General features: G+C 35.7%; 55 protein-coding genes and 2 pseudogenes (1 of these 57 running past the window's edge). 18 read left to right on the top strand and 39 right to left on the bottom strand.

What is annotated here, in order from left to right; translation table 11 throughout:
• The 6 genes from ACFFIS_RS10450 to ACFFIS_RS10425 form a co-directional block, all read right to left on the bottom strand.
• On the bottom strand, positions 1-793 hold the 5' portion of the coding sequence (locus tag ACFFIS_RS10450) for a Vga family ABC-F type ribosomal protection protein (RefSeq protein WP_390187400.1). It extends 773 nt beyond the left edge of the window; the window shows 793 of its 1,566 coding nt (coding positions 1-793); its start codon is at positions 791-793; the stop codon falls past the left edge of the window.
• A 413-nt stretch (positions 794-1,206) separates the two neighbouring features.
• Positions 1,207-1,722 (bottom strand): GrpB family protein, encoded by a 516-nt coding sequence (locus ACFFIS_RS10445; RefSeq protein WP_320378298.1) that lies wholly within the window; start codon positions 1,720-1,722, stop codon positions 1,207-1,209.
• Between the two features lie 102 nt (positions 1,723-1,824).
• Entirely contained in the window at positions 1,825-2,139 is a 315-nt protein-coding gene (locus ACFFIS_RS10440; protein ID WP_320378297.1) for a YjcN family protein, read from the bottom strand.
• Positions 2,136-2,555: an NUDIX hydrolase gene (locus ACFFIS_RS10435; protein WP_320378296.1), complete on the bottom strand. Its 420-nt coding sequence runs from the start codon at positions 2,553-2,555 to the stop codon at positions 2,136-2,138. Before ACFFIS_RS10435 ends, ACFFIS_RS10440 begins: the two co-directional genes overlap by 4 nt.
• Before the next feature lie 27 nt (positions 2,556-2,582).
• Positions 2,583-3,056, bottom strand: coding sequence for an 8-oxo-dGTP diphosphatase (locus ACFFIS_RS10430; RefSeq protein WP_320378295.1), 474 nt, complete (start codon positions 3,054-3,056; stop codon positions 2,583-2,585).
• An 83-nt stretch (positions 3,057-3,139) separates the two neighbouring features.
• Positions 3,140-3,979 (bottom strand): alpha/beta fold hydrolase, encoded by an 840-nt coding sequence (locus ACFFIS_RS10425; RefSeq protein ID WP_390187396.1) that lies wholly within the window; start codon positions 3,977-3,979, stop codon positions 3,140-3,142.
• 153 nt (positions 3,980-4,132) lie between these two features.
• On the opposite strand from ACFFIS_RS10425, the gene ACFFIS_RS10420 reads away from it, so the two are divergent.
• On the top strand, positions 4,133-4,666 hold the full coding sequence (locus ACFFIS_RS10420; RefSeq protein ID WP_320378294.1) for a cupin domain-containing protein: 534 nt from the start codon (positions 4,133-4,135) through the stop codon (positions 4,664-4,666).
• Positions 4,667-4,730: 64 nt separating this feature from the next.
• Here ACFFIS_RS10420 and ACFFIS_RS10415 read toward each other — a convergent pair whose 3' ends face one another.
• Both ACFFIS_RS10415 and pepV read right to left on the bottom strand, forming a co-directional pair.
• On the bottom strand, positions 4,731-6,536 hold the full coding sequence (locus ACFFIS_RS10415) for a M3 family oligoendopeptidase (protein ID WP_390187394.1): 1,806 nt from the start codon (positions 6,534-6,536) through the stop codon (positions 4,731-4,733).
• Between the two features lie 66 nt (positions 6,537-6,602).
• On the bottom strand, positions 6,603-8,021 hold the full coding sequence (pepV, locus tag ACFFIS_RS10410; protein WP_390187392.1) for a dipeptidase PepV: 1,419 nt from the start codon (positions 8,019-8,021) through the stop codon (positions 6,603-6,605).
• A 148-nt stretch (positions 8,022-8,169) separates the two neighbouring features.
• Between pepV and ACFFIS_RS10405 the strand changes: the two genes are divergently transcribed.
• Positions 8,170-8,646: a TspO/MBR family protein gene (locus ACFFIS_RS10405; protein WP_320378293.1), complete on the top strand. Its 477-nt coding sequence runs from the start codon at positions 8,170-8,172 to the stop codon at positions 8,644-8,646.
• Between the two features lie 121 nt (positions 8,647-8,767).
• Here the strand turns inward: ACFFIS_RS10405 and ACFFIS_RS10400 are convergent, their stop codons facing one another.
• From ACFFIS_RS10400 to ACFFIS_RS10380, 5 genes are all read right to left on the bottom strand, one after another.
• On the bottom strand, positions 8,768-9,124 hold the full coding sequence (locus ACFFIS_RS10400) for a DUF4260 domain-containing protein (RefSeq protein ID WP_320378292.1): 357 nt from the start codon (positions 9,122-9,124) through the stop codon (positions 8,768-8,770).
• Entirely contained in the window at positions 9,121-9,543 is a 423-nt protein-coding gene (locus ACFFIS_RS10395; protein ID WP_320378291.1) for a MerR family transcriptional regulator, read from the bottom strand. The genes ACFFIS_RS10400 and ACFFIS_RS10395 overlap by 4 nt, the downstream gene beginning before the upstream one ends.
• Positions 9,544-9,701: 158 nt before the next feature.
• Positions 9,702-11,603: an asparagine synthase (glutamine-hydrolyzing) gene (gene asnB, locus ACFFIS_RS10390; RefSeq protein ID WP_390187388.1), complete on the bottom strand. Its 1,902-nt coding sequence runs from the start codon at positions 11,601-11,603 to the stop codon at positions 9,702-9,704.
• A 15-nt stretch (positions 11,604-11,618) separates the two neighbouring features.
• Complete coding sequence (locus ACFFIS_RS10385; RefSeq protein ID WP_320378290.1) at positions 11,619-12,482, bottom strand: hypothetical protein; 864 nt, start codon at positions 12,480-12,482, stop codon at positions 11,619-11,621.
• Positions 12,475-13,011: an RNA polymerase sigma factor gene (locus ACFFIS_RS10380; protein WP_320378289.1), complete on the bottom strand. Its 537-nt coding sequence runs from the start codon at positions 13,009-13,011 to the stop codon at positions 12,475-12,477. The genes ACFFIS_RS10385 and ACFFIS_RS10380 overlap by 8 nt, the downstream gene beginning before the upstream one ends.
• 340 nt (positions 13,012-13,351) lie before the next feature.
• Here ACFFIS_RS10380 and ACFFIS_RS10375 point away from each other — a divergent pair, with 340 nt between their 5' ends.
• The 5 genes from ACFFIS_RS10375 to ACFFIS_RS10355 all read left to right on the top strand — a co-directional run bounded on the left by ACFFIS_RS10375 (position 13,352) and on the right by ACFFIS_RS10355 (position 17,034).
• Positions 13,352-13,795 carry a MarR family winged helix-turn-helix transcriptional regulator gene (locus ACFFIS_RS10375; RefSeq protein WP_390187387.1) on the top strand — a complete coding sequence of 148 codons (444 nt, stop codon included), beginning with the start codon at positions 13,352-13,354 and terminating at the stop codon, positions 13,793-13,795.
• Between the two features lie 42 nt (positions 13,796-13,837).
• Positions 13,838-14,782 carry a ring-cleaving dioxygenase gene (locus ACFFIS_RS10370; protein ID WP_390187385.1) on the top strand — a complete coding sequence of 315 codons (945 nt, stop codon included), beginning with the start codon at positions 13,838-13,840 and terminating at the stop codon, positions 14,780-14,782.
• Between the two features lie 2 nt (positions 14,783-14,784).
• Positions 14,785-15,840 (top strand): LLM class flavin-dependent oxidoreductase, encoded by a 1,056-nt coding sequence (locus tag ACFFIS_RS10365; RefSeq protein ID WP_320378288.1) that lies wholly within the window; start codon positions 14,785-14,787, stop codon positions 15,838-15,840.
• Positions 15,841-15,850: 10 nt separating this feature from the next.
• The gene (locus ACFFIS_RS10360; RefSeq protein ID WP_320378287.1) at positions 15,851-16,417 is read left to right on the top strand and encodes an NADPH-dependent FMN reductase; all 567 of its coding nucleotides are present in this window, start codon (positions 15,851-15,853) and stop codon (positions 16,415-16,417) included.
• A 71-nt stretch (positions 16,418-16,488) separates the two neighbouring features.
• Complete coding sequence (locus tag ACFFIS_RS10355) at positions 16,489-17,034, top strand: NADPH-dependent FMN reductase (protein WP_320378286.1); 546 nt, start codon at positions 16,489-16,491, stop codon at positions 17,032-17,034.
• A gap of 129 nt (positions 17,035-17,163) precedes the next feature.
• Here ACFFIS_RS10355 and ACFFIS_RS10350 read toward each other — a convergent pair whose 3' ends face one another.
• The gene (locus tag ACFFIS_RS10350) at positions 17,164-18,231 is read right to left on the bottom strand and encodes an NAD(P)H-dependent flavin oxidoreductase (protein ID WP_320378285.1); all 1,068 of its coding nucleotides are present in this window, start codon (positions 18,229-18,231) and stop codon (positions 17,164-17,166) included.
• A 132-nt stretch (positions 18,232-18,363) separates the two neighbouring features.
• Positions 18,364-18,669: a hypothetical protein gene (locus tag ACFFIS_RS10345; RefSeq protein ID WP_320379727.1), complete on the bottom strand. Its 306-nt coding sequence runs from the start codon at positions 18,667-18,669 to the stop codon at positions 18,364-18,366.
• Positions 18,670-19,036: 367 nt separating this feature from the next.
• Between ACFFIS_RS10345 and ACFFIS_RS10340 the strand changes: the two are divergent.
• The 3 genes and pseudogenes from ACFFIS_RS10340 to ACFFIS_RS10330 form a co-directional block, all read left to right on the top strand.
• Positions 19,037-19,879 (top strand): annotated as a pseudogene (locus ACFFIS_RS10340) (ComEC/Rec2 family competence protein); the annotation flags it as partial.
• Between the two features lie 324 nt (positions 19,880-20,203).
• On the top strand, positions 20,204-20,416 hold the full coding sequence (locus ACFFIS_RS10335; RefSeq protein ID WP_320378284.1) for a DUF3006 domain-containing protein: 213 nt from the start codon (positions 20,204-20,206) through the stop codon (positions 20,414-20,416).
• A gap of 233 nt (positions 20,417-20,649) precedes the next feature.
• Positions 20,650-21,225 carry a Maf family protein gene (locus ACFFIS_RS10330; RefSeq protein ID WP_320378283.1) on the top strand — a complete coding sequence of 192 codons (576 nt, stop codon included), beginning with the start codon at positions 20,650-20,652 and terminating at the stop codon, positions 21,223-21,225.
• A 148-nt stretch (positions 21,226-21,373) separates the two neighbouring features.
• Here ACFFIS_RS10330 and ACFFIS_RS10325 read toward each other — a convergent pair whose 3' ends face one another.
• Positions 21,374-22,321: a DUF5692 family protein gene (locus ACFFIS_RS10325; protein WP_390187381.1), complete on the bottom strand. Its 948-nt coding sequence runs from the start codon at positions 22,319-22,321 to the stop codon at positions 21,374-21,376.
• Between the two features lie 250 nt (positions 22,322-22,571).
• Here ACFFIS_RS10325 and ACFFIS_RS10320 point away from each other — a divergent pair, with 250 nt between their 5' ends.
• Positions 22,572-23,171, top strand: a complete 600-nt coding sequence (locus ACFFIS_RS10320; protein ID WP_390187379.1) for a TetR/AcrR family transcriptional regulator — start codon at positions 22,572-22,574, stop codon at positions 23,169-23,171.
• A 294-nt stretch (positions 23,172-23,465) separates the two neighbouring features.
• Here ACFFIS_RS10320 and ACFFIS_RS10315 read toward each other — a convergent pair whose 3' ends face one another.
• The 7 genes from ACFFIS_RS10315 to ACFFIS_RS10285 form a co-directional block, all read right to left on the bottom strand.
• Positions 23,466-25,160, bottom strand: coding sequence for a methyl-accepting chemotaxis protein (locus ACFFIS_RS10315; protein ID WP_390187378.1), 1,695 nt, complete (start codon positions 25,158-25,160; stop codon positions 23,466-23,468).
• A 392-nt stretch (positions 25,161-25,552) separates the two neighbouring features.
• Positions 25,553-26,446 (bottom strand): putative RNA methyltransferase, encoded by an 894-nt coding sequence (locus tag ACFFIS_RS10310; protein WP_390187377.1) that lies wholly within the window; start codon positions 26,444-26,446, stop codon positions 25,553-25,555.
• A gap of 162 nt (positions 26,447-26,608) precedes the next feature.
• Positions 26,609-26,812, bottom strand: coding sequence for a hypothetical protein (locus ACFFIS_RS10305; RefSeq protein ID WP_390187506.1), 204 nt, complete (start codon positions 26,810-26,812; stop codon positions 26,609-26,611).
• A 323-nt stretch (positions 26,813-27,135) separates the two neighbouring features.
• Complete coding sequence (locus ACFFIS_RS10300; protein ID WP_320378276.1) at positions 27,136-27,861, bottom strand: 3-ketoacyl-ACP reductase; 726 nt, start codon at positions 27,859-27,861, stop codon at positions 27,136-27,138.
• 273 nt (positions 27,862-28,134) lie between these two features.
• A complete protein-coding gene (gene putP, locus ACFFIS_RS10295) occupies positions 28,135-29,622 on the bottom strand; it encodes a sodium/proline symporter PutP (RefSeq protein ID WP_390187375.1) in 1,488 nt (495 codons plus the stop codon).
• A gap of 339 nt (positions 29,623-29,961) precedes the next feature.
• On the bottom strand, positions 29,962-30,828 hold the full coding sequence (locus ACFFIS_RS10290; protein WP_320378275.1) for an Rpn family recombination-promoting nuclease/putative transposase: 867 nt from the start codon (positions 30,826-30,828) through the stop codon (positions 29,962-29,964).
• Between the two features lie 264 nt (positions 30,829-31,092).
• A complete protein-coding gene (locus ACFFIS_RS10285) occupies positions 31,093-31,653 on the bottom strand; it encodes a sugar O-acetyltransferase (protein ID WP_320378274.1) in 561 nt (186 codons plus the stop codon).
• Between the two features lie 409 nt (positions 31,654-32,062).
• Between ACFFIS_RS10285 and ACFFIS_RS10280 the strand changes: the two genes are divergently transcribed.
• Positions 32,063-32,656, top strand: a complete 594-nt coding sequence (locus ACFFIS_RS10280) for a GNAT family N-acetyltransferase (RefSeq protein ID WP_390187373.1) — start codon at positions 32,063-32,065, stop codon at positions 32,654-32,656.
• Complete coding sequence (locus ACFFIS_RS10275) at positions 32,653-33,537, top strand: protein kinase domain-containing protein (RefSeq protein WP_390187371.1); 885 nt, start codon at positions 32,653-32,655, stop codon at positions 33,535-33,537. The genes ACFFIS_RS10280 and ACFFIS_RS10275 overlap by 4 nt, the downstream gene beginning before the upstream one ends.
• A gap of 132 nt (positions 33,538-33,669) precedes the next feature.
• Here ACFFIS_RS10275 and ACFFIS_RS10270 read toward each other — a convergent pair whose 3' ends face one another.
• Positions 33,670-34,704: a S66 family peptidase gene (locus ACFFIS_RS10270; protein ID WP_390187368.1), complete on the bottom strand. Its 1,035-nt coding sequence runs from the start codon at positions 34,702-34,704 to the stop codon at positions 33,670-33,672.
• A gap of 298 nt (positions 34,705-35,002) precedes the next feature.
• On the opposite strand from ACFFIS_RS10270, the gene ACFFIS_RS10265 reads away from it, so the two are divergent.
• From ACFFIS_RS10265 to ACFFIS_RS10250, 4 genes are all read left to right on the top strand, one after another.
• Positions 35,003-35,506, top strand: a complete 504-nt coding sequence (locus ACFFIS_RS10265) for a MarR family winged helix-turn-helix transcriptional regulator (protein WP_390187367.1) — start codon at positions 35,003-35,005, stop codon at positions 35,504-35,506.
• Positions 35,507-35,529: 23 nt separating this feature from the next.
• Complete coding sequence (locus ACFFIS_RS10260) at positions 35,530-36,840, top strand: MMPL family transporter (protein WP_390187365.1); 1,311 nt, start codon at positions 35,530-35,532, stop codon at positions 36,838-36,840.
• A 22-nt stretch (positions 36,841-36,862) separates the two neighbouring features.
• A complete protein-coding gene (locus ACFFIS_RS10255) occupies positions 36,863-38,614 on the top strand; it encodes an MMPL family transporter (protein WP_320378269.1) in 1,752 nt (583 codons plus the stop codon).
• Between the two features lie 214 nt (positions 38,615-38,828).
• On the top strand, positions 38,829-39,806 hold the full coding sequence (locus ACFFIS_RS10250) for a choloylglycine hydrolase family protein (RefSeq protein WP_390187362.1): 978 nt from the start codon (positions 38,829-38,831) through the stop codon (positions 39,804-39,806).
• A 332-nt stretch (positions 39,807-40,138) separates the two neighbouring features.
• On the opposite strand, the gene ACFFIS_RS10245 is transcribed toward ACFFIS_RS10250, so the two are convergent.
• The 15 genes from ACFFIS_RS10245 to ACFFIS_RS10175 all read right to left on the bottom strand — a co-directional run bounded on the left by ACFFIS_RS10245 (position 40,139) and on the right by ACFFIS_RS10175 (position 56,646).
• Positions 40,139-41,101 (bottom strand): tRNA dihydrouridine synthase, encoded by a 963-nt coding sequence (locus tag ACFFIS_RS10245; protein WP_390187360.1) that lies wholly within the window; start codon positions 41,099-41,101, stop codon positions 40,139-40,141.
• A 376-nt stretch (positions 41,102-41,477) separates the two neighbouring features.
• Positions 41,478-42,404, bottom strand: coding sequence for a glycosyltransferase family protein (locus tag ACFFIS_RS10240; RefSeq protein ID WP_390187358.1), 927 nt, complete (start codon positions 42,402-42,404; stop codon positions 41,478-41,480).
• A gap of 74 nt (positions 42,405-42,478) precedes the next feature.
• Positions 42,479-43,756 (bottom strand): DUF6395 domain-containing protein, encoded by a 1,278-nt coding sequence (locus ACFFIS_RS10235; RefSeq protein ID WP_320378264.1) that lies wholly within the window; start codon positions 43,754-43,756, stop codon positions 42,479-42,481.
• Positions 43,757-44,262: 506 nt separating this feature from the next.
• On the bottom strand, positions 44,263-46,209 hold the full coding sequence (locus tag ACFFIS_RS10230; RefSeq protein ID WP_390187355.1) for a heavy metal translocating P-type ATPase: 1,947 nt from the start codon (positions 46,207-46,209) through the stop codon (positions 44,263-44,265).
• Between the two features lie 233 nt (positions 46,210-46,442).
• Positions 46,443-46,763, bottom strand: a complete 321-nt coding sequence (locus tag ACFFIS_RS10225) for an ArsR/SmtB family transcription factor (RefSeq protein WP_320378259.1) — start codon at positions 46,761-46,763, stop codon at positions 46,443-46,445.
• A gap of 235 nt (positions 46,764-46,998) precedes the next feature.
• On the bottom strand, positions 46,999-47,829 hold the full coding sequence (locus ACFFIS_RS10220) for a phosphoenolpyruvate hydrolase family protein (protein WP_390187352.1): 831 nt from the start codon (positions 47,827-47,829) through the stop codon (positions 46,999-47,001).
• A 1-nt stretch (position 47,830) separates the two neighbouring features.
• Positions 47,831-49,057 carry a Tm-1-like ATP-binding domain-containing protein gene (locus ACFFIS_RS10215; RefSeq protein ID WP_320378258.1) on the bottom strand — a complete coding sequence of 409 codons (1,227 nt, stop codon included), beginning with the start codon at positions 49,055-49,057 and terminating at the stop codon, positions 47,831-47,833.
• A 97-nt stretch (positions 49,058-49,154) separates the two neighbouring features.
• Positions 49,155-50,357 (bottom strand): phosphoenolpyruvate hydrolase family protein, encoded by a 1,203-nt coding sequence (locus ACFFIS_RS10210; RefSeq protein ID WP_390187350.1) that lies wholly within the window; start codon positions 50,355-50,357, stop codon positions 49,155-49,157.
• Between the two features lie 224 nt (positions 50,358-50,581).
• The gene (locus ACFFIS_RS10205; protein WP_320378257.1) at positions 50,582-51,298 is read right to left on the bottom strand and encodes a dihydropteridine reductase; all 717 of its coding nucleotides are present in this window, start codon (positions 51,296-51,298) and stop codon (positions 50,582-50,584) included.
• A gap of 236 nt (positions 51,299-51,534) precedes the next feature.
• The gene (locus ACFFIS_RS10200; protein ID WP_320378256.1) at positions 51,535-51,786 is read right to left on the bottom strand and encodes a copper ion binding protein; all 252 of its coding nucleotides are present in this window, start codon (positions 51,784-51,786) and stop codon (positions 51,535-51,537) included.
• A gap of 210 nt (positions 51,787-51,996) precedes the next feature.
• Positions 51,997-52,275 (bottom strand): glutaredoxin family protein, encoded by a 279-nt coding sequence (locus tag ACFFIS_RS10195; protein WP_390187349.1) that lies wholly within the window; start codon positions 52,273-52,275, stop codon positions 51,997-51,999.
• 15 nt (positions 52,276-52,290) lie between these two features.
• Entirely contained in the window at positions 52,291-54,750 is a 2,460-nt protein-coding gene (locus ACFFIS_RS10190) for a heavy metal translocating P-type ATPase (protein ID WP_320378255.1), read from the bottom strand.
• Positions 54,751-54,777: 27 nt separating this feature from the next.
• On the bottom strand, positions 54,778-55,233 hold the full coding sequence (locus ACFFIS_RS10185; RefSeq protein ID WP_390187348.1) for a CopY/TcrY family copper transport repressor: 456 nt from the start codon (positions 55,231-55,233) through the stop codon (positions 54,778-54,780).
• Between the two features lie 234 nt (positions 55,234-55,467).
• Complete coding sequence (locus tag ACFFIS_RS10180) at positions 55,468-55,905, bottom strand: NUDIX hydrolase (protein WP_320378254.1); 438 nt, start codon at positions 55,903-55,905, stop codon at positions 55,468-55,470.
• Positions 55,906-56,208: 303 nt separating this feature from the next.
• Positions 56,209-56,646 carry a GNAT family N-acetyltransferase gene (locus tag ACFFIS_RS10175; protein ID WP_320378253.1) on the bottom strand — a complete coding sequence of 146 codons (438 nt, stop codon included), beginning with the start codon at positions 56,644-56,646 and terminating at the stop codon, positions 56,209-56,211.
• A gap of 617 nt (positions 56,647-57,263) precedes the next feature.
• Here ACFFIS_RS10175 and ACFFIS_RS10170 point away from each other — a divergent pair.
• Positions 57,264-57,671, top strand: a pseudogene (locus ACFFIS_RS10170) (transposase); the annotation flags it as partial.

Below are 57,671 nucleotides of genomic sequence, written 5' to 3'. Positions count from 1 at the left end.
TATCCACATGAGGTATATTCATTTTCAACGATGCTAGTTCTTTCACTGGTTCAACTTTTTCAAGCTTATCTATTCTTCGTTCTATCGCTTTTGCGTTCTTTTGAAGTTTCTTTTGTTTCTTTGCAAAATATGGCTTTGCACCAGTAATTTTTGCCTCGGATTTGGATACTTTCTTTGGCTTTTTTGTAGCTCTAGCCGCCTTTTCCTCTCTTAATTGTAGCGCTTCTTCTAATTGCTTTTTCTTTTCTATATATGTTTCATAGGCCTGTTTATGCTGTTCCATTTCAAGTTCTTTTTGCATTTTGTAATTACTATAATTCCCCTTATATTCTTTAAGTTGTCCTTCATTCAATTCCCATATTTTCGTACATAATGCGTCTAAAAAGGCGCGATCATGAGATACAATGACAAATGCACCATGCCAATATGTTAATTGCTTTTCCAACCATTCCACGCGCTCTGTATCCAAATTTGTTGTCGGTTCATCAGCTAAAAGTAATCCAGGTGATTTTACAATTGCTTCATTCAAATACTTTTGTGTCACCTCTCCCCCACTTTTCTCCGTATCCATTCTTTTAATTTGTGGTATAAATGCACTTGTTGTATAACGTGTAACTCCCCCTTGGTCAGGTTGTATGTTAGAAGCAAGTATATTTAGCAATGTTGTTTTACCACTTCCATTACGTCCAACCAGACCAATCCGATCATGTTGTTGAATTTGCAAATGATGAATATCCAGTATTAAACGGTCCTTTACATAATGCTTCATATTTTGTCCTTCTAATAACATCATAATATCAGCTCCATTTTTATCATTTGTATAGGGACAAAAAAAGCCCCTATTCCCTTTAGAATAGGAGACAAAAATAGATACCAAAAAATAGGGAGAATCCCCAGCGGTTCAACTATTCATATCTAATCCTATTCTGCCACGATCATTGAAGACACCAAAATGAAGGCTTCGTATAAAGCCCTGTACACTATTTGTTTGGTTTTTAACTACACGTCTTCAATTTAGGTTTATAAAATAGGATTAGTTATCCATTTTGTTGCATTCACCCTTCCGACCAATATTTACTGACACTTCTATCATAAAAGAAAAAATTGCCCTTGTAAAGACCGCTTATGTTCCTTACAGTTGCTTTATATAATAAATGTTGGCTTTTAGTATTTCCAAAAAATATCTTATTTCATTATAATTAATTACTAGAGGTTTTGAATTTCTTTTAACAAAGATGTTATAAAGTTTGTTTTCTCCGCTGCGTACTGATGTTTATCATTCGCATATGTCTTTGCTAACCTTTGCTTCAATTGTTCATATTCAATTTTTGCCTGACGATTTAATCTTAAGTAATCTCTGAAGTGCAATTGCTTCAATAAATACTTATTTCCACTTTCATACATATGAATTTGATGGGTTCTTGGCTCACCTTTGCTGAAGTAATGCCTGTCTGGCAATATGTTCGTACCTTTATAGGCATACCCGAGCCCCTTAAGTGGCATAACACAATGTTCTCCTTCATTAAATTGGTTCAATTCAATTGCAATATCAATAATTGGTTTTGCGGAAAGACCTTTTACAGATGTACTCCCAATATGATGAATGGCCACAGCGTATGGTTGAAGTAATTTCTCTATTTTACCTTTTTCATCTATAAATTCCTTTTCCCATTCTTCTGTCCATTTGGTTAAGTATACTTGACCTTTTGGTAAACCTAACATCTAACCACCCCTGCTTAATTGAATCCTATTCTTATTATTACCTCTTTTTAACTCCTACATCTATACGGGAATTTACAAGTTATTATCATTTTTATTAACACATCAAGGTCCTGTACCACAACTAACATCATACTTTCCTTTTTCAAATTCTTTCGTGTAACAAATTGTTGCGGTATCACCTGTTGGGCTATCAAAGTCATACCAAAAAACATGATATCTTTGACCATATGTTTCATCCACATCACCTTTAAAAATCAACGCAAAAAAACTTTGATAAGGGTGTCCATTTTTATAAATAGCTTCACGTAATGCTGATTTTGGTGAATGGTTGTCGTGTACGATTGGAGCTAATATAGGTGGTAGTATAATAAAGGCTATGAATAGTATAATGCCTATAATCAATATCCTTTTCTTCATTTTTCGACCTTCCCTCTATCAGCCAATAATGCTTGTAATTTAATAACCATTTCCTTTGGTCTAACATCCAAATCCGTTATTTTATCCATATCTATCCACATAGGCAAATACGTCCCACGGTTTCTACTTTCATCCGTATATTCTTCACCTGTACCGGTTCCAAAAGTTCCAGCAACTATATGCCCTAAGTAAAAGTATTGAATGCCGTTGAACTCACAAATACCTAAGCATTCCTGCAATTCAACCGCCACTCCTAATTCTTCAAAAGCCTCTCTTTTTGCAGCTTCCCTAGGTGTCTCCCCTTTTTTAATTCCACCACCTGGAAAAACGAAATAAGTTGAAGCCATATATCTTTCTCTTTTAATTAAACAAACTTGATTATTTTTAATAAGTACCACTGCACTCCGATTCCTCAATTCCGACCTCCATTCGCATTTTCATACTCAGGTTTTCCTAATCGTAACTTTTTCTTCCCTATCGTTAACATGATCCCACTTTACATGAATTTCGAATGTACCATCTTCAAAAAACAAAGGAAACCTCCTACGTATCGATGTTTGCATTGGTAAATCGTAAGCATCATTTATATGTACCCAAACTGGCTTCCCTTCTGGAGAATCAGCCAATAATTCACCCGTAAAATCATCTGTTATATAATTAAATATCATATATCGATCCTTTGCTACTGGATTCACATATTCATAGAGTCCTTTATAGATGAGATTTTGAACATGTAAACCAGTCTCTTCCTTCACTTCCCTTATTGCACTTTCTACGATACTTTCAGGAAATTCTACCTTTCCCCCCGGTGGGATAAATCCTTTAAAATCATCATGTTGTCGATCAAGCAATAATACTTTATCTTCTTTACGCACCATACAGACAGTCCATATTTTATAATTGATTAATTCAGACATGTTATCTCCTAATTTCTAATAAATATATATATATCATTAATACTTATTCACAGTTTCCTTCCCATGTACATACTATTAATCTTTCAATTAGCAGCGATATATTCCACAAATCTTTCAAACTCCTTTTCTTCTTCAACAAAAGGATTATGGTTACTCTCTTCAAATGTCGTCATCGTTGCATTTGGCATGAGCATTGCTGCTTCCCTCGAAAATACATATGGACATTGTGCATCATGACGCCCACAGTAAATAAATGCGGGGACATTCACATTTGGTAATAACGGACGTAAGTCAAAATCTATTAACTCCGTATATGAAAAATAATCAAGACGAGCGCTCACTACTTTTCCACTGTTTGCTCGACTCACAATGTCATTATACAAACTCTTATCATAAATTGACATAAGTGCCCATTCTTTATTTAATGCCCTTCTTTCTTCCAAAGGAGTATCATTCAAACCTAGTAAACGAATAATTTCTAGTACACGTGCGTGATTAGGATTTTCTTTGCAATATATGCTTTTGGGATGACGCATATATTCTGCCGAAGCACATAAACCACCTGCAATAATTTTAGTCAGTCTTTCTTTTGCAAGAATAGCATACTTTAAGGCAAGCATCCCCCCTGTTGAATGACCCGCAAATCCCCACTTTTCAAAGCCAAGTGCTTTTCGGATTGCTTCTAAGTCTTTCACTGCTGTATCCATACTATAGTCATGAGGATTACTAGTATTATCAGATTTACCACAACCACGTAAATTCACCAAAAAGACCGTGTTGTGTTTCGTAAAAGGTAGGGCAAATATATTTCCATTCGTATTAAATTCACTATATAAATGTGTTACGCATAAAGGATCTCCAGTACCTTTTTTAAAGTATTCAAATCGGCCTCGCTCTGTTTTAATCAGACATTGTTCCCACATTAGCGTTACCTCCACACACAGATGTTTATTCTTTCATCATCATTTTATCATATATTCCAACTATTCTTGATCACTTTATAAAATAAATGTTAAAAGTTTTGGCATAACTTTTTTCAAAGATTTGCATAGGCTATTGTGAGTAAATCGAAAGGAATGAAAAAAGTGTATTATACACCATATGTTTACGCAAACCCGCATTATATATACTGGCCTATGTCATACCAACCGCATTATGCTGTGCAAGAGCATACTATGATGCCACATAAAAGTCTCCGCTCTCCACAAATCAACATAAAAGATTATGGGGGAAATCCATTTGTTGTAAATATTGAAGACGCGGCTGAGCAAAATCAGACATTCAGAACTGCTCTATGGACTGGGAGACATTTACAGGTTACACTTATGAGCCTGCTTCCAGGCGAGGATATTGGATTAGAGGTTCATCATGATGTTGATCAATTTCTACGGCTCGAAGAAGGTCACGGAATAGTCCAAATGGGGAAGTCAAAAAGTAATCTAGACTTTAGAAGAAATGTTTCCGAGGATGACGCCATTATGGTACCAGCTGGAACTTGGCATAATATCACAAACACTGGGAATAAACGTTTAAAATTATATTCTATTTATGCTCCTCCTGAACATCCATTTGGTACAGTCCATCGTACAAAAGCAGATGACATGAACTAGACGTACAAAAATAAATAGTGCTTGTCCAATGTACAAAGAATACATTTGACAAGCACATCTTTTCTTATTTCATTTCATTCGTTAAATGAATAAATTCTTCTGCGTCCCTGGCTACAAGCTCAATACCTGCTCTCCAGAAATCTTCCTTCGTTAAATCAACATTTAAATGTTTTTTAGCAAGGTCTTCCACTTTCATGGAACCAGTATCACGAAGTAATGCAATATATTTATCTTCAAAACCTGCTGGTTGTTTTAAGTATTCCGCATAAATTCCTAAGCTAAATAAATATCCAAATGTGTATGGGAAGTTATAAAATGGCACACTATCGATAAAGAAGTGTAATTTACTACACCAGAAATGTGGATGATAGCTAGATAAACTATCCCCATAAGCTTCCTTCTGTGCTTCAGTCATTAATTCGTTCAATCTTTTTTCAGAAACAATCCCTTTTGCACGCTCTTTATAGAATGCATCTTCGAATAAGAAGCGAGCATGAATATTTAAAAACATTGCTGTTGCGTTTTCTAACTTTGTATTTAACAGGCTCGCTTTTTCTGCATCTGTTTTTGCATTTGCCACCGTAGCATTGCTAATAATAGTTTCCGCAAATGTACTTGCTGTCTCTGCAACATTCATCGCATATCCTTGATTTAAATATGGTAAATCCATCATCACGTGACTATGAAAAGCATGGCCTAATTCATGTGCTAATGTACTTGTATCACTTGACGAGCCAGTAAATGTCATGAAAATACGTGATTCATCAAATTCCGGAAGACTTGTACAATAGCCACCAGGACGTTTATTTGGACGATCTTCCGCTTCCACCCAACGATTTTCAAGCGCATGTTTCGCAAAACCTGAGAGTTTTGGCCCAAATGAGTCAAAATTTTCGATAACAAAATCACATGCTTCATCATATGTTAAACTTGTCGTCTTTACATCACCCAAAGCAACAGGTGCGTCTACATCTTGCCATCCTAGTTTTTCCATGCCAAATAATTTTGCCTTTTGGTTTAGAAATGCAATAAAAGGTTGTTTATTATTTGCAACCGCTGACCACATCGCATCAAGCGTTTCTTTAGACATACGATTATATTCCAAAGGTTCTTCCAAGTGGTCTTTGCGTTGATGTGCTTTTTGTAATGTAATACGATATCCATCTAAATGATTGATTGTATCCGCAAAAATCGGGGCATATTTTTCCCATGCTGCTTCCCAGTTTTCAAATATTTGCTTACGCACTTCTGGGTCTGGATCTGCGTACATGCGATTCATCGCCTGCCCTACAGATAATTCTGTTTTCTTTCCTTCTTTATCTATAAATGGAATCGTCATAATAGAAACAGTTGTATCATATAAACGGCTCCATGCTGATAAACCATCTTTATTTAATTCGGCAATAAGTTTCTCTTCTTCTTCAGACAAAAGACGTTTTCCATCTTCCCGTGTTTCATTCAGTACAAAGGAAACCTCTTTTAAAGCATCTGTCTCCATGAATTCATTCCAGTCACGGTCTGCAATCGCAACAAGTTTTTTTGTGAATGTATTCGATAGCTTTCGCATCTCACTAAATAAGTCCATCACTTGCCCCATCACAACATTTGCATGTTCATCATTCATATAGGCATCATGCCACATTTGAACGAATGTAGCTGATTGCCCAAGACTCTTACCTATCTTTTCCTGTCTGTTCAATATATCCTGCATTGCTTCAACAGACGAATCTTTATTGTAATCCCATTCTTGCAACACTTTCTGATAATCTACAATCTCCTCTTTTACAGCTTCCAATTTGTTCTGTAATGCTTTTGAGTTTGTCCCCCCAGGAAATATCGTTTCCAAATCCCATGTGTCAACATATTTCATACTACTCACTCTCCTTTTTATATATTTTAAACATTCTTCCATTAAATGAAAAATAAAAGGTTCTAATTAGTCATCTGATTTTGCCAATTCGTAAATTGCCTGTGCATATAATGCGGTTGCCTTTAATAAATCATCGACAATGGCATATTCATCTTTTTGATGCATCACATCTTCTCGACCAGGGAATAATGCGCCAAATGCAACACCGTGTTCTAAAGCTCGTGCATATGTTCCGCCACCAATCGATAGTAATTCTGCTTTTTCACCGATTTGTTCTTCATATACTTTCTGCAACGTTTGGATAAGTGGATCATCTTTTTCTACGTAAGCAGGCTTGGAGTCACTGAAGTTCTCCAATCGTAAACCATTTTCTTCTAGCTCGGCTTGTATTTTCTCTTTTCCTTCATCCATTTTAAAAGTGACCGGATAACGCATATTCAAACCAATGCGTCCACCTTTATTTTGTTCATAATTCATTACACCGACATTAATCGTTAAATCTCCTGAAACGTCATCTTGATAAGCAATACCAAATACTTCTCCACGTGACTTTTCATAAAATGCCGCTACAGATTGTACATATCTCTTCCCAGATTCGTCTAAGTCTAGTGTTTGTAAAAATTGCGCAATATGTATTCCGGCATTTTTCCCATTTCGAGGTTCGGCTCCATGCGCACTCACGCCAACTAATGTGAATAGAAGCTCCTCACCTTGTTCCGTAATATCACCCTTAAATCCTGATTCGTTGAGATATGCCTCGTATTTTTGGACCAATTCTGTCGTTTCACCTTGCACTTGCAAACGTACTTCCGCAAAATCTGGTACCATATTATATCTTCTCCCAGATTGAAAAGATAATAATTGATGAGTTGCATCCATTTGCTTTTCTTTGACTGGTTGAACAATATCAAAATCTGCAATTCCTTTTTCCGCATAAATAATTGGAAAGTCTGCATCAGGAACAAAGCCAATCGTCGGCATTTCTTCTTTTTCAAAATAATGGTCGACACAACGCCAATCGCTTTCTTCATCTGTTCCAATGATAAGACGTACTCTTTTTTCAATTGGAAGCCCTAATTCTTTTACAATTTTCATGCCATAATATGCTGCAATCGTCGGACCTTTATCATCACTTGAGCCACGCGCATAAATTTTCCCATCCTTTATGACGCCGCTATATGGATCCACACTCCAACCATCGCCTTCAGGAACAACATCAACATGTCCGAGGATACCAAGAAGTTTCTCACCTCGTCCCATTTCTAGATGCCCTGCTAAGTTCCCAACATTTTTACTAGTAAATCCGTCTTCCTCTCCTAAATCGAGCATATATTGTAAGGCGTCTTTTACACCTTGTCCCAGTGGCGCATCAGCTGTTTTACTTTCTTCGTCTAGGACGCTTTTAATTTGTAAAAGTCCTTTTAAATCTTTGATTAAATCAGCTTTCCTTTTGGTAACCTCTTCCATCCAATTGATTTTCTCCATATGTAAAATCTCCTTTTACCATAACATTCATTCCTTTTTATCATACCCTTTTTCTATCATGATATAAAAATAGTTCACTCAAATAATGAGTAAATAATAAATGATAGGAAAGGTTAAAACATAAATAAGCTGAAGGGATTAGATAAAAATGAAAACGAAATGGCGACTTGCAGCAAGTATAGGTGTTCCAGTCGTAGTGGGTGGAATATTAGGAACAATCGCCACAAAAAATGCCAAAGGAGAATATCAATCTTTACAAAAGCCTTCCTTTTCTCCACCAAGCTGGGTCTTTCCAGTTACCTGGACAACATTGTATACGACGATGGGGATAGCGAAATATCAATTTGATAAACAGAACAAAACAGATACTTTACAAAGAAGAGTAAATACAGCATATGGAACGCAGCTAGGTTTAAATTATCTTTGGCCTTTTTTATTTTTTCGTTGGAATATGCGAGGTACGGCATTCATAGAGGCAACATTATTATGGTCAGCAGTTACGTTGAATACGTATTATTTTAACAAAAGAAGTAAACTTGCTTGCTCATTAATGATTCCATATATTAGTTGGCTTACGTACGCGTTAAGACTGAATTACAGAACGTGGCAACTTAATAAAAATTAGTAAAGGAGAACACCAAATCGGTTTCTCCTTTGTTATGAATGATCAATAATAACTTGCATTATCACCACACGAACAAACAATATTCAGATTCCGTGTCATGTCACATTGGCTCAATCAAATATTAAAATGTCTTTTGCATATGTGTTTCCTTAAAGGAGTGCCCGTATTTTAGCCCAAAACCTAATGATCGATCCATACAAATATGTGCTAACCATATGCAAACAAATGCAATCGATAATCCGCCAGTCATTGTAACGATGAGTAGGAGAAAAGGAATAATCAAATTGTGGCCTAGGTTGTAGATAAATGCACCAATTTTCTTATTAAATAAATAGCCAAACATTGAAATATCGGGTACCAATAACAAGAGAAAAAATAATGTGACCGGATATCCTGCGTAAAGATACAAGAAAAGGCAAAGAATAAAACCAGTGGCATATTCAAGACGAATCCATCTACGGACTGTTAAACTGTTCATTTCACATCCACCAACTTTTGATACATGTGATCTACTAAGTTATCAATCCTGCTTTGATTTTCACTGTATCTTCCTTCGCTCGTTAACTCTAAAACGACTTGTAATACTTCTAGTGCAGAAGTAAAGAAATCTATCTTTTGCTTTATATGCATCACCTTATTCTCAAATAGGGTCGTTGACATCCGATTACATGCTTCTGTGATCGGGCTGTTCCCCAATTGTAATAATTGTTGTATTTCTTGTAATGAAAATCCCATTTGCTTTAAGACCATAATATATTTTATACTTTTTTCACATTGTTCATCATAAAATCGATATCCATTTTCTAACCGCTGCGGTTGAAGTAGTCCTTCTTTTTCATAATAACGGACTGTATCACTCGTTACATGATATTTTAAAGCAAATTCTTTCACTAACATCACAATCACCTCCTAAAAGAACCATATCATTGGAGTAATCTCCAATGTCAAGGGGAGATTAATAGTTAAGACTTGGAGGACAAGAACATAAGTGTCTACTCCATCGGGTACATGTTGTGTTAGATGTTGTGTTAGAGTTAACCTGTTTATTTTTTCTACTAATAAGGCAGAAGAGAAAGGGTCTCACGAGCTTGCTCGTTCGGGAAGTCTATAAAAGAATATGCCTTTTCCATATAAATTTGATGCCATACCATAAACATTAATACTGTCCAAATTTTCCTCGAATGGTCTAATCGTGAGGATCTATGGTGATGCAGTAAATCTTTAATATAGGACTTATCAAACAAATAATCCGTGTCGCTTTTTTCAATTAAATCTATGGCCCAACCGTACATTTCATGCTTTAGCCATTGATTAATAGGAACTGGAAATCCTAACTTTTTTTGATATATCACATGATTTGGGACAATTCCAATTGCTGACTTTCGTAAGATTGCTTTTGTTGTACCGTTCGCTATCTTTTTATCTACCGGAATCCTTCTAGCAACTTCAAAAACCTCTTCATCCAAAAACGGCATACGTAAATCCAGTCCGTGTGCCATGCTCATTTTATCCGCCTTTAACAATATATTTCCAGGCAGCCACGTGTTTAAATCTATATATTGCATTTGTTCAGCCGGATGATAATCTTTCGCATCTTGATAAAAAGGTTTTGTCCATTCTTCATAGGAATAATTTACGTGAAACGTTTTTAAAAATAGTTGTTTTTGTTGTTCTTCAAAAATTTTAGCATTACCAATATAACGCTTATGAAGTGGTGTAGCTGCCCGTTCCATGAAACTCTTGCCTCTTACACCATCAGGTATAATGTTTGCAATCCGGAGAAACATTTGTAATATAGCATCGGGCAATTGTGTTACAAATCTTAGAGAATTCGGTTCCCGATAAATATTATATCCGCCAAACAGCTCATCCGCGCCTTCCCCAGATAAAATAACATCAACATGTTTCTTCGCTTCTTTTGCTCCTATAAAAAGTGAAATACATGAAGGATCAGCAAGAGGATCATCCATATGCCAGATAACTTCAGGAATATGCTCCACATATTCCTCAGCGGAAACCATATATGATATATTGTCGATATTTAATGCATCAGCTGTTCGTTTTGCCAATTCCACTTCTGAATAACCAGACTCCATAAATCCGACTGAAAAGGTTTTGATATCTGGACGCTTCTCCCGGGCGATAGCAGCTATAAAACTTGAGTCGATACCACCAGATAAAAAGGATCCAACTGTGCCATGTTTAGGTAAATGCGTACCTATGGAATCAAATAGTACCTCTTGAATTCGCTCGACCATTTGTATTTCACTCGTTCGATTATAAGGTCTGAATGACGGTTTAATATATTGATATAACTCCACTGGTTGTTCCCAACGCTTCATAAAGAAATATCCAGGGCTTAGCTTCTTAATTCCCTCTGTCATCGTCAATGGACTAGGCACATATTGAAATGATAAATATTGTTGCAACGCTTCTTCATTAATCAAAAGTTCATCAGTTAAATAGGTGATTGACTTTTTCTCAGATGCAAAAATAAATTCCATCTCATTTTCCTTATAATATAATGGTTTTTTGCCAAACTGGTCCCGAACGCCATAAAGAGTTTTCTCTACTTTTTCCCATATCATTAATGTATAGGTCCCATGTAATAATGAAAAGAGGCGAGTCCCTTCTAAATGAAATAAATGAGCAATAAATTCAGCTATCGATTGATTAGAGAGAGAATCCATTGTTTTCCCATATACATCGCGAAGATAAGATTCATTATAGATTTTCCCATCCATAACGACGGTATAACGACTACCTTGAAAAATACTACGTGCTTGTTTACGCTCGTTTAATCCACCATAAACTAGAGACATGTGTGGATCATCAACATATAATTTCCTGTAAGAACTGCGGTGACCTATCAGCTCATGTGCCTTTTGTATATCCACTGTATATTCTTGATTAAATATAAATCCTTCATTTAATAGTACGCCAACGAATCCACACATCTCTCCCACACCCTTTTAATCTACTATTTGCTGAAAGCTTTCTAACATTTGATTAAACCGAATCGCATGCCCTTCAAATGCTTCAACGAAAAACATTTGTTTAAATACGAATAAACTTCCATCCTTATTGCTTTTAATATAATATCGATGAACAGCTGTATTCCAAACTCCCCCATTTTCATCTTGGATAGCTTCAATCATATATCCATCTATTGGTGTTTCCACTTTTTCTTCTCTTAAGATAAAAAATCCTTCCTTGTTTAATCCGTTTTTAATATTTTCAATAACCTTTGTCTCTGTTTGTTCTGATATATATTTAATTTCCATGGCTACCTCTGGAACATCTAATTCATGGTCATCCGATATAGAAACAATCCGATCTATTCCTGCCTCCGAAACAAATTTATAGAATGCTTTATCATAATAAATGATATAACGTAACTCCTCATTCGTTGCTAAGTGGACAGTTATGGGATACTTATCTCCTTCCATTTCAATTTCCGCTTGTTTTTCTTTAGGAAATCGTTCCTCAAGTAACTGCTGTTTTTCCGTCTCTTTATGATCTTGTTTTGTATCATTATCTTGTGCTGGAAGATCCTTCACTTCATCTATATCATTGGAATCTTGATTTGGATTCATCTTGATTTCATCCGTAAACATATCTGTTACGAGTGCAAAAAATATAATCGTCATGACGGCGATTCCACTACATGCTGCCAATATCCCTTTTCGCCATGTAAAGGGTCGTTTCTTTATCTGTGTAGGAAATAATTCACTACGAATGTTTTTCCATGTTTCTTCTTTTAAATCAGTAGCCTCTTCCGTACTATTTTTCAATGCACCCGTTAACTCTCTTATAAACTTTTCATCCTCAGTCATCTAAAACACCTCCTCTTAAAATAGCCTTCAATCGCTGACGCGCGCGGTATAGTCTTGATTTAATTGTATTGACATTCAACTCCATCACTTCTGCCAATTCTTTCTCCTTAAAGCCATCCAAGTATTTTAAAACGATCAGGGTTCGCTCGTCTTCAGTTAAATTTTCTAAAGCCAACATGACATGTTCGACGTGAACAGATTCCATTCCCTTAGCATGTAAAAATTCTAATACTTCTGTTGATTCAACTATGATGGCGTGAGTAGTTTTTTTATGAAGATGACGTTTGCATTCATTTATTAGAATGCGATAAAACCATGGGCGAAATGGCCTCTTTATATCAAAGCTATGAATATTTCGATAAACGCGGATAAAAGTCTCTTGCACAACATCTGATGCATCATATTTATTTTTAGTAATAGCAAAAGCAGTACGGAGGGCGTAATCGGCATATTGTTCATATAGTCGTGCAAATGCTTGTTCGTTACCTTTTTTAATCTTTTTAATTTGGACTGACTCAGATTGAAACACCACACAAACCTCCTTTTCCCAGTGTCTACTCTATATACCTTCCATTATTGCAAAAAGTTTTACGTTATTTCATTTTCTTTATAAATCTCTATTTTTATTATCTTTCATAACACCTGTCCGTTATAGTTTTGCTGATTTCCGTATTATCAATTGTATTTGAAACAGGTGATATCTTGTAAAATAGCTTAAAAGTAATCATACCTACATAGGTTCAATAGTAAATAGACTGGCAATTCATTCATAGAACAGCGAACAACCACTAATTTTTTCATCACAAACCAATTACTTGCATCATTATCACTTGAGTGGTAAAGTGATAATGGTTGGAGGTTGATTCTTCATGCAAAAAAACACACGTGGTTCACTTATATGGTTAAGAATGATGCGATTTACACACCAGAGCAACTTATTATCAAATGAATTTTTAAAGCAGTATGATTTAACAACTGCCCAATTTGATGTATTAATGCAAATTTCAAACTTTGAACCATTAACCCAAAGTGAACTTGCAGAAAAGGTAACGGTAACCCAAGGCGGGATCTCACGAATGCTTTCTCGACTTGAAAAAGAATCCTTAATCAAGCGTAAACAAGAATGGAAGACAAAAACAATCTCTTTAACTGAAATGGGAAGAACAAAATTGGACAATGCCTTCCAAGCCCAGCTCGCCTTTCAAACTTCATTTTTTGAAGATTGCTTGACAGTTGAAGAGCAAAAAACATTGCTTTCCCTCATGTCACGTGTACAAAAAAATAGTGAACAAAGGTTATTAAATAGCAAGTGACTTTTAATTTCACTTGCATAATCAAAATAAAGGGTGAAGAAATTGTATACTATTCCAGGTCATCATCATATTTCGATGCTAACTAAAAATGCGAAGGAAAATCATTTCTTTTACCATAAAATTTTAGGTTTACGTCGTGTTAAAATGACAGTCAATCAAGATGATCCATCCATGTATCACTTGTTTTACGGTGACCGAACAGGCAGTCCAGGCACAGAATTATCCTTTTTTGAAATGCCATATATCGGACAAACATATCGTGGTACAAATGCCATCACACAAATTGGATTACTCGTGCCATCTCATGAGAGTCTCCTCTACTGGAAAAATCGTTTTGAAAAGTTCCATGTCTCTCATAGCAATATTACAACTTATGCGGATCGACCAGCACTACATTTTGAAGATACAGAGGGTTTACGCATGGTACTTCTAGTTGCAAATGGTGAAAAAGTTGCTCATTGGGAAGCTTGGGAACACGCGATTATTCCAGTTGAACATCAAATTCAAGGCATGGGTACAATCGAAATAACCGTACGCCGCTTAAATAAATTGGCTCGTACTTTAAAGGAAGTCCTTGGCTATACAGAAGTATCTCGAACAGAGGAAGCAGCAATTTTTCAATCCGTTACTGGCGAAGTATTTGGAGAAATTGTGATAAAATCTATGGATGGACCTATTGAAAAACCAGGAAGAGGCAGTATTCATCATGTAGCAATTCGTGCCAGAAATAAAGACGAATTAATTGATTGGGATGAAAGAATCCGCAAACGAGGATTTCAATCTTCCGGTATTATTGATCGGTTTTATTTTCATAGTTTATACTTCCGTGAATCAAATGGCATATTATTTGAAATTGCAACAGATGGGCCTGGATTTACCGTCGATGCAAAAATTGAAGACTTAGGTACAAAATTAACTTTACCTCCGTTCTTAGAGGGGCGCCGTGCAGAAATTGAAGCAAACTTATCACCTTTGGGGGTAGAATAATAATGGAAAAATATCGAATGAACCCATCATCAGGAATGGAATTTGGCCTTTACTCTTTAGGTGATCATATTTTGAACCCGTTAACTGGAACTCGTATTTCTCCACAACAACGGATTCAAGAACTGATAGAGGCTAGTAAATTAGCTGAGCAAGCCGGCATTGATGTATTTGGTGTTGGTGAAAGTCATCAAACATACTTTACATCACAAGGTCATTCCGTTATTTTAGGTGCGATAGCACAAGCAACAGAAAAGATTAAAATTACAAGTTCCGCTACTGTATTAAGTGTGTTGGATCCTGTGCGAGTCTATGAGGATTTTGCAACGATAGATTTAATTTCAAATGGTCGTGCAGAAATTATCGCTGGTCGTGGCTCACGGGTAGGTGCATATCAACTACTTGGTGTTGACTTGCAAGATTACGAAGAAATTTTCGAGGAAAAGTTAGAACTCTTAAAACAAATCAATGACGAAGAACGCGTATCGTGGCAAGGGAAGTTTCGTGCCCCATTACAAAATGCCGAGATTTTACCACAACCTCAAAATGGTTTCTTACCAATTTGGCGTGCTGTAGGTGGGCCTCCAGCAAGTGCGATAAAAGCGGGTCATATGGGGATTCCCATGATGCTTACTACTTTAGGTGGACCAGCGATGAACTTCAAACAATCTGTTGATATTTATCGAGAAACAGCACAAAACAGTGGTTTCGATCCTTCTACTTTACCAATTGGGACAACAAGTCTTTTCTATGTAGCGGATACAACAAAAGAAGCATTACAAGGAATGTACCCTCATCTAAATGTCGGGTTTCAAGCAATTCGTGGTGCAGGTTATCCAAAACAACATTTTGCCCAATCTACTGATTACCGTGACGCACTCATGGTCGGAAGTAAAGAATTAATTATTGAGAAACTCCTTTATCAATTTGAGTTATATGGCATGCAACGCTTTATGGCACAAATCGACTTTGGTGGAGTCCCTTTTGATAAGATAATGAAAAATATTGAAATGATTGGACAGGACATCATTCCTGCAATCAAAAAACATACATCACAATGAGGAGGCCAAAATGAAAATCGTCGCCTTATCTGGATCCATTGTGGGATCGAAGACAAAAACATCCATGAAAAAAGTCGTGGAAATGTTTACGCAAAAGTATCCTGAACATGACATACAACTATTGGATTTAGCAGATTATCATATACAATTTAGTGATGGACGAATTTATCATGAATACGGGGGTGACACCAAATACGTTGCTGAAGTAATGATGGCTGCTGATGCGATGATAATTGGTACACCGATATTTCAAGCGTCCATTCCGGCAACCTTAAAAAATATTTTTGATTTGTTACCTGTTCATGCATTTCGTGATAAAGTAGCTAGCATTGTTGTCACTGCAGGGACACCGAAACACTTTTTAGTTGTAGAACAACAACTTAAGCCAATATTAGCCTATATGGAAGCACATATTGTACCCAAGTATGCTTTTATAGAAGAACAAGACTTTTTAAAAGGTGAAATTATAAATGACGATGTTCTATTTCGCATCGAACGTCTCATAGAAGATACGATATTAACAGCAGATGCATTCCAATCTATACGTGAAAAGCAAGATGCTAAATATGACTTTTAAATAACAAGAAATCTGTCACTCTTTTTTACAAAAAACAAACAAAAAAACCATCATATTGGAGGAATTACACCATGAAAATAGTAGCAATTGTAGGAAGTATACGTAAAGAATCTTATAACCTGAAATTAGCACAATATATCCAAAATAGATATCAAGAAAAAATTGAAGTTGAAATTGCAGACATTAAGGATCTACCATTTTATGATCAAGATATGGAACTAAATCCACCTGCAACTGTAACTGCATTTAAGACAAAAGTAAAAGAAGCAGATGCTGTACTATGGCTAACACCAGAATACAACTACTCTATTCCGGGAGTATTAAAAAATGCCATCGATTGGCTATCCCGTATTGACAAAGTGATGATTGGTAAACCTTCATGGATTGTAGGTGCATCAATGGGTTTACTAGGAACAGTCCGTGCGCAACAGCATTTACGTGATATTTTATTCTCTGCAGGTGTTTCCTCTCCACTTCTACCTGGAAATGAAGTGTACCTTGGACTTGTACATGAGAAAATGGATGAGGCAGGCCAATTAACCCATGAGCCTACTATTCAATTCTTAGATACTGTCGTAAATAATTTCATCGCTTGGTATGAAAAACAAGCGAAGTAAGCCAATTTGTTAGAACACAAATTTTAAACTTAGAATAAAGAAAACCACCCTGAACTTTTTTGAGGTACAGTTTCATTACCTCACTGTGCTGGGTGGTTTTTTATGTAAAAGTAATCTATTATCCTCGATTTATATTAATTCCTTTGCTTCTGCCATTATATCTTCTATTAGTCGTTTAGCTGCATAACTCTTTGCTAATCTAGGACTTTGCCCTGACCAAAGGGACATAAAGGCTTGGTTATTTTTTGTACTTGCAGCTTTCCTAATATCTTTGGTTAAGTCATTTTGAATAGGAAAACTTGGGAAAAGCGATTCGTGTTCTCTCATATCATGGATAAATTTATTTTCTATTCCTCTAGCCCATTTACCTGAAAATGAACGTGTTAAAACAGTTTGATCTTCTTTAGCCTGAAGAATAGCAGCCTTATGATTCTCGTTTGCCCCACTTTCTATACAAGTTAAAAATGCCGTTCCCATTTGAACAGCCTTTGCACCAAGGCAGTGTGCAGCAATTAGACCTCTTCCGTCCATGATTCCACCAGCTGCAATAACAGGAATGTTTACATGATCAACTACTTGTGGAATCATTGACATGAGACCGATTGATCCCTCACCTTCCTTTATAAAATCCCCTCGATGACCACCCGCTTCACTTCCCTGTACAACGACAATATCAAACCCACTTTTTTCGATTACTTGTGCCTCTTGAACAGTACAGGCGGTGCCAATTAAAATAATGTTGTGTTTTTTTAATTCAGCTATGATTTCTTCAGAAGGAATACCAAAAGTAAAAGAGCAAATTGGAACACGTTCCTCTATTACAACACGTACTTGTTCATAAAACTTTTGACGTACTTCTTGAAAATCGGATAATGGTGTCGTTTTATTATTTCCGAGTTGCAATTGCTCACGAATAGGATGGAGTACATGATTTGAGAAATTCACTTCATCTTCTACCATATCAAATTCACTCGGAACAAATAAATTTACTCCGAATGACTTACTTGTTAATGTTTTTATTTCCCTCATTTGCTCCCGTATCTGAGCGGGTGTCATATAGCCTGCTCCAACCATACCTAAACCGCCTGCATTTGAAACTTCCGCGACTAACTTTGAAGTTGTAATACCCCCAGCCATCGGTGCTTGTATGATTGGATATGTTATTTTCAATTGTTCCGTTATGATATTATTTAGCATGACGTTACTCCTCGTATATTATATTTGAGCCTTGTTTTTGGCTTATCTTTTCTTCTTTTCTAACTTCCTTGTAACCCCCTACCTTTCATTCCAGGCGGACGCTTCCCGTGGGCACTGCTCAATCCTCCTCGCTCACAAAAAACGTTCGCTGTGGGGTCTCGAGACTCGTACTTTTCCCACTGGAGACCTAACAGGAGAAATGAGTTGAATATGCGACTCATCTCCAATTGGCCGTAATAAAATAGGTCGCATGGAACCACCTAAACCTAAACTGACCTCTTCTTTCTTTATTGCTTTTAAAGCCTCTTTCATAAAGTTCCCATCAACAGTTACACTTAATGTTTCATCACCAGATATACTTTTCACTTGCTGTATTTCTTCTATCTCGCCCATTTCAAAGGATCTCGAGGAAATTTTGATCTTTGATTTACTATCTATTTGAATTTTTATGTTGTTATTTTTCCATTCACTTGCAAATATGCTTGCCCTCGCAAAGGAAACGTTACTTTAGATGATACGGCTTGATTAATTTTAAATTCCATTTGCTATCCTCTCGCTCCCTATTCATTCGTTTGTTTCATTCATACCGCGCTTGCATTGGTATGGATTCCAGAAATATCCTTCAGATTCTATTAACATTTTATCATATATCCTTAATACCTTATTCAGTATTTTTATATAAGGCATAATATTTTGCGTAAGGGGGAGGAGATTCCTAGTAAAAAAATCCTGTTTTCAATAAAAAAGTTATATAATTCTCATGGAGAAAGGAGTAAAATTACTTTAGAAGACAGGAGGAGAATAGATGAAAGCAAAAATATTTAAATTTACATCAGCCCTTTTTTTAGCAATTATACTTATATTAAATGGTTCTGTACCTACTACTCAAGCCGCAACGAAAGAAATGAAAGTACATTTTATCGATGTTGGACAGGGAGACGCCATTTACATAAAAACAGCTGCAGGGCAAAACATTATCATTGATGGTGGGAATAAAAATGGTAGTAAGGTCGTTTCTTATCTTAAAAAGCAAAAGGTGAAAAAAATTGACGTCATGATTGCAACACATCCAGACGCCGATCATATAGGTGGTCTAGATGATATTTTACGGGCTTTTAAAGTAAAATCAGTCTATGCACCAAAAGTAAGCCATACTACAAAAGTGTATAAAGAATTTTTAACTGCTGTAAAAAAAGAAGGTCTTAAAATTAAAACAGCTAAAAAGGGGGTAAAAATACCTTTAAAAGGCGTAAATGCAAAATTTGTCGCACCCGTTAAAACTTACGCTAAAAATGATTTAAATAATTGGAGTGCAGTTTTACATGTGACTTATGGCAAAAAATCCTTTTTATTTACTGGGGATGCCGAAACTAAGTCAGAAACCGATATGGTAAAATCAAAACAAACATTAAAAGCAGATGTCATAAAAGTTGGCCACCACGGGGCTAAAACATCAACTAGTTCGTCATTACTGAAAGCAGTAAAACCTACTTATGCAATCATTAGCGTTGGAAAAGGCAATAAGTATGGTCATCCAACTTCAACGGTATTAAAGAGATTGGAAAAGTCCAAAATAAAAGTATTGCGAACGGATAAACAGGGAACAATCATTGCAACTACAAATGGAAAGACGCTCAAGTTTAATAAAAAACCAACATCCAAAAGTAGTAAGCCAGCTCCAGCAAAAGTTGCGCAATATAAATTAACAGCAAGTTTAAATACAACTAAACCTAAGCAATACAGCACAATCCATGTTACGACAAAAGGGTTACCAAAAGGGACAGCATATAAAGCTACTTTTCATTATAAGAGTACCAAAACTACTTATAATGGAAAGGTTGGAAAAGATTTACCTGTTAAAATTAGCCGAGCGGCAAAAGGTTATAAAGTAAAAATTGACATTTCAGCTAAATACAAAGGAAAAACATACAAAACGCAAACTTCTTTCGTACCAAAATAGGAGGGAGAAATTTTGAAAGGAATCATTGATCGTTTCGAAGGCAATATTGTTGTGGTTGAAATTGATGGGGTGACGAATGATTTTCCTAAGTCACTTTTTCCAAAAAATACTTCCGTAGGCGATATTGTAGAAATAAAAGGTGAACATGTTAGCATATTAAAAGATGAAACAGAAAAACGCCGGAAGGAAATTGAAGAGCTAATGGACGAGGTATGGGAAGATTGATAATAGACTTCCATCAGCGTTTCAATTATGCCCATGCATTGGAACTAGCATGATTGTAAACGGCTTTTCAATAAAATATGTAAATTTGCTCTAACTGCGTCCTCATTGTGAGAAACAACTTACAATAAGGGCGCATCTTTTGTTATCCCTTCCTCCTTTACAAAGGATTATTTGCTATCATTATCATATGAATATAAAATTAAAGTATTTAAATGCGTAAGGAGGAAATATTTTTGGCAAAAAAGCTTATCCTTGCATCTTCTTCACCAAGAAGACAAGAACTTTTGAATCAAGCGCAGATTCCCTTTACAGTGAGAAAGGCAGATACAAATGAATCCCAAATTACAACAAATATTCTTACAGATAAAGTAACACAGTTAGCAATGTTAAAAGGGCGGGAAGTATCATTTATGGATGATCAAGAAGTCATACTTTCAGCTGATACTGTTGTCTCATTCAATCAACAAATATATGGCAAGCCGAAGAATAAAAAAGAAGCTATACAAATGCTTGCTTCTTTAAGTGGAAATGTACACGATGTATACACTGGGGTCACAATCCGTTCGATTACGGATGAATTAACTTTCGTAGAACGAACCAAGGTTGAGTTTTGGCCATTAGAAAAAGGTGAAATAGAAAAATACGTCTCCTCAGAAGAACCATACGACAAAGCTGGTGCATATGGTATTCAAAGTTTGGGAGCATTGTTTGTAAAACAAATCGTCGGAGATTACTATAATGTTGTCGGATTACCGATTTCACGAGTCACAAGAGAGTTAAGAAAATTTGATGTGTATTCCTTGAATTAAGAAATGAAACTGGCCATTACTTTTGACTTTTTATTTGTGCTGACATAAACACGCATATATTAAAATAGGGATGAAGCTTGAGTGGTATCATCCCTATTTTATGTTTAACAAATATTATTGTATTTATATCATGAGATGGATCCCTATACTAACCAACAGTAGCGCTTTCATTCATTGGTTCCTCACGTAATGCTGCAATCTCCTGGTATTCCTTTGTATCTTTCCATAGTTCGTCTTTCAAAGGATGGAGTCGATATTTAACAATCCGTGTAACTTGCCATACAGCAAGGACTACGTTTAATGCTAAACTTATTAGTGCAATTGTCCAGTTTGCTGCAGGATTATAGGAAACACTCACATTAAATGTACTTCCCACTGCAAAAAAGTATGGCATAGTCATTACCCACATCATCCAAAAGGCAAGTGTTTGCGCACGGTTTTGCATCCAAGTACCTTTTGCCCATAGAAGTGCTGGTACGGTAGCAGCTATATTTAAAGCAACCCCTGAATAAAAAGCATTTCCTGGTGCACATGCGTAAACATAAGCGATATTCCAAGCACCATACGCAATAATCCATAATTTTGTTTGGTCAGGCCATAGCATATCTTTTTTCTTACCTGAAGTTGCAAATATTCCAACCCAACCACATATTAATAGAAGGTTTAAGATTCCGGCAATCGCATTAACATAATTCCAACCACCCGAGATATAATACATGCCATCTACTATTCCTTCAAACCCCATCACACCAACTTGAAATTCACGGATAACTGCTTCTGCAATATTAATTGCTAATATTGCCGGAACGAGAACAAGGTACCATGGATGTTTTTTATGAAAATTTGTAAATCGAATTACCATATAGATCAAACATCCAGCTAATGCTGAATAAACTTTTACCCAATGGAACCATGAGGTAAGTTCAGATTCTGCCATAAAGTACCAAATAGGTGTTAATATGACCGGCAAAACCATGAACATAAGTACGCTCCCCCACTTACTTGCACGAACAACTTCATTTAAACCGATAAGTAGACCAAAGACGACAAACCACATTAAAACGTTGTACCAAGGAATTGATTCAAAAAAGAACATGACATACCTCTCCTTTCATTTTATGTAATTTTCAAAGCTAAGACGAGACAAGTCATACAAAAATAAAATTGCAAATATAAAGTAACGAGTATTTCATGGACATAACGAACGTTCGGTATGTCCTTGTGAAAAGTATAACAAACTTTTCTGTTACTGTCAATTGCCCGTGAAGCTGGCTCTAGTCCTTCCGTAAAATCATTTTGCTTGTTTGTGATATAATGAATTATCATACATAGGGAGGAGCAATAATATGAGCATAGATGGCAAAACAAAAATTTTAGAAGCTGCAAGAACGATCATTATTGAACATGGTATTCAAGGCGCAACAATCCGTGGTATCGCTGAACAGGCTGGCGTAAGTACGGGTGCCATTTATCATTATTACAGCTCAAAAGAAGCAATTTTATATGACGTGATGGACGAAGGTCTAAGTGAAATAAAAAGAATTGCAACTGTTTCACTTGAAGATGAGTTACAAAATATCATTCAAGAAATATTTGAGGGGATGCAAGAACGTTTTAAAAAGGATGCTGAAAATCGACTACAATTTTATTTAGCTCATGAAGCAATGTTAGGTAATGAAGAACTCCAGCATAAATTCAAGGAAAAATATGAGGATTGGATTAATCGACTAGAAGCGATATTTGTTCAGGCATACAATGCCAGAAAAGGCCCACTCACAAAGGCCGTAGCAACTTGGACAATGGCGGGAATTGATGGGATGGTTCTTCAAATCTTACTTCATACTGACACCGTCGATTTAACACATGTCAATCAAGTATTAGAGTTTCTTTTAAATGAAGGTTTCTCACACTTTTTTAAAGTGATCCATAAAACACCAGACAAATAAAATACGCTATTTGTACACTAGAATAGAAAACAAACCAGTACCTATTTTTGCACTGAGATGAATTGTGATATTCCTCTTTTGTATGAAGTGTTTCGTTAAGCCTTTGAATATGCATCAATTAACTTTATCGCGATTTACCATTAAATGAGTTTAAAATTACGTATTACTATCGTTACTATTTATACAAAGCAAAATTGGCAGGCATGAGTCCGGTCTTCATCCCGTATTCACACCAGCCAAATTGCTGTTTAATATAAGTAAATGCTAAATAACACAATCTTTCTAAACTATTTCTTATAATTTAAATTTGCTTACAAGATTATTTAACTCCTCAGACATATTAGATAGCTGTCCAGAACTTTCAGCTACTTCATCCATTGAACCGTTAACCTGCTGTACAGATGCCGCTGTTTGTTCAACTCCAGCCGCAGCCTGTTCTGACACAGATGCTATCTCTTCTATTGCCCCATTCATTTTCTGACTATTAGTCGCCATTTCAGAGAGATTCTTTGTTACGCTATGAATACTTTGTACCATTTCCGTAACAGCTGAACTAATTTCATTAAATGTTTCGCCTGTCGTTTCAATTTGAGTAGTACCCTTTTCAACCTCGATATATCCATTATTTAGTGAGTTAGCAACTAGGTCCGTATCAGTCTGTATATTTGCTACAATCTTTGTAATATCCTGAACAGACAAAGCAACTTGTTCGGCCAATTTCCTTACCTCTTCAGCCACAACTGCAAACCCTTTACCATGCTCGCCTGCTCTAGCAGCTTCAATTGCCGCATTTAAGGCCAATAGATTTGTTTGATCGGCAACATCTTTAATAACCAAAACAAGCTTTGAAATCTCCTGTGATTGTTTATCAAGGTTTTGCATCTTTTCTACTGCATCTTTCACGATAATATCTATCTTCTTCATTTGTTCCGTTGACGATCTCATAAGCTCGCTTCCATTCGTCGTCATATCTAGTACTCTACTGGAATTTTCTTGTATACTATCTCCATTTTCATTCGCTTCTTCTACTTTATTTATAAATGTTCCCATAATCGAAGCTAAATCACTTGCACTATTCGCCTGTGTTTCAGAGCCTGTCGCTAATTCCTCCATTGTGATTGCAACTTGTTCTGTTCCCGTCTTCACTTCATTTGCAGACTGCATCAATTCCTCACTATGACTTGAAACAGTTTCAGATACTGTATATATTTCATTTAATAACGTTCTCGTATTTTTTGTCATTTCATTTGTTGCATTTACCAGTTGACCAATTTCATCATTAGATTGAAGTTGTAATAATTCCTCACTAAGATTTCCAGTGGCAATGGTTCTCATTTTGTTTTTTACAGCATTAATAGGTTTTGAGATAACTCTAGCAGTTTTGAACGACACAATAACAGCAAGTAAGAATACTAATATCGTGATGGCTATATCTATTCCTAAAGAAACTCTTCCATAATTCTTCGTCATCTTCCCTGTCTTAGCAATAGCAGTTTCCCTTAAGGAGGTCATCTCTTTAAAACCACTAAGAATTTCATCTTCCAGTGGCTTTACCTCATCCGTCATTATTTTCATAGCTTTTTCTTTATTTCCAGTATCATATTGCTCAAATACTTGATTTAATTTTTCTCCCCATATTCCTCTCTTTTCCATCAATTGCTTCACTTTTTCAGAGTTGCTTTGTTTCAAGATTTCCTCTTCAAGCTGAATACTAGCTTCAATTGAATTGTCAAATTCCTTCTTCAACTCTGGATCCCCATATAGTAAATATCCGCGCGCTAATGACGTTCTCTCTGCCATATCCAATGCAATCTTTTCATCTGAGATTAAAAGCGGAAGTTGTTGATCCACAATTTCACTCGTATTACTGTTTAACGCCTTAATCGCAAGATAATTATATCCACCAAGTAGGAAAACTAAAACTAATACGATTGAAAAGCTAAACATGATTTTTTTACGTATACTATCTAATTGAAATAATCTTTTCATTTGATACACCTCTCATTTTTTATTTTTGAAATATGAAGCGAGAAACGTAATAAATATATTGGCTCATGGAGAATGACAGACAACAACCTTCCTATCCTCATACTTATCATGTAACTCCAGTACTTTTAACAGATAAAATATAGGTACTTAACCTAATATCGGAAAACATTTTTTATATTTTAAGCTTATAGCAAATGTTTTAATATTTACTTTATATTTCATCATTTTGTCTGGAGCTAAGATCTAGCCCTTTTGCGCATTACAACAAATCTACAATAAAAAAAAGATCCTTGTTTAATTACAAAGATCGTCGTTAAAAAGTCCTTCTATAATACATATCTATTTAAATAGCCATCGTCTCACATCTTCAACGTTAGTTAGAGGGGATTAGATCACCTATTTTCGCTTTCTCCATTATTTATCCCAACCAAAATGTCTAAGTCAATTGTAATATCTCTAAAATCTTGATTTAAAAATGTTGCTATTTTTGCTTCATCCGAATTCCATGCAAGTGGGGACATATGTACTAAATTTATTAATTCTGCTTTACTTAACTTTTTTGTATAGTTTAGTTTTATCTGGTTCACTAGATCAAAATGCGTTTGAAAAAGTGATACAGTTTTATCATTTTCATACGATTCCTTATCAGTCTTCCCGAATATCTCATCCCGCAATTCCTTTAGATAATGCGTGCGTGGAACTACCTTTATCATCAATCCACCCGGGGCCAAAATTCTTTTAAACTCTTTATAATTTGCAGGCGAAAGGAAATTTAATACAGTTTGAAGCGATTGATCTGTAAATGGTGAACTTGCTAAATCACCAACAAGCCAAATCATTGATTCTTTATGGTTTCTCGCAGCTAATGCAATTCCTTCTTTTGAAATGTCTAATCCAATTCCAGTTATTTTATCATCTTTACATTCGTTCACGATCTGTTGTAAATGCGAACCTTCTCCACAACCAGCATCGAAAATTCTAATAGACTCTTCCTTACCATTCACATGTTTCCTCATAACTTCTGAAATCTTTTTATGTACCTCTGTATACAATTTACTCTCGGCGATAATTTTATGTCTTGCCGCAAACAATTGTTTATCATAATGGCTCTTCACTGGTCGCGCCATCATATTCACATATCCTTGTTTTGCAAAATCATATGTATGATTGTTTGTACAAATCAAGCTTTTTAAATCTACTACCTTTATTGGACTTTTACAGAGTGGACACTGAAATACATCTTCCATTCTATTCACCATTTGTGCGCTTCTCTCTTTACTTGTCATACGCTTCCTAATCCTCTCAATCATACACATTTTGCATGTACTTTATAATAGCTTCATCATCATTTGAATATCTATACTTTAACTCGTATACAACAGCAGATTTTGCATATTTTCTAAACAACAACTCATCACAGAAATAACACCTGCTACTTTCACAACTACTTAGACAATATCAAATAAATCACTTACTAATCTACCTATACCTCTTAACGACCAAAATATCAATCTAAATGGAAATAAGATTAACTCAGGTATCCAAAATAACACATCTAAAATAAAATCCCAAAATGTATAAGAATCATCACGTTTTTTGCTTTTCCGGGTCTTTTCCTTTTTTCTCTTCCACCAATCCCTCAATAACGTCACCTCTCTCGTTATACAATCCAAAACAATACATAGTAAACTCATTTATTTCCATTACTTCATTTTCTTATAGTTGTTATTACTTTTAGTACGATTTACCTTAGGATTATGTTTCACTCATTGAATGTAACAAAAATCAATCGCAATCTTTACTAAGATGAAGCTTTAAATAAAGACCGTTGTTTATTTCCACACTATTTTCTACGTTTGATATGAATTGGGATAATCACAAAAAAATAGCATACCAATGAAGATGTTAATTGGCATACTATTTTTTAGCGATTGCATAACTGGTATTCCTTCTTAATGAAACACCAAGTTTTTATTTAGAATGGGTTGGTTGCGATTAGACTCGCAGTTTTGAGATAAATTCGTGGATGTAATTTTAATTGGGCAATGATGAATTCTGCAATATCTTCTGGTTGCATATATTTTTCATCATCATTTGCTTCAATTAATTTCAAATCTAATGCAAGGTCTGTTGCTACAGTACTAGGAGTTAATGCTGTTACACGGATGTTATTTCTTCGTACTTCCTGTGCCAATGATTCCGTTAATCCAATTACGCCAAATTTAGAAGCACTGTATGCGCTAGCTGTAGCTGCACCACCTAATCCATTCGTAGACGAGATATTAATGATATCTCCACTATTTTTTTCTATTAATTGTGGTAAAACTGCACGTGTAACATAATATGGTCCCATTAAATTGACGTCAATGATCCGTTTCCATTCTTCCGGATCCATTTCTAGAAGTGTTTCAAACTTCCCAATACCTGCATTATTAATTAAAATATCAGCCTTTCCTAATTCTGAAGTAACTTTTTGAATAGCTTGTTCTACTTGTTCTTGTGATGAAACATCAACAGAAGAATAAGCAGCCTTTGAACCAAGTTTTTCTACCTCAGTTGCGACGAGCTTTAAATCTGCTTCCGTTCGTGCAAGTAAACCTACATGGACACCTTCAGCTGCTAAGGCCAATGCTACCGCTCTACCAACACCTTTTCCTGCACCTGTAATGATGGCAACTTTTCCTTTTAAGGATTGTACCAAAATAAACAACTCCTTTCCGTTATTACTATTTTATTATGGACCGATTCCGCAACAAATCTCTAACATTATGCTTAATCATACGGCTGATTCCCCAAAAAACGCCCTCTTCAAACATTAAAAAGACAAGTTCCACATCAAGATATTTTCCGATTTAGTCACGCTTATCCTTTTTGAAGTCGCTCAAGGTAAAGTAGCCATACGTACAATAGAAAAGATGACCTTGCTTGCATACAAAAAAGGTCATCTTTTCTCCCGCAAATTATCTTATTCCCATTACTTTTCTCTTTCCAATAACTCCAAAGTCTCATTAAACTCAGTTTCAATTTCTACATTTTGTTTATACGTGACAAGACTCACGATAACCGTCACAATCAAACTTAACGCAAATCCAGGAACGATTTCATATAAAAGACCAGATAGAAATTTTGAGTTTCCCCAAATGATAACTGTAATAGCACCCACTACCATTCCACTAAGCGTTCCAGTAGTAGTAATTTTTCTCCAATAAAGTGATAATAAAATTGCTGGGCCAAATGATGCACCAAAACCTGCCCAGGCGAATGCTACAAGATCTAAAATCGTCTCATTTTTTGTCCAGGCAAAGAATAAGGCAGCCATTGCAACGATTAAAATAGAAACTCTCCCCAATAGTACATACCTTGCTTCAGATGCATTCTGCTTCACAACAGCTTTGTATAAATCCTCGACTAGCGCAGATGAAGTAACAATGAGCTGAGAAGATATTGTACTCATTACTGCTGCTAACACAGCAGCAAGTACGATTCCTGCAATAAATGGATGAAATACCACTTGTCCCATTACAATAAAAACAGCTTCTGGGTCCGCAAGTGAAGAGCTCGGATTTTGCTGAAAATAGGCAACGCCAATTAAAGCAATCAAAATCGCACCTAAAAGGGAAAGAAACATCCAACCAATTCCAATTCTTCTCGCTTGCTTCGTCTCTTTTACAGACTTGATTGCCATAAATCGAACGATAATATGAGGCTGTCCAAAGTAACCTAATCCCCATGCAACAGATGAAATAATGCCAGCAGTAGTTGTACCTGCAAATAAACTTAATAATTTAGGATCAACAGCTTGTATGGAATTAACCGTTTCCGATACGCCACCTGTTAAATAAATTGCAAAAGTCGGGACAAGGATGAGTGCTAAAAACATGATTAAACCTTGGACAAAATCAGTATAACTAACTGCAAGAAATCCACCGAATAACGTATAGGCAATAACGACTGCAGACACAATCAGTAAGCCAGTATGATAGCTCAATCCAAATGAGTTTTCAAAAAAGACCCCGCCTGCTACCATTCCCGAAGATACATAAAACGTGAAGAAAACAAGTATAATAATGCCTGACACAATACGAATTATTTTTGAATTATCTTTTAACCGATTATCTAAGTAACTTGGAATTGTTATCGAATCATTTGAAACTTGTGTATAAGTACGAAGCCGTGGTGCAACAAACAACCAATTTAAATACGCTCCGATTGTTAAACCGATTGCTAACCATACTTCACCAAGACCGTAGACATAAATAGCACCTGGTAACCCCATTAATAACCAGCCAGACATATCTGCTGCCCCAGCACTAAGCGCTGTAACCGCAGGACCTAAAGACCGTCCCCCTAGCATATAATCATGCAAGTTTGATACACGTCGATATGCATACCAACCAATAACTAGCATTCCTGCCATATAAATGAATATGGCAATGAGTTGATAAATTTCATTAGTCGACATATCTTCCCACCTCATTTTAGATTTAAATCATAACTTAATGGCTCCTCCATCTTTGCATCCATGATACAAAGTAAAAAAGCGTCTCATCTAGAAGGCGCTTTCAGTCATTATATAATGATAGTTTACATTGCACATCTTATTAACGTCAATTAATCTAATATTACGCAAAAAAATATATCACAAACTAGCTGCTACATCTGAGGAAGGATATTATCCTATAAAGGGAACCAAATCAGTTGTTTTTTCCCTTTCACTAATGATTTTAGTTGGACAAATCGAACGCTTACTGACTGCTAATCCCACTACATCATTTTCATCTCATTTTGATTGGACATTATCTCACGCTTGATTGGATGATTCCTCATCTAAAATCCATTTCAAACGGGATTCATAAGCACGAATTCCTTTTTCTGTCACACTTAAATTTCTCCAGCGCACTAGTGCGGAATATAAGATTTTATCATGCATTGCAATCTCTCTTAATGTTTTATAAATATCCTCATGCACTACTCCTTTGCGCCCGTCAACCATGCCTAATATTAACAACCAGCGAACAAAAACATCATTCCATGGATACAGCTTTTCCCTCTTCCAATCTCTTAATAGCTTTGGCATTTCAATAAAATGAACTTCCACCTCATTTGTCAATCTGAATTTATCTCTATCTTCATACAAATGATATATTGTATGGAACCGTTCGGTTTGATCAAATATATGTTCATTTAGAATATGAATCGATACCACTGGTAGTATCTCATTATCATTCATGCTCTTTCTAAATGATTTAGCATATAACCTAGACCAATAGAAAAGTGAATGCTTCACTATATTATTTTTATTTGGAAATTGAATCTCTATACTAATCTCTTCACTTTGCTCTGTTTCAACTAGTAAATTTAAAGTCGACAATTTTTCATCTGTGTACTCATAACTAGCTTCTGTATTTAGACAAATAATATTTATTATTCGACTTCTATCCGCTTTTTGTAAAAAAGCATTCAAAAATGCAATAATGATATGCTTATTCTCTTCACTACCAAATAATTGCTTAAATGCATAATCTATTTTCAAATCCATCAACTTATTTAGTGCCATATCTTCTTGTTGCCATCTACTAGCAGTTTTTTTATGATAGTTTGCGAAGTCCTCATTCATGATGTTGAGTGGATTAAAAGAATACGCATATCGTAATTGAACTTGTGCCACAACAAACACTTCCTTTGTTTTTTGTGGAGACTTTTCTATGATGAACATCTATTCATAGTATAGCAAAACCGCATAACAGAAACAAGTGTTCTATATTTGGGTTATTAGCTTAAGAAAATAAAGAAGCTAGAACACCCAAAGTGTCTAACCCCCTAACCTACATTTACAAAGAGGGTCTGCCCCCCCTTTGTACTAGTTTCCTTTTTATTGTTCTGTATTTTCTTCACCTTAAAATCTCATTTCTAATTCGCCTATGTTCGATCATTATATTTCAATTTGTTTTATCACTTTTGCGGGATTACCACCAACTACAACGTTATCTGGCACATCTTTCGTAACTACTGCACCTGACGCAATAACGACATTGTCACCTACCGTTACCCCTGGGTTTATAATTGCATTTCCGCCGATCCACACATTATTTCCGATTGTAATTGGTTTAGCATATTCTTTACCGGAATTCCTTTCAGTTGGATGTAGTGGGTGTGTTGCTGTATAGATTTGTACTCCAGGTGCAAGCATACAATTATCTCCAATTCGTACTTCACTAACATCTAAAATAGTACAGTCAAAGTTTGCAAAGAAGTTTTCTCCTACATATGTATTATAGCCATAATCAAACCTTATATTTGGTTCCATATACACATTTTTTCCAGTTGAACCAAGTAATTCGTTTAATAAACTAGTACGCTTTTCTTCTTCTGTTTCTAACGTTAGATTATATAATCTCACAAGTCGCCTCGCATTCTCGCGGTCCTTTACCAACACCGAATCTGCTGGATTATACATTTCTCCGGCTATCATTTTAGCTTTTTCTGTTTTCATATTACGACCCACTTTCGATATATTTGAACACATTACTATACATATTATCTTACCATGATTCGTTCAACTCAATATTATTACAAACAAGCAACACAAAAATAAATTTATATTATGCTTACGAATCTTCATGAAACGATTTACTTTTTATTAAATTCTGTTATCATTTTAGATAACGAAATGGAAGAGGAGGGGATTGAAATGAAATATTCAAACTGCATATTTAGGTTCAAAATAAATACGGTGGCTCTTTCCCCTTCTTACAACGATTCTTATATTTCATAAACTTGAAATATCATGGAAATTTGTTAAGACCTTCGTATATGACGAAGGTCTTTCTTTATTTTGGAAGGAGCTCCTCAAACACGCAATGACATTTATAATGTAAAATTCATTTGAAAGAGGAGAAAAAATGGAAATTAGAGAATATCATCCACATGATGAAATTGGTTGGGTTCGTTGTAGAGTTTTATCGTTCCTTGACACGGCATATTTTGATCACGTGCTGCAGAAGAAAGAAAAATACGAAAACCCGTCTATTGAATTAGTTGCGGTAATTGAAGGACAAGTTGTCGGACTATTGGATATAGAATATGAACGAATGGAAGGTACTGTTTGTTCAAGGGGAACAGGTCTTGGTGGCATGATTTGGCACGTCGCAGTACATCCGGACTTCCGTAGAAAGAGAATTGGCAAACGCTTACTACAAGAAGCGGAACGAAAAGCAATGGAAAAAAATTTAAATCGTCTCGAAGCTTGGACAAGAGATGATGATTGGGTCAACAAATGGTATGAAAAGAACGGATTTCATAAAGTTAATTCTTATTTGCATGTGTATTTAAATAAAATTGAACTGGAAGGAAACATAAAGAGTGAGCTTCCCAATTTACTGCCTGTACAAGCATTTACACATTATGTCGGGGAAGATAAAGAAAAGATGAAAAGTAAATTCAATCGCGTGCACGAATGTGTTTGTTACGAAAAAGAACTTGGAGGCTTTAAATGAATAATATACAAAAAATGACTTTAGATGGTATTTCATTCCGATTAAAAGAAAAGCATGATTTTGAGTGGCTTGCCATGCTTGGCAAAGTGTTTTGCATTTTTGATGAACAGGATTCTGGTAACATCTGCTTCGGTGTAGAAAGGCATGGTGTTAAGAAGTTTGTTAAATATGCAGGGGCAAAGACGATTGGCTATTCAGGAAAACCAAAAGACGCTGTCGCAAGACTAAAGCAATCTATCTCGCTTTATAAGGAATTGAAACATCGATATGTAGTTAAACTAATTGATCATTTCCAAGTATCTGAAGGATATGCGCTAGTATTCGAATGGTTTAATGGGGAGTGCCTTCATTCCCATTGGTCCTTTCCACCACCAGAAAAATATACGCATCCTGATTCACCATATTTCCGTTTTAAACAACTACCCATTGAGCTTCGTTTAGCATCTTTGAATTGTATTTTTGAATTTCATGTTCACGTTGAAAAAAGACATTTTGTTGCGATTGATTTTTATGATGGCAGTATTTTATATGATTTTAATAATAATCGCACCATGATTTGTGACATTGATCTCTATAAGAGTAAGCCCTATATCAATACGATGGGAAGATTATGGGGTTCTTCCAGATTTATGTCACCCGAAGAATTTGAATTAGGTGCAAAGATTGACGAGAGAACGAACGTATTCAACTTAGGTGCGATCGCATTTGGTTTACTTGGTGGTGAACTTGATCGATCCATCAAAAAGTGGGATGCAAGTAGTGAACTTTATGAGGTGGCATTAAAGGCGGTTGAAAAAGACAAAGAAAAAAGGTATGAAACAGTTGAAGCATTTTTTACTGCCTGGGAAGTTGCTGTAAAAAAATATCCATACTTTTCTTAATAGACGTCATCAAGCATTCGAAGGAACGTAATTTTTAAGGGTCTACCCCCCCTCGTTTTACTACTATAACTAGTAAAAACTCATGATTTAATACGAACTGTAGTAGTTGAGGGGGTCTGACACTTAAAGATATTAAACTACTCCGCTCTCTAATATCGTAAAAGTCTTTCTTTCACAATTTATTTCTGCCATAACACCATAAGGCAAAATAAACTTCGGTTCGGTATGGCCAAAATTAAGGTTATAAAGAATCGGTAAATGAGTTAAATTAAATTCATTCATAACCGTATGAATTTCCCTCTTATACTCTTCATAATATTTCTCGTCTTGCGGCTTCGCGAATATTAGTCCATTCGCCTGTTGCAGAATACCTTGTACTGCATAATTTCGTAACCAATACCTCATATAATTCGGATCCGGTTTATCCTCTGATGTTTCAAAGAATAGAATGCTATTTTCCCAATACTTCCTCTCTGGCCAAAGCGCTGTTCCTTTCACAAACTCGAGCACTTCCATACAACCACCAATCAGACGTCCGTGGACAGTACCTTTTCCTTGGAGTAATTCATATCCTACTGTATCCCGTTGCATTAGTCGTCTCCGGTCTTTATTCACTTCTATCCATTCTAAATATTCACTTGTCCACTCTTGTGCCGGTGGAATATTGTCAATAACCTCATTGGAAAAAAGGGCTCGATTAATCATATCGATAGTATATGGATTCATCTCAACATTTTCAGCGAAATCAGTTAAAATTGCTGGTCCATAGAATGAGGTTATTCCTGCCTTATGACAAAATAAATGTGAAATCGTTGAATCTGAATAACCCATAAATATTTTAGGATTTTCGCGAATAACATTAAAATCAATAAAAGGGAGCAAGCGAATACTATCTTCTCCACCAATATTTACAAAAATCCCTTTAATTCTGTCATCACGAAATGCTGTCATTAAATCTTCTGCCCGGGCTTCTGGATATTTGTACAGATATTCTGTCCCTTTCAAACTATTTGGCATCGGAAGAACATTTAAGCCAAAAATCTCCTCTAGTCTTTTAACACCTAGTTCATATCTCCACCTAAGCTCTAAATCACCTGCACCACCCCAAGATGGACTAACTGTTGCAACATAGTCTCCACGTTGTAATCTCTTTGGCTTTATCAACATCAACACTCCTCCTCTTCTCGCTATTTAATCACATAAGATATTATGAATATACTTCTAAATAAGGATTAGAATATATATTCGACGTCTATTGATTATTTTCCTGCTTCTATTTAAATCATAGATTTACGCCCACATCTTAGCAAAACATGAATATTGATCTATTACATCATCCAACTTCCATGTACTAAGTCCCCAATTCATATTTCCTTATTGACAAATATAATCGATAGCTTTAATATGTATCGTATGCGATGTATCGTGTCCGATACATATTAAGAGAGAAAGGTGGTTTAGTGTATTGGAAAAGGCTGATTTAATAGGGGAATCCATTGATTTTGTACATCGTTTTACAATGAAAAGTTTGCAGAAACAAGCGGAGGACCATGGTGTTACGATTCCTCAAGTGAGAATTATTGGTGAAGTGTTTGCACATAAAACCGTTAGTATTAAACAACTCTGTCAGAATTTAAAAATGACGCAGAGTACTGTTTCAGATATTGTGGAGCGACTTATCTCAAAGGGTTTTCTAGTGAAAACACCTAATAAGAAAGATAAACGTTTAGTTGATATTACTTTATCTACTAGACTTGCGGCAGATATAGATGAGAGTATCACACAACTTAAAAACCATTCATTAATCGGTGTATTAGAACTTTTAAACCCGAAGGAACAAGAGATTGTAGAACAAGGAATGAATTTATTAGTTTCGGCTGTTAAGGAAAGAATGATCGTCGAAGGAATGGATAACTATGAATTCCCAGACATCTTGTACTTCTCTGAGAAAAACAACCGTAAGAAATAAACATTAAACCAGGAGGCAACAAGATGAAAACAATTATAAAAGGTCGTTGGGCAATTTTAGCTATCTGGCTAATTGCGACAATTGTACTAACGGTCTTTCAACCGGACGTCAATGCAATATTGCGGGATAAAGGACAGGAGGGGACGAGTGAAAACAGTCCTTCCGTTTTAGCAAATGATATATTGAAAAAAATGGACACGACGAAAGGGACTGATAACCTCATCGTCTTTTATGATAAAGATAAAATTTCTAATAATGAAATGAAACAAATTGGTAAAGCAATAAAGTCAATTAAAAATAGTAGCGACGAACTTGGTATTACAAACATGATTGATCCGTTTAGTATGCCAGATGCCAAGAGCTCTTTAGTCTCTGAAGATGGCACGACTTTAATGGTCAGCTACAAGCTCGATAAAAAAGGTAGAGAAATAGACGATATCCAAAAGTTATTCGAGGAAAAATTGGACAAAGTACCTGTTGAACACTTTTTAAGTGGAGAAGACTTTATTAATAATGATTATTTAAAAGCAACCCAGGCAGGTGTTGAAAAAAGCGCAGCACTTACAGTTATCTTTATTTTAGTTGTGCTAATTATTGCTTTTAAATCAGTTGTGACACCTTTTGTATCACTCATAGCTGTTGCCTTCTCTTATCTTGTTTCGATGGGAATTGCAGCTCAATTAATAGATAAGGCAGGATTTCCTGTTACAAGTCTTACACAAATGCTATTAGTCCTTATTCTCTTTGGTATCGGAACCGACTATAACATTCTTCTCTTTAATCGATTTAAAGAAGAATTATCACATGGTCGCTCTGTTGATGATTCAATAGTAAACACGTATAAAACAGCTGGAAAAACAATTGCTTACAGTATACTCACTGTATTTATTGCGTTTCTCGCACTTGTGTTTTCTGAATCACCAATCTATCAATCTGGTGTTGTAGTCGTAATTGGTGTAACAATATTATTACTAGAAATATTGACCCTAACGCCTTTTATCATGAAAGTATTAGGAAAAAGACTTTTCTGGCCATCTAAAAGTGTTGGCGGCCATAAGGAAAATAAATTTTGGAAAACAACATCTTCTATTGGTACGAAACATCCAATTATTATTACACTTATCATTCTACTCATCATCGGGCCTATGGTTTTATTTCATGAAGAAAAACTTAACTTTGACACTGTTGGAGAACTTGGAAATGACTATCCTTCATCTAAAGCGATTCATTTAGTTTCTGATCATTTTGGAAAAGGACAATCTATGCCAGCTACGATTGTAATCGAAAATAAGAAACCTTTAGATAATAATGAGGCCCCTGGCTGCGATAGATAATATTACAGAAAGACTTAAAAAGTTGAACGGTGTAAAACAAGTCTCTTCTGTTACACAGCCACTAGGTGAAAAAATTGATGATTTCTATGTTGCAGGTCAAATGGGAACTGTTACAGACGGGTTATCACAAACACAAGACGGCGTGAATGAAATCTATCATGGCATGAAAGAAGCACAGGACAAACTAGGTTCAGCAGACTTTTCACAAGTAAACGATATGGTAGACGGCACCGCAGAACTTCAAGATGGTGTGACTGCATTAGCAAGTGGACTAAAACAAATCCAAGCTGGTATTGATGACGGAACAAGTAATCCAGAAACTATTGCAAATGGCCTTGCTGCTATAGAAACAAATCTTTCAAAAATGAACAGCGGCATCTCTCAGTTAGCCACTAATTATGAAAAAATGCAGGCTGGATATAAAGAAATGGGCACACATTACCAAGGAGCTGTACAAGCTGTTTTAGGTGTAAAAGAGGCACTTAGTGTCATGCAACCGCTCGTTACCGATTTAGGAAATAGTTACACAGTACTACAAAGTGATCCACGGTACCAAGGATTAAACAAGATGATAAATGAATTATCAACTAAACTAAGTGAGATAACCCCTGAAGGCATGGCAACATTAAACGAACAATACAATGCCTTAACTTCTGGCTTTGCAACAGCTAATAAAAATCTTACTGATATTAGCAACGGTTTAGGCCAATTGACGGCTGGTTTAGACAAGCTTAAAGAAGGACTTGGCCAAGCTTCATCGGGAATTGGTACCATCGTAACAAATATGGATAGTGTGCAAGATGGACTTGGTCAGATGAAATCAGGTCAAGAACAACTGGTTGAGGGTCTAGGTGGATTCAACGCTTTCGGAAATCAATTATCAGATGTAAATGGTGGACTAGAGCAAATTTCTGATGGTATTGGACAGACAAATGATTACTTAGCCCAACTCAATACAAATAAAAGCTTTTTTATTCCAAAAGAAGCATTAACAAATAATGAATTTAAAGATTCATTAGATGCATTTATGTCGCATGATAGAACAATCACTAAAATGACAATTATTTTAAATGATGATCCTTATTCAAATGACGCTTTAAAAACGATTGATAAAATTAATTCTACTGTTTCAACTGGATTAAAAGGTACTGTACTTTCAGATGCTAAATATGGAACAGCTGGTTCAAGTGCGACAACGAAAGATATGAACGATATTTTGTCCAGAGATTTGAATAAAACAACAGCTATTGTTATTACTGGCGTATTGCTTGTCTTATTCTTAGTGATAAGATCATTCTGGACACCAGTTTTCATTACAGCATCCCTTGTTGGTGCATACTATGCATCTATGTTCACTGTAAACTATATTTTTATAGATTTACTAGGGTATGCGGGCTTATCTTCCTTTGTTCCTTTCTTCTCCTTTATCATCATTGTATCCTTAGGAGTGGATTACAGTATATTCTTAATGATGCGCTTTAAAGAATATCCAGACATGTCACCTAAAGAAGCAATAGTGTTAGCTTCCAAGCATATAGGCGGCGTCATTATATCGGCAGTTATTATACTCGGAGGAACGTTTGCGACACTTATGCCAGCTGGAATTGTGCTCTTAACAGAATTAGCAACTGCAGTCATTACAGGTTTAATTGTTCTTTGCTTTATCCTACTTCCAATCTTTTTACCGGCTTTAATAGCTCTTCCAGAGTCATTAGGAAAAATTTCCACTCGTAAAAAAGATGAAAGTGGCAAGATGGAAGAAAAGACAATTTAAGTTGTAAGTAAATATAAATTTCCGAACAGCGCATTCGCTAAAAAATATAATCAACTAAAGAAGTAAAAGTAAATAAAAGGACACTACATTATCGAGGGCTCATATAAAATGTAGTGTCCCTTTTTGTTTTAACTAATTTCTAAAAGGTTCACCTTACTTCCTGATGAAACATAAATTACAAATAGAACATTTATAACGTGGGAGGTTTTACAGGATGTGTACCGCCATGACATTACAATCAGTGCAAGGGGAGAACTTCTTTGGAAGAACGATGGATTTTTCCTATCCCATTGAACCAGGGGTTTTTATCATACCAAAGGATTATCAATGGCAAAGCCTAAGTACAAATAAAAGATATATTAATCGTTATAGTTTTATAGGAATCGGTCAAGAAACCGATGGTATGTTAGGATTTTTTGATGGTGTAAATGAACAAGGTCTCGCCGCTGCAGTTTTATATTTCGAAGGTTATGCTGATTATGATTTACCGATAGATAATAAAGAGGCAATCGCTTCATTAGATTTCCTTCATTATATTTTAGGGCATTGTAGTTCTGTAGACGATTTAAAAGCTTTATTAAAGAACATCCGGATTGTAGGGATACCAGACCCCGTCACCCAAAAGGCCGCTCCCTTACATTGGATTGCTACAGATAAAAGTGGCAAATGTGTTGTGATTGAACAAACAAAAACCGGACTTGAAATCAAACATAATCCCATTGGAGTCATGGCGAATAGTCCTGATTTTAATTGGCATATGACCAATTTAAGAAATTATATGGAAATATCAACAACACAAAAGAAAGAAGCGAATTGGGGAGGTGTGTCACTGACACCATTCGGCCAAGGTGCTGGGACGAGACATTTACCTGGAGGCTTCACCTCGCCGGAGCGTTTCGTTCGTACCGCCTTTTTAAAAACACATACAAACGTACCTGAAAGCCGCTCCGAAGCAATTATGGCATGCTTCCATATCATGAATAGCGTTTCGATTCCAAAGGGTATTGTCATCACCGATCGGGGTACGGATGATTACACAAAATATACTGCTTTTATGAACACAAATACATGTGAATATTATTTTAAAACGTATGAAAATAGCCAAATGATAAAAGCAAGTCTTTGGGATTATAATATGCACGGAACACAACCAATCTTTTTAGGAAGTATTGTGCACCCTTTCGTCATTTAACGTACTTCACGATATAAACCCGGACTGCATAGAAAAGGAGATTTTCCCAAAATATGTACCCCGGGAAAATCTCTTCTATTACAAAAGCCGTTCATCTATTGTGAAAGGTAATTGTGGGTTTTATTTCAAGGATTTTCCATCTTCCTCATGTAACCCTCAACTGTTTCGCATTAAAACATTACGCATCAAACTTTATAACTTTTTTAAAAGTTAATCTTAAAGCATGCAATCCATCCATATTTCATTTAAAAAATATTGGATATATCTTAAAAGGCATGCAAGCCAAAGTACGGATAGATTACCTTTCCCTCTGTTACCATTTATCACCAACATTAATTCAATTCAAATCGATCAAGCAATGCACGCACTTCATCTGTTGATTCTGTATGCATCAATTCATTTCTTAATTCAGCCGACCCTCTAAATTCACGGACATATATCTTAAAGAAGCGGCGCAGTGGTCGAAATGGACGTGGCTCGATTTCCGCTGAATATTTATCGAAAAGGTCCAGATGTAATCTTAAAAGATCAAGCAACTCCTTACTGCTATGATCTTTCGGCTCTTTTTCAAAGGCAAATGGATTTTTAAAAATACCTCGTCCAATCATCACCCCGTCTACACCATATTGTTCAACAAGTTGAAGACCGGTTTGACGGTCGGGGATATCTCCGTTGATTGTCAAAAGTGTATTTGGTGCTACTTCATCACGAAGTTTCTTAATTTCAGGGATTAGCTCCCAATGGGCGTCCACATTGCTCATTTCCTTTTTCGTACGCAGATGAATCGATAAGTTAGCAATATCTTGCTCTAATACGTGTGTTAACCAGTCGCGCCACTCATCTACTTCAATGTAGCCAAGTCTTGTCTTTACACTTACAGGCAGTCCGCCCGCTTTTGCTGCTTGTATAATCTCTGCTGCAACGTCTGGACGGCGAATCAGGCCACATCCTTTACCTTTTGGTGCCACATTAGGTGCAGGGCAGCCCATATTAATATCCACACCTTTAAAACCTTGTTCCGCCATACCGATACTCATCTTTTCAAAGTACGCAGGCTTGTCTCCCCATATATGAGCGACAATCGGTTGTTCATCTTCTGTAAAAGCTAAACGACCACGTACAGCAAAAATCCCTTCTGGATGACAGTAACCTTCTGTATTTGTAAACTCCGTAAAAAACACATCTGGTCTCGCTGCTTCACTTACTACATGCCGGAAAACAACATCTGTCACATCTTCCATTGGTGCCAATATAAAAAACGGCCGTGGTAAATCACGCCAAAAATTATCGTTCATTTTCATTCAATCCTTTCATTATGGGATCACAGGTCAAACGCTTGTCCCAAAATTAAAAGCAAAATACCCTTACCTCTTTTACACTTATACCATGCTTGAGTGCTTTTTATCAAACTATAGAAAATTTCAACCATTCGTAATTTCACTAACAAAAAATACGCAACATAAACTACAAAAATGATGCTAATTAACATTTTAAACTGGCTCCTGCCAAATAGCAGGGGCCAGTTCAATTTGCATATCAGAACCATTTTTATTTGTAAGGCTCAAAAGTCTATGCTCCATTCGGAGGTATCCTTTCATGATGAGAGGTAGCCCAGCTGTATATGTTAGAATCCGTTACTCTCTTAAAGGAATGTGTAAACTGACACTGTAACTATTTGAGTATATCTTTTACATCATTGATAAACTGCTGTGCTCTTACACTGTGCGTATGATTCTTTTGAATAAACTTATATCCTTCCTCTACTATTCTATTGCGCTCCTTTTCATTTTCAAGATAGTATTGACCTTTCTCATAAAAGTTATCGATATTAGCTGCAACATAATTTACACCATCTTTAAAGCCTAATTCTCTTATATCTGGATTGTCTTCAGCTATTAAAAGCGATTTACAACCAGGTACTTCAAAATATTTCATGACAGGATATTGATAGATAGAGCCACAAGTAAAAAATATCTTTGCACGATTAATTTCTTGTGCAAAATCCTCATCAATTATATATTTAGAACGGTCTTTTAATAAGTGTCCAGGATGTTTATGATACAGGAAGCCTTTAACATCTTTCATTTTATCACGGACAGCAATACGAAATGGATAACTATCTGCAATATGCCCCATCAATAAATAGTCAATCTCCTTGTTTAAATTCCAATCCCTTATTTTATTCGGATCTACTGAAAATGGTAGGAACCGAAATTTTGACTTGTAATCTGGAAATCGCCCGAGGAAAGGATGTTTACTCACTGAAAAGATTAATGAAACATTACTCTCCTCAAAGTATTTTCTTCTCATATGGTTTTTCCAGTGTGCATCAATCACATATGCACCTATAGGAATATCAATTTTATTTAAATCCTGAATATCAGGGGATAATCGATTCTTTGCGGTTATATCATAATGAAGGATAAAATCCGGCTGGATCTTTTGTTGTTTTAATATATCTAAAATACTTCCATCTTCATGATGATAAGAAACATTGGCAACTTCCTCAATAGCTTGCAAAAACTCATACTTGACTTTATGTTTAGGAAATAGTTGATCAAATCTCCTAACAAGTATAAGTATGTTAGGTTTACTCATGTTTTCTAACCCCTTCATTGTAAATTTTACTTGCAACAAACAGATTATAATTAGTTTTCAAATACCTTTATCCATTAAGCATGCTGGAAATACGCTTCACTAAATGATTGTTGCATAATTTTTATATCTCTTGTGTTCATCGGTTCCGCATATTTCAATATCTCTCTTTTAACGCTATTTCGGTATTTTGGTGCAATGAATTCTTGTGATTTCGGATACCATTTGTTCATCCACTCCACTTCTAAACGATCTCCACGTGTTATCCTTTTTAGTAGTAGCATTTTTTGATGGTTTCCACGGTAGTGAGAAGTAATATATGCTAAAATATTTGAAAAGTAGATTGGTCGGGAAGCATTAAGGACTCTTTTTACATCTTTAACAGCAAACAATTGATCAAGGTAATCATTGCTTAAGGGTTGATTCATGATTACTTTTTCTAATAAGCTTTTTCTAAAACATTTAAAGCAATTCATACATGGCGCTTTAATTTTCCCTCGACTGCAAGCTTGAGCAAATGCTTGATATGGTGATTGTCTCACAATATTTGTTGTACTCACTTCACTTAACCCAATCGTTGGTAGTGTGTATGGCATATCAACTGCATATAATAGTTCATACCATGGATTTCCTACTTCATTTTCTTTACAATCCTTAAACCCTATTCTCCCTACTTGATAACCTATTTCCATTGTTTGACCATGGCCAATTGTATCAAATCCATAATAGTCTGCTAATAGCATAGCAGGTACAGCATCAGCCAAAAAGCTACTAAAACCGACCGGCTTTCTCACATACTGCATATCTGTTTTTATTCTATGAACAGTCCTCCCCATCTTCGCCATCGCATCACAAGCATAATATGCAGCCTCTTGATTCAAAAGAGTCTTCATACCCTTCTCCGGAATGAGGCGGTCAAAGTAAAATAAATGTGTATTTTCAGGAAGTAATATAGCTGCAGCTGTTGAATCAATGCCACCACTATAAGTGAGTGCAGGAACAGCATGAGTAGGTGCTTTTCTAGGAGATAACGTTAGATCAACCGGTAAAACTTGTTTTTTTGTTACTTTTTTAACTTGATTATGAAAATCAACGCTAACGCCTTGGGGTAAATGAATTTTAGGTCCACAAAATGGGTATATTGCTGCAAGGACAGCCAGCGCAAACACATCAGGATGAACTGAATCTATTGTCCAATCGCTCGGTAAATAAAAGACACATTGATTGGAAGCCATTTCTAATTTGGTCGTAGTGTTAAAAGTAGTATTACGTATTTGTTGAGTTGTTGGATCGGATTTTTCAGGGGTGAATAACAACGTTAACTTTCCTTTTTCACATTTATATTTAATAATCATCTATTAAATCACACCTTTTCCTATTCATTCTAAAGTATTATATTAGAGAATGAATAGAAAGGTGTAGGTCGTTATCATATAGGAAGTAGATTCCACCATATATAGTGTTTTTTACTAGTATGTAGATAATATTTCAATTGAAAAAGGGTTTTTTCCAGTTAAATATATAAGGAATTCTAATCTATCAGTTATTATAATTTTGAAGTAGTTATGAAGCATACTTAAGCTTTTCAATAGAGAGACTGATTTATATGTTTGGACAATTGACCTCACAAAGCGCCATGTTCCAACATTCAGTTTGGAGGTTTGTAGTGCGAGGGAATAGGTGGATTTTTCCTAAGAAATATGAAAAAAGGAAAAGTTGTGAGGGGAATTCACGTACGTTATCACAATTGGTCGTGAAGATCCAAATCCGCAATTAAAAATGAGGCTGGACATAAGGGTCTGACACTTTCGTTTTATCCTAGCCCCATTTTCATGTATTGCGACATCTACGCTGAACAAATTCAGTCGTTTACACCTTTTAATAATCTTAATCCGTTAAAAATAACTGCCAATGTACTACCTTCATGAAAGATTACCGCTAGAGTCATATTCATTTGTCCAATAAGATTTGAAATAACCAAAAGAATCACCACAGCTAAAGCAAAAATGATATTTTGCCACACCACTTTGCGAAGCTTCTTGGCAAGTTTATGTGTGTAAGCGAATTTTGATAAATCATTTTTCATTAATACGGCATCGGCAACATCAATTGCAATATCTGTTCCTTCCCCCATCGCAATTCCGATATCTGCGGTCACTAGTGCTGGTGCATCATTCACCCCGTCACCAACCATTGCCATTACCGGATAGGTTTCTTTTAATTCCGATATAATCGCGGCCTTTTCATCTGGCATGATATTTCCGCGCACCTCATCAATATCTAATTGACGACCAATTGCTTCACCAGTACGTTTTGCATCCCCCGTGATCATAACAGTATGGATATGCTCGCTTTTAAAGTATTGAATGGCTGCTTTTGAAGTATCTTTAGGTACATCCTGAATAGCAAGCAAAGCAAGTACTTCTTCATCTGTTCCAAAGTATACAACTGTCTTTCCTTCGCTTTCAAAGACATCCGTTTGCTCGCTAATATCTTTTGGAATAATATGATAGGAATTCGGCTTTCCGATTTTGAACGTTGTTTTTCCAGACGTCGCAATTAATCCTACTCCGACAATATTTTCTACTTCGAGTTCATTTGGCACAATGGCATCATAGTGTTTTATAATAGCTTGGGCAAGTGGGTGATTCGATTTACTTTCCATTGATACAATTATTTCCTCAAATTTTCTCTGCTGTGCTTCAGTTACCTCTTTTCCAAAATATACTTCCGTTACAACTGGCTTTCCTGTTGTTAATGTACCTGTTTTATCAAAAGCAACAGCTGTTAAATCAGAAAGATTAGATAAGTAAGATCCACCTTTAAATAATACGCCTCGTTTCGCTAAATTACTAATTGCTGAAAGTGTCGCTGGTATATCAGTAACCGCTAGCGCACAAGGAGATGTGGCGATAAGAAAAACCATCGTCCGATAGAAACTATCATAACTTGACCATTGGAACACAGTGAAACCTAGTAAAAAGAAAATTGGTGTTAATAACAAAACAATCGTAACATAAACAGGCTCAATTTTTTTAATCAATGCAGCAGTTTTCGAAATATTACTTTGTGTTTGACTTACCAATTCAATAATTTTAGAAATAACGGTATCTGAACTATCTTTTGTTACTTCCATTACTAAAGTTCCCGCACCATTCATGGTACTGCCGTATAGCATATCCCCGGCGTTTTTCTCAACAGGGATACTTTCACCTGTAATCGACGACTGATCAACAGCACTACTACCCGAAATGACAATTCCATCTGTCGGAATCTGATCGCCATTTAAAACAGAAAGTTTATCTCCTACCCGCAATTCAGCAACATCGACTATTTCAGTTTTTCCATTTTCAATTAATCTTCTTGCAGTAGTGGGGTTGATTTTAATTAAATTCGTAATCTCTTTATTACTTTTATCCTCAGCATAATGTTCTAAAAAGTGAGCACCACCAAAGATAAGGATTAATAATGCCGCCTCCATATATTCACCAATAATTACAGCACCAACAGCTGCTAATGTCATTAGTATATGAATATTCGGCATAAATCTCTTTCTATTCATCGTTTGTTTAACAGTATCTAAAAATCCTTCAATCATAATGTGATAACCAGACAATACTAATGAAGCAAGATATAAGCTTGTTTTCAATGTTCCTTCACTTACAAATAGCGCAATAAAAAAAGCAACTAGACCAGTGAAAAACAGAATAACTTCAATTTTGCCACCGTGGCTATGATCGTGATCATGGGAATGATCGTCATCATGAGAGTGGCCGTGACTTTGTGCATCAGCTATTAATTTACTCATCATATATATCTCCTTTATCTATATAATAATTACTTTTTTTGAATTTGTAACCTTATATGGTTGTCATTATTAGTGTATTAATTCTAACGTAATAACAATGTATGAACATATAATCATATTATGAACATAATAAAATATATGCTCCCGGAATAAAATTGTTTACCTACTTTTTCTTCTCTTTTCGGGAGCCAAAAAAACAATACTTTTTGGATGATTGTACTTAAAAAACAATATTAAGTATGACGAGCGTGTGCAATCATTTGTTCTAGGATCTGTATGACGTGTTTATCATCATGTGAGTAAAACATGGTTGTACCAGCACGGCGATTTTTTACTAATCGTAAATTTTTTAAAAAACGTAGCTGGTGTGAAACTGTTGATTGACCTAAATCTAATATATCAGCTATTTCATTTACGGAGCATTCCTTTTGATAAAGAAGATGCAATATTCTTATCCGTGTTGGATCACCAAGTGCTTTAAAGGTTTGGGATACAATAAATAATGTTTCTTCATCTAAATCCGCTTCCATTATATGCTTTTCCTTTTCCTCCATCAACCACTCACCCTTCCTTATATGAACATATTATCATATATACATTTTATAAACAACGTATTGTACCAATGATTTTTAAAGCCCCGCTGGATGCCTATTCACAACTGCTGCTATTCTTTTAATACTACTGTATCTGTCTTTCCCAATGAGCGCTATAATAGATAACTAAACAAAGGAAAAAGACTGAATCACAGTTCGATCCAGCCCCATTTTATATACGTTCTACCACAAATCATTATTTATTTATTTTTTTAAATGCCTCGGTTTGCTCTTTGATTCCTTTTTCAGCTGCAAATCTTTCAATACTTGATGCACCAAAAAATCCTACAATTCCATCAACTTTATTAATGACATATTTAGCATCTTCTGGTTCAGCAATCGGACCTCCATGACAAATAACTAATATATCTGGATTAACTGCTCGACCTGCATTCACAATACCTTGAATACGTTCGACACAATCATCTAAAGTTAAAGCAGTTTTTGCACCGATCGTACCTTTTGTTGTGAGCCCCATATGTGCAACGAGTACATCTGCGCCTGCCTTAGCCATCTTTGTTGCTTGTTCTTCATCAAATACATATGGAGTAGTAAGTAAGTCTAGTTCATGTGCTTGACGAATCATTTCAACTTCCAAATCATAACCCATACCAGTTTCTTCTAAATTCTGACGGAAGACCCCATCAATCAACCCGACAGTTGGGAAATTTTGTACCCCACTAAATCCTTGGTCTTTTAATTGTTTTAAAAATACATCCATCACTCTAAATGGGTCCGTACCATTTACCCCTGCAAGTACTGGAGTATGTTTGACAACTGGCAAAACTTCATTTCCCATATCTTGAACAATTTGGTTAGCGTCTCCATATGCTAATAATCCTGCCAAAGAGCCACGTCCTGCCATTCTGTAGCGGCCAGAATTATAAATAATTAACATATCTGCTCCACCAGCTTCACTACTTTTAGCTGTTATACCTGTTCCGGCACCAACACCAATTAATACTTCACCATTTTCGAATCTTTCTCTAAAACCTTTTAATATTTCTTCTCTCGATAATGTGATCATTTCAATTTTCCCCTTTCCTTTTCTCTATTAGTTGAATTAACTTTTCAGCTGCTAATTCTGCAAATTCCTTGTCATTGACATGTAGATTTTCTTCCATTATTTGAATTTTATTTACGTCAATTCTTTCCTTTAGCGTGCTTATCAATGCTTGATCTTCTTCCGGACCGTAAAATTGCTGACCTTCTATATCTAACCCCGAAAAGCCTTTCAACGGAAGCATTAATGCAGTATATCCATTTGATTGATTCAATCTATCAGCTATATGCTTGCCAATGAATTGATTTTCCTCAACCGTAGTTCTCATCAACGTAACTGTTGGGTTGTGTTGGTAAAAATTCCTTCCATCAAATTGTTTAGGCACCGTATTTCTTGGTCCAAAATTCACCATATCTATCGCGCCAACAGAAACTACTTGCGGTAGCCCTGATTTAGCCGCTGCTTCTAAACGATGAGGGCCTGCTGCTAAAATGCCACCAACGGTTTCATCCGCCCATTCCGTTGTAGTAATATCTAGGACTCCTTCAAAAAAGTCATTTTCAATTAAATGTTCCATTGTTTGTCCACCAATACCAGTAGCGTGAAAAATCAACACTTCGTATCCCCTTGCCTCTAAATAATCCTTAGCATAGTTAATACAAGGAGTTGTGAGTCCAAACATCGTTGCCGCAATTAATGGCTTATGCTCTAATTCCATTTGGTGTTCAAACTGAAGCATCCCACAAATAGCGAATACAGCATTTGTAAATATTTTTGTAGAAATCGTATTGAGACCAGCTACATCAACTATAGATGGAATCATGACGATGTCACTCGTTCCCACATAAGGTTGCGTATTTCCAGAAGCTACAGTAGATACCATCACCTTGGGAACACCAATTGGTAATGCCCTCATTCCCGGTGTAGCTATTGAAGTGCCACCTGTTCCTCCAAATGATAAAACACCATGAAACTTATCCTCTTTATATAATTTTGGGAGTAAAATTTCCATCCCTTTTGACAGTACTTCTGTTGCATGTGCACGGTCCTTTTGCTCCACAATTTTTTTAATATCTTCTCCAGCAGCTAATGCAATATCCGCATTGGATACATCTGGAATGAACTGTGGTTCAAAAACACCTGAATGGATAGTGAATGTATTAAAACCTAAGGATTCGATTAACTCCTTCACAAATAGAAATTCTTTTCCTTTAGAATCAAATGTTCCGATTAATGCTATTGTCTTAGTCAAACATATCACTCCCTTTTCAATCTTTATATACGGTAATCTCTCCTACAAGTTCTATGTTAACGCTTCCAGATTAAAAAATATATGAGCTTTTGTTTGTTTAACTTGTCGTTATGTTTGTATTAATGAATTCCCGTGGAGACATTCCCTTCCGCTTCTTAAAAATCTTACTGAATTGGGAGTAATTGGGATAGCCAACCAACTCTGCAATAGTCGTCAGTGGCAACTTCTTTTCTTGGTAAATTTCTAACGCACGGTTTAGTCGAAATTCTATTAAATAATCAGTAAATGAAACCCCGACATTCTTTTTAAATAAAGTACTTAAGTACGATCTTGATATATGGAGGATATCTGATATTTCATTTAAAGATATTTCATCCTTGTAGTGGAGACTTACATATCTTTTTATAAAATCTATGTAATCATCAGATGTAGTAAATCCACTAATGATTTTCTCAATAAGTTCCTCATATTTTACATCATTCGTCTTTTTAAAGGATTCTGTTACTTGTAAAACAACTTGTTCTGCAGGTATTCTTTCGAAAACAGAACCACCAATGTAACCATCAATATTTGTTCCATCATATATAAATTGCACATCAACAGGTTTATTCACTGGCCCACCATAAATCATTTTTATAACCTTTGGATTCTTTGCTGTCACTACTTCAAAGATTTCCTTAGCTAAACTCCTTGCCGCTTGCAATGACTGGATTTGTTTTGAACCGAGTTTTCCCCCAGTCGTTAACCCTAAATGCAGGCAAATAACATCTGCCCCCGCTTCAACCATCTGAATGGCTTGTTCTTTATTAAACACAAAAGCAACAGTAAACAATCCCAATTTATTTGCAATCGAAATACTTTTCACTTCTTGCGTATATGAAACACCTTGTTCTTCTAATGCCTCTCGGTATAAGCCATCAACGAGTCCGATTGTTGGATAGTTATTAACACCAGCGAAACCTTCTTCCTTAATTTGCTGAATAAACTTTTCCATATTTTTCGTTGGATCTGTAGACATGAGGCCAAAGATAACAGGAATTTTGGTTCTTGGAAGTAATTCCTTCAATCCAAACTCCATTACGGTATCGTTACTATTTAAAAATGGAAGATATGCAGCAAGAGAACTTAATCCCTTTTGACGAAAGTAACCAGAGCTCAATGCTAAAATAAAATCAGCCCCGCCTTCTTCTGCATATTTTGCAGTTAAACCAGAACCTGCGGCTACTCCAATAATATGTCTATTTATTTTGATTTGCTTTCTAAGTTCCTCATTAATTTGTTCTTTTACAATAGGATTCACGCTTATCACACCATTTCAATTTTCACTCTTCAAATTGTTACTGTATAACATAATTTTAATTCCATACGCTTAATATCACAATTGGGAAATAAAGTAGCCTCTAGATTATTAGACGATAAAAAAAGCCCAATCGTCCTCTAATTAGTGAGGAATTAGGCTTTTATTTTTTAGCAATTGCATCCGTTATGAAATATTCCTTTTTATTGCGTAATACTAAGTTTTGCTTAAACAGACAAATCCAATGATAAAAAATTAGGTAATTGTTGTTCACGCTTATCGAGCATAATCTGTTCTGGTTTCATACCTTGTTCACGCAGAACTTCAATGTTCTGAACAAGGAATTCATCACTTCCGACCACATAGAAAAATCCTTCTTTATCTGCAGCAAGTTTTTTCACTTCTTCATAGTAGTCATGACGATTATCAACGAACTGAGACGTGAACTTCTTGTCAGGTGCGGATGCAAAAATATTAGTGAATAAGAAATCTCTTGATGAGTCAATATTCAGGGAATGAATGTGATTGACGTTGTCAGCACGTTCGAAATAATCGAGTACGAGTGGCCTGAATGTTGCAAGACCAACACCTGATGACAGTAGATAAACATTTTTACCCTCTCTTTTAAGTGGTACATTCGAATGGGTTTTAAATATCGCAACTTCATTACCAACTTCAAGTGTTCTTAAAATTGATTTAAACTCTGAGCACTGTTCCCTAATACGTGTTGTAATACCGATTGAACGCTCATGTGGTAAAGTGGAAATTGACATATGTCGAATTAAGCTGCGGTTTGGTTTATCTCCAGCATTGAAACCTTCTAGTGCAAAATGAGTGTGGGCACCTTCTTCCCATGTAAAGTCTTCCGGACAGTCCAATAAGTACGTTTTAACTTCAGGTGTTTCCTCAATAATCTTATTTATTTTAGTCCAGTATATTTTCATAATACATTCTCCTAACTATATGATGTATGTCGTTACTACCTAATATACACTAAATGATAATAATTCTCAATTAAGGGGAGCAGTTATTTCAGATAATTTATGTAAATTTAATTTGCAAATCAATGGGAAGGGAATTTGATACATGAGCGAAACAAAAGATCATATTTGTTTATGGGGATATTATGCTTGTAAATTAAAAAGATCGTGCTAATAACGCGCACGATCTTTTATTCTAATTAATGACAGCACGAGCACCCTGGACCATCTTCTTTAGTAGATTCCTCCATAACCTCATACCCTGAATCTTTAATAGTACCTTTGATATCTCCTAAATTAACCGTACCTTCATTAAATGTTACATTTACTTTTCCTTCAGAAAGTTGAACATCAACAGATTCCACACCATTTAATTTGCCCACATTTCCCTCAATTTTATTAACGCAAGATCCACATGACATTCCTTGTACATGAAGTGTTACTTGTTGCATATAAACTCCTCCTTTAAATTTTATTAATTTCAATTAGCGCATTACCATACCCCTGTAACGTATTGTAATTTGTTTTAAAAAACGCTATTCTTTCTAATAGCCTTTTAGGGGACAACTTCATCTATCTTTTTTACACCACCTCCTTAAAAGGACAGATAATTTCCTCTGGGGTAGGGCAAATATCAATTAAGATGAAAGGAATCATCAAATTTAATTTTTTAGCAAGCTAATTATTTCTTCCTTATTATTTTCAAAACCAATAAAATGTTTGACTAGCTTTCTCTTCCCGAATAATCCCTTTTTATAAAAAGCAAACATCGGCACAATTCGAGTTCCAGATATCATCTTCAAATCTTCTTCTAAACTAAGATCCTTGCTTACATCTTTATCAACATAATGAATTTTGTTAGAAGATAGATATTTTTTGGCGTCTTGGCAATCTGAACATGTAGGTCTTGTATATAATTCAAGTTCCAATTTATCTTCCATTCTAACCGCTCCTTTTTACTTCATTACAGATGGTTTAAATCGTTTTAAACGTAAAGCATTTACTAATACCGAAACAGAACTTAAACTCATTGCAGCTCCTGCAACCATTGGATTTAATAATGGTCCACCCAATAGATAAACAACTCCCATCGCAAACGGTATACCTAGGACGTTATAAGCAAATGCCCAGAATAAGTTTTGTTTGATGTTTCGAATTGTAGAGTTACTTAATTCCACAGCAGTCGGAACGTCCATTAAATCACTTCTCATTAATACAATATCTGCTGATTCCATAGCAACATCTGTACCTGACCCAATAGCTATCCCGATATCTGCTTGTGCAAGTGCTGGTGCATCATTGATACCATCCCCAACCATTGCCACTTTCTTTCCTTCACCTTGGAGTTTCTTCACTTCATTTGCTTTATCTTCTGGTAATACTTCACTTAATACACGATCAATTCCAACTTGCTTAGCAATAGCTTCTGCTGTACCTTTATTATCACCTGTAATCATCGCTACTTCGATTCCCATTTCATGAAGCTTTTCAATAGCTTTTAGGCTGTTTTCCTTCACTGTATCTGCAACTGCAATAATACCAGCAATTTTGTTATTGATTGCAATATACATAGGTGTTTTGCCTTGACTAGCAAAACTATCCGATGTGCTAGCAAGTTTACTTAAAGAAATATTGCGATCGTCCATTAGTTTTTTATTTCCAGCTAGCAACGTTTTACCGTCTACAGTTACTTCAATTCCATGTCCGGGAATAGCATCGAAGTTTTCTAACTTTATAAATTCCAAGCCTCTTTCTTCAGCACCTCTAACAATTGCTTCACCTAACGGGTGTTCAGAACCCTTTTCAGCCGAAGCTGTTAATTGTAGTAATTCTCCTTCTTTGACACCATTTACAGTAATAATATCTGTAACTTTTGGTTTACCTTCTGTAATTGTACCTGTCTTATCAAATACAATCGTTTGAACTTTATGGGTTGTTTCAAGTGCACCACCGCTCTTAATTAATACGCCGTTTTCTGCACCTTTACCAGTACCTACCATAATTGCAGTTGGAGTTGCTAGGCCAAGCGCACATGGACATGCAATAACTAAAACAGAAATGGTAATCGTTAAAGCAAAGAGTCCCGTTTGTCCTCCAAAATACCAAGCCAAACCAGAAACAATAGCAATGACAATAACGATTGGCACAAAATATCCTGAAATAATATCTGCCATTTTAGCAATCGGTGCTTTGGATCCTTGTGCATCTTCTACCAATTTAATAATTTGCGATAGAGCTGTGTCTCTACCTACTTTAGTTGCTCGATATCGGATTGTTCCATTCTTATTGATGCTAGCACCTATAACATGATCGCCTACATTCTTTTCTACTGGAATACTTTCACCTGTTAACATGGATTCATCGATAGATGTTATCCCTTCTACTACAACACCATCAACAGGTATTTTTTCACCTGGTTTAACAATTACAACATCACCTACAACAACATCATCAACAGAAATCTCTACTTCTTCCCCATTCCTTACAACAATTGCTTGTTTTGGAGCCAATCCCATTAATTTTTCGATGGCCTCGGATGTTTTCCCCATAGAACGAGCCTCAAGGTATTTACCCAATGTAATGAGGGTAAGAATTACCGCCGCAGACTCATAATACAAATTTCCTGCGTAACTCGCATGCCCTTGCCAAACTGCAACGGTAGCCCCTGAACTATATACGAATGCAGCACCAGTCCCCAACGCAACTAATGAGTCCATATTCGGATGTCCTCTAAATAACGTCTTAAATCCTACCGAGAAAAACTTCCATCCAAAAATGATAACCGGTAACGTTAAAATAAATTGTAAGAGTGAAAACCATTTAGGATGTATCGCCGGATTAATTACTTCTGGCAATGGCAAGCCCGCCATATGTCCCATCGAGATATAAAATAATGGAATAGTAAAAACTGCTGAACCCCAAAATCGTTTCCAAATTGCTTTTATTTTCTTTTGCTTTTTGTCCTGCTCCTCATTTGCTACTTCGGACGTTTCCGTATCTTCAATTGCTTCATACCCTGCATTTGATACCGCCTCTGTAATACCTGACATCGACACGATTGTCGGATCATACTTGACTGTCATTTTTTCTGTAGCTAGATTTACATTAGATTCCATAACACCATCTAGTTTCCTTGTTGCTCTTTCGATGGTTTGCACACATGAGGCACAGGTCATTCCCGTAATAGCAAATGTTTTTTGTTCCATATCTGTTATAGCCTTATACCCTGCCTTATCTACGGCCGCTTGAATATCTTGAATGGATACCGTATTCTCATCAAAATTTACATTCAGTTTTTCAGTAGCCAAGTTTACATGAGCTTCTTGTACACCTGGCAATTTCTTAGTTGCCTTTTCAACGTTCTGTACACATGATGCACAGGTCATACCTTCTATATTAAATGTTTTTGTCGCCATTTATTTTCAGCTCCCTCTCCTACTTTTCTACAAAGATGAACAGTTATGGTCACTACATTTACACTGACCGGGAATACAATTACAAGGGACTTCTTCAACCGCAACCTCTTTTTTTATTTCAAGCGCCTTTTCCAATCTCTCTATATCTTGAAAACTTAGCGTTGCCTTTGAAATTAAGTCCACTATTGTATTACCAACATCTTTATCACATATATTCTTGAAAACTTCATGGAGTGTACCTTTAACAAATTCACTTTCATTTATATTGGCGGAATAGATATACTTCTTCCCTTCTGCTTCTGTATGAAGCATTCCCTTTTTCACAAGTCTCCCAATAAAAGTTTTGGTGGTTGCAGGTTTCCAATCCATCTTTTGTTGTAATATCTCTACAATTTCTTTACTAGTTACTTGATCTTTCGCCCAAACAACACGCATTACTTCCCATTCAGAATCTGTAATTTTAGAATCTATTTCTGCATTCATGGCTTTCAATCCCCTCATGATTACATTTGTAATCGATTTGTGTAACCTTAGTTTACATTTGTAAATGATTATTGTCAAGGTATATTTTTGCCCTTTTTTCAGACTGCTATTATTCTCTAAAATAATAAGGTTCCTATTGTTAATAAAAACCTCATTAAAAAAGAGCTAATAGCAGGATTAGCCCTTTTTGCAATTTACTTATTTACTATTAAACCTTCCACTTCCTTAAGCATCTCATAAACACTCATTTGCACTCTTCGATTTCTCCGCTCGCCTAATACTCTCTTTTAAATAATCGGGGGCATTTGGGTGTTCATAGACTTGTCGAGCCGTCAACCAATTCACAGCCTCTACTTCATCTGGACTTTTCGGTCTTGCATTACCTGATTTATATTCACATAGAAAGACAATATCAACTACATTTTCACCTGTATCTGTAACAAATGATGTACTATGTATGTATTTTAGATCCTCTTTAACTTTTATATCTACTTCTTCATAAATTTCTCGTATGACCGTTCGTTCCAATATATCCGATGTATTCCCTTCTTGTTCCACTTTACCCCCAACAAGTGAAAGCAATCCACCTGCATGTTCTTCTTTTTTACTTCGTTCAATAATTAACCATTTATCATTTTTATAAATGGCACCCTCTACATTCACAATAAACACGTACATACCTCCCCAAATTAGATATTTAAGACTCCTTTTATTTTAACTATAATATATCTTATTCTGGATGAACCCAACTTTTCAGAACCCTCTTTTGCATGAGCATGTACATCTTCAAACAAATTTGTCATCATTTTTTAACAGCAAATTTTTTCTCAACTTTATAAATGAAAATATGCCCCCAATATATGATTGGAAGCACGTACAACATTACTTTTATTAACTATCAAGGATATCAACATGGCTTATCTTCTTATGTATTATTTTGTTATACTAATCTATCTGTTAGTGCAAATCCATTTATTATAATGGTAAACTCATAGAAACTGTTCTGATGGTAAAGCCCATTTTCTCATAAAGTTTAATAGCTTGATTACCCGCATATGCACTTAGACGAACCTCAGAGTATCCATTTTGCCTTAGTTCATCAACAGCAGTTCTCAATAATCGTTTAGAAATTCCCTTCCCTCTAAATTCCTCCAAAACAAATAATTCATAAATAAAGCCGTTCATCTTGTCAGTAAACTGCTCTCTACTTGCCCCTATAAGAATCCACCCTAGCAGTTTGCCTTCTTCAATTGCGATTAAATAATAGCTTCCTTTTTCCAATAATGGTTCAATAAGACTTTTAATTTTTTCTATTGTGGGTCTTACCTCACCTAATGTGCCATCGAATAAGGCTTGTGGGGAAAGCAGCATAATCTTTTCAAGTTCATAATCATCCGGTCTTCTAATATCCATGACAAAGTCAATCCCTTCAACACGATCTCGATTAAATTTATTTCTTATTAAACAAAACTGCCCGTTGGTTGGAGAACCGAATTCTCGCAATAATCTATATTTAGTATAACATATAATAAATATCCCCATTACAATTAGGAGGTTTGTATAATCAGGAACGGGTTCCTATTTTCTTTTTAGTCTGTTTTATCCTAACCATGATAGAGTGTAAATTTGCATAGCAATGATAAATTAGTTGCCGACTGTTTTAAAATCCATGGTGCACTATTACAGTACATGAGGTTTGTCTATTCATTAAAAAATCCCCCTCGGAGTAATATATTCACTGGGGGCCATTCCATTCTAATTTATCGGCTCTACCATCGCTGTAACAATTCAATTATTGCGTCTTGTTTATTACCACCCCATCCTTCCGAAGCTCTCCGTAGTGAATTCTTATCTATCTTTCCACCATATTCAAGAATGGCCTCGCAGACCTTATAGAATCCATAGTATGATCCAATTTCAAGAGGACTCCTACCAATTGAATCCCTTTTGTGGATAGGTTACACTTAGTTGGACAGATTCATTAAGGTCATATAAACTTAATTCATTAATAAGTCGGGAGAGAATTAATTATGGCCAAAAGAGAACGAAGAACATTCACCAAAGAATTTAAAGAACAAATTGTTCAATTGCATCTTTCAGGTAAACCTAGAAATGAAATTATCAAGGAATACGAGCTGACGCCATCTTCCTTTGATAAATGGGTTCGTCAGCATAAAACAAGTGGATCATTTGAAGAGAAGGACAATAGAACACCGGAGCAGGAAGAACTAATCAGGCTCCGCAAAGAAAATCAAAGACTGATGATGGAGAACGATATTTTAAAGCAAGCCGCGCTGATAATGGGACGAAAGTAGATGTGATCCGAAATAACCGTCACAAATACTCGGTATCAGCAATGTGCGCAGTCCTACAACTTCCAAGAAGCACGTACTATTATGAGGCGAAAGTACGAGATGTTCAAGATGAGGAATTAACAG

The sequence above is a fragment of the Paracerasibacillus soli genome (genome assembly GCF_042432965.1).
GTDB lineage: Bacteria > Bacillota > Bacilli > Bacillales > Amphibacillaceae > Paracerasibacillus > Paracerasibacillus soli.
This window is presented reverse-complemented; position numbering and strand designations above follow the sequence as displayed.

Bases quoted from the DNA above. Each gene is read 5' to 3' on its own strand.
- ACFFIS_RS10445 (WP_320378298.1), bottom strand. From the start codon at position 1,722: ATGTTAGGTTTACCAAAAGGTCAAGTATACTTAACCAAATGGACAGAA.
- ACFFIS_RS10440 (WP_320378297.1), bottom strand. From the start codon at position 2,139: ATGAAGAAAAGGATATTGATTATAGGCATTATACTATTCATAGCCTTT.
- ACFFIS_RS10430 (WP_320378295.1), bottom strand. From the start codon at position 3,056: ATGTCTGAATTAATCAATTATAAAATATGGACTGTCTGTATGGTGCGT.
- ACFFIS_RS10425 (WP_390187396.1), bottom strand. From the start codon at position 3,979: ATGTGGGAACAATGTCTGATTAAAACAGAGCGAGGCCGATTTGAATAC.
- ACFFIS_RS10420 (WP_320378294.1), top strand. From the start codon at position 4,133: ATGAAAAAAGTGTATTATACACCATATGTTTACGCAAACCCGCATTAT.
- ACFFIS_RS10415 (WP_390187394.1), bottom strand. From the start codon at position 6,536: ATGAAATATGTTGACACATGGGATTTGGAAACGATATTTCCTGGGGGG.
- pepV (WP_390187392.1), bottom strand. From the start codon at position 8,021: ATGGAGAAAATCAATTGGATGGAAGAGGTTACCAAAAGGAAAGCTGAT.
- ACFFIS_RS10405 (WP_320378293.1), top strand. From the start codon at position 8,170: ATGAAAACGAAATGGCGACTTGCAGCAAGTATAGGTGTTCCAGTCGTA.
- ACFFIS_RS10400 (WP_320378292.1), bottom strand. From the start codon at position 9,124: ATGAACAGTTTAACAGTCCGTAGATGGATTCGTCTTGAATATGCCACT.
- ACFFIS_RS10395 (WP_320378291.1), bottom strand. From the start codon at position 9,543: ATGTTAGTGAAAGAATTTGCTTTAAAATATCATGTAACGAGTGATACA.
- asnB (WP_390187388.1), bottom strand. From the start codon at position 11,603: ATGTGTGGATTCGTTGGCGTACTATTAAATGAAGGATTTATATTTAAT.
- ACFFIS_RS10385 (WP_320378290.1), bottom strand. From the start codon at position 12,482: ATGACTGAGGATGAAAAGTTTATAAGAGAGTTAACGGGTGCATTGAAA.
- ACFFIS_RS10375 (WP_390187387.1), top strand. From the start codon at position 13,352: ATGCAAAAAAACACACGTGGTTCACTTATATGGTTAAGAATGATGCGA.
- ACFFIS_RS10365 (WP_320378288.1), top strand. From the start codon at position 14,785: ATGGAAAAATATCGAATGAACCCATCATCAGGAATGGAATTTGGCCTT.
- ACFFIS_RS10360 (WP_320378287.1), top strand. From the start codon at position 15,851: ATGAAAATCGTCGCCTTATCTGGATCCATTGTGGGATCGAAGACAAAA.
- ACFFIS_RS10355 (WP_320378286.1), top strand. From the start codon at position 16,489: ATGAAAATAGTAGCAATTGTAGGAAGTATACGTAAAGAATCTTATAAC.
- ACFFIS_RS10350 (WP_320378285.1), bottom strand. From the start codon at position 18,231: ATGCTAAATAATATCATAACGGAACAATTGAAAATAACATATCCAATC.
- ACFFIS_RS10325 (WP_390187381.1), bottom strand. From the start codon at position 22,321: ATGTTCTTTTTTGAATCAATTCCTTGGTACAACGTTTTAATGTGGTTT.
- ACFFIS_RS10320 (WP_390187379.1), top strand. From the start codon at position 22,572: ATGAGCATAGATGGCAAAACAAAAATTTTAGAAGCTGCAAGAACGATC.
- ACFFIS_RS10315 (WP_390187378.1), bottom strand. From the start codon at position 25,160: ATGAAAAGATTATTTCAATTAGATAGTATACGTAAAAAAATCATGTTT.
- ACFFIS_RS10310 (WP_390187377.1), bottom strand. From the start codon at position 26,446: ATGACAAGTAAAGAGAGAAGCGCACAAATGGTGAATAGAATGGAAGAT.
- putP (WP_390187375.1), bottom strand. From the start codon at position 29,622: ATGTCGACTAATGAAATTTATCAACTCATTGCCATATTCATTTATATG.
- ACFFIS_RS10285 (WP_320378274.1), bottom strand. From the start codon at position 31,653: ATGAAAACAGAAAAAGCTAAAATGATAGCCGGAGAAATGTATAATCCA.
- ACFFIS_RS10280 (WP_390187373.1), top strand. From the start codon at position 32,063: ATGGAAATTAGAGAATATCATCCACATGATGAAATTGGTTGGGTTCGT.
- ACFFIS_RS10275 (WP_390187371.1), top strand. From the start codon at position 32,653: ATGAATAATATACAAAAAATGACTTTAGATGGTATTTCATTCCGATTA.
- ACFFIS_RS10270 (WP_390187368.1), bottom strand. From the start codon at position 34,704: ATGTTGATAAAGCCAAAGAGATTACAACGTGGAGACTATGTTGCAACA.
- ACFFIS_RS10260 (WP_390187365.1), top strand. From the start codon at position 35,530: ATGAAAACAATTATAAAAGGTCGTTGGGCAATTTTAGCTATCTGGCTA.
- ACFFIS_RS10250 (WP_390187362.1), top strand. From the start codon at position 38,829: ATGTGTACCGCCATGACATTACAATCAGTGCAAGGGGAGAACTTCTTT.
- ACFFIS_RS10245 (WP_390187360.1), bottom strand. From the start codon at position 41,101: ATGAACGATAATTTTTGGCGTGATTTACCACGGCCGTTTTTTATATTG.
- ACFFIS_RS10240 (WP_390187358.1), bottom strand. From the start codon at position 42,404: ATGAGTAAACCTAACATACTTATACTTGTTAGGAGATTTGATCAACTA.
- ACFFIS_RS10235 (WP_320378264.1), bottom strand. From the start codon at position 43,756: ATGATTATTAAATATAAATGTGAAAAAGGAAAGTTAACGTTGTTATTC.
- ACFFIS_RS10230 (WP_390187355.1), bottom strand. From the start codon at position 46,209: ATGAGTAAATTAATAGCTGATGCACAAAGTCACGGCCACTCTCATGAT.
- ACFFIS_RS10225 (WP_320378259.1), bottom strand. From the start codon at position 46,763: ATGGAGGAAAAGGAAAAGCATATAATGGAAGCGGATTTAGATGAAGAA.
- ACFFIS_RS10220 (WP_390187352.1), bottom strand. From the start codon at position 47,829: ATGATCACATTATCGAGAGAAGAAATATTAAAAGGTTTTAGAGAAAGA.
- ACFFIS_RS10205 (WP_320378257.1), bottom strand. From the start codon at position 51,298: ATGAAAATATACTGGACTAAAATAAATAAGATTATTGAGGAAACACCT.
- ACFFIS_RS10200 (WP_320378256.1), bottom strand. From the start codon at position 51,786: ATGCAACAAGTAACACTTCATGTACAAGGAATGTCATGTGGATCTTGC.
- ACFFIS_RS10195 (WP_390187349.1), bottom strand. From the start codon at position 52,275: ATGGAAGATAAATTGGAACTTGAATTATATACAAGACCTACATGTTCA.
- ACFFIS_RS10190 (WP_320378255.1), bottom strand. From the start codon at position 54,750: ATGGCGACAAAAACATTTAATATAGAAGGTATGACCTGTGCATCATGT.
- ACFFIS_RS10185 (WP_390187348.1), bottom strand. From the start codon at position 55,233: ATGAATGCAGAAATAGATTCTAAAATTACAGATTCTGAATGGGAAGTA.
- ACFFIS_RS10175 (WP_320378253.1), bottom strand. From the start codon at position 56,646: ATGGATATTAGAAGACCGGATGATTATGAACTTGAAAAGATTATGCTG.